The sequence below is a fragment of the Pseudomonas sp. FGI182 genome (assembly GCF_000511325.1).
GTDB lineage: Bacteria > Pseudomonadota > Gammaproteobacteria > Pseudomonadales > Pseudomonadaceae > Aquipseudomonas > Aquipseudomonas putida_Z.
Window position 1 is genome coordinate 1,435,832 of sequence record NZ_CP007012.1, and the last position, 57,671, is coordinate 1,493,502.

The 57,671-nt window shown below is 54.6% G+C and carries 48 protein-coding genes (2 of these 48 running past the window's edge); 35 read left to right on the forward strand and 13 right to left on the reverse strand.

Annotated elements, in window-relative coordinates; all coding sequences use genetic code 11:
- From C163_RS06490 to C163_RS06505, 4 genes are all read left to right on the forward strand, one after another.
- Positions 1-2,069: the 3' portion of a bifunctional prephenate dehydrogenase/3-phosphoshikimate 1-carboxyvinyltransferase gene (locus C163_RS06490; protein ID WP_025338103.1), read on the forward strand. 139 nt of this gene lie to the left of the window's left edge; 2,069 of the gene's 2,208 nt are visible here — the last part of the coding sequence; its start codon lies beyond the left edge, outside the window; the stop codon is at positions 2,067-2,069.
- On the forward strand, positions 2,066-2,752 hold the full coding sequence (gene cmk / locus C163_RS06495) for a (d)CMP kinase (protein ID WP_003260862.1): 687 nt from the start codon (positions 2,066-2,068) through the stop codon (positions 2,750-2,752). Before C163_RS06490 ends, cmk begins: the two co-directional genes overlap by 4 nt.
- A 124-nt stretch (positions 2,753-2,876) precedes the next feature.
- Positions 2,877-4,553: a 30S ribosomal protein S1 gene (gene rpsA, locus C163_RS06500; RefSeq protein WP_003252673.1), complete on the forward strand. Its 1,677-nt coding sequence runs from the start codon at positions 2,877-2,879 to the stop codon at positions 4,551-4,553.
- A gap of 83 nt (positions 4,554-4,636) precedes the next feature.
- A complete protein-coding gene (locus C163_RS06505) occupies positions 4,637-5,701 on the forward strand; it encodes an acyltransferase (protein WP_025338104.1) in 1,065 nt (354 codons plus the stop codon).
- A 494-nt stretch (positions 5,702-6,195) separates the two neighbouring features.
- Here the strand turns inward: C163_RS06505 and C163_RS06510 are convergent, their stop codons facing one another.
- Positions 6,196-6,789 (reverse strand): hypothetical protein, encoded by a 594-nt coding sequence (locus C163_RS06510; RefSeq protein ID WP_025338105.1) that lies wholly within the window; start codon positions 6,787-6,789, stop codon positions 6,196-6,198.
- 356 nt (positions 6,790-7,145) lie between these two features.
- Between C163_RS06510 and ihfB the strand changes: the two genes are divergently transcribed.
- The 29 genes from ihfB to C163_RS27055 all read left to right on the forward strand — a co-directional run bounded on the left by ihfB (position 7,146) and on the right by C163_RS27055 (position 38,386).
- On the forward strand, positions 7,146-7,445 hold the full coding sequence (gene ihfB, locus C163_RS06515; RefSeq protein ID WP_013971456.1) for an integration host factor subunit beta: 300 nt from the start codon (positions 7,146-7,148) through the stop codon (positions 7,443-7,445).
- A 19-nt stretch (positions 7,446-7,464) separates the two neighbouring features.
- On the forward strand, positions 7,465-7,728 hold the full coding sequence (locus tag C163_RS06520) for a lipopolysaccharide assembly protein LapA domain-containing protein (RefSeq protein ID WP_025338106.1): 264 nt from the start codon (positions 7,465-7,467) through the stop codon (positions 7,726-7,728).
- Positions 7,729-7,830: 102 nt separating this feature from the next.
- Positions 7,831-9,258, forward strand: a complete 1,428-nt coding sequence (locus C163_RS06525) for an MBL fold metallo-hydrolase RNA specificity domain-containing protein (protein WP_025338107.1) — start codon at positions 7,831-7,833, stop codon at positions 9,256-9,258.
- Positions 9,259-9,473: 215 nt separating this feature from the next.
- Positions 9,474-10,538, forward strand: coding sequence for an LPS O-antigen chain length determinant protein WzzB (locus tag C163_RS06530; RefSeq protein ID WP_025338108.1), 1,065 nt, complete (start codon positions 9,474-9,476; stop codon positions 10,536-10,538).
- Positions 10,539-10,714: 176 nt separating this feature from the next.
- A complete protein-coding gene (locus C163_RS27645; RefSeq protein ID WP_155951605.1) occupies positions 10,715-10,882 on the forward strand; it encodes a Wzz/FepE/Etk N-terminal domain-containing protein in 168 nt (55 codons plus the stop codon).
- A gap of 226 nt (positions 10,883-11,108) precedes the next feature.
- A complete protein-coding gene (locus C163_RS06535) occupies positions 11,109-11,957 on the forward strand; it encodes a hypothetical protein (RefSeq protein WP_155951606.1) in 849 nt (282 codons plus the stop codon).
- 372 nt (positions 11,958-12,329) lie between these two features.
- On the forward strand, positions 12,330-13,640 hold the full coding sequence (wbpA, locus tag C163_RS06540; RefSeq protein WP_025338109.1) for a UDP-N-acetyl-D-glucosamine 6-dehydrogenase: 1,311 nt from the start codon (positions 12,330-12,332) through the stop codon (positions 13,638-13,640).
- Positions 13,641-13,715: 75 nt separating this feature from the next.
- Complete coding sequence (wbpB, locus tag C163_RS06545; protein ID WP_025338110.1) at positions 13,716-14,666, forward strand: UDP-N-acetyl-2-amino-2-deoxy-D-glucuronate oxidase; 951 nt, start codon at positions 13,716-13,718, stop codon at positions 14,664-14,666.
- A 131-nt stretch (positions 14,667-14,797) separates the two neighbouring features.
- On the forward strand, positions 14,798-16,630 hold the full coding sequence (locus tag C163_RS06550; RefSeq protein ID WP_038407978.1) for an acyltransferase family protein: 1,833 nt from the start codon (positions 14,798-14,800) through the stop codon (positions 16,628-16,630).
- Positions 16,627-17,211, forward strand: a complete 585-nt coding sequence (gene wbpD / locus C163_RS06555) for a UDP-2-acetamido-3-amino-2,3-dideoxy-D-glucuronate N-acetyltransferase (RefSeq protein WP_025338112.1) — start codon at positions 16,627-16,629, stop codon at positions 17,209-17,211. The genes C163_RS06550 and wbpD overlap by 4 nt, the downstream gene beginning before the upstream one ends.
- A complete protein-coding gene (locus C163_RS26240; RefSeq protein WP_081742240.1) occupies positions 17,208-18,299 on the forward strand; it encodes a DegT/DnrJ/EryC1/StrS aminotransferase family protein in 1,092 nt (363 codons plus the stop codon). The genes wbpD and C163_RS26240 overlap by 4 nt, the downstream gene beginning before the upstream one ends.
- Positions 18,296-19,657: an oligosaccharide flippase family protein gene (locus C163_RS06565; protein WP_025338114.1), complete on the forward strand. Its 1,362-nt coding sequence runs from the start codon at positions 18,296-18,298 to the stop codon at positions 19,655-19,657. The genes C163_RS26240 and C163_RS06565 overlap by 4 nt, the downstream gene beginning before the upstream one ends.
- Positions 19,657-20,838 carry an O-antigen ligase family protein gene (locus tag C163_RS06570; RefSeq protein WP_155951607.1) on the forward strand — a complete coding sequence of 394 codons (1,182 nt, stop codon included), beginning with the start codon at positions 19,657-19,659 and terminating at the stop codon, positions 20,836-20,838. Before C163_RS06565 ends, C163_RS06570 begins: the two co-directional genes overlap by 1 nt.
- Before the next feature lie 2 nt (positions 20,839-20,840).
- Complete coding sequence (locus C163_RS06575) at positions 20,841-22,064, forward strand: glycosyltransferase family 4 protein (protein WP_025338116.1); 1,224 nt, start codon at positions 20,841-20,843, stop codon at positions 22,062-22,064.
- A 23-nt stretch (positions 22,065-22,087) separates the two neighbouring features.
- Positions 22,088-23,233 (forward strand): N-acetyl sugar amidotransferase, encoded by a 1,146-nt coding sequence (locus C163_RS06580; protein WP_025338117.1) that lies wholly within the window; start codon positions 22,088-22,090, stop codon positions 23,231-23,233.
- Positions 23,230-23,844, forward strand: coding sequence for an imidazole glycerol phosphate synthase subunit HisH (hisH, locus tag C163_RS06585; RefSeq protein WP_015269323.1), 615 nt, complete (start codon positions 23,230-23,232; stop codon positions 23,842-23,844). Before C163_RS06580 ends, hisH begins: the two co-directional genes overlap by 4 nt.
- A gap of 14 nt (positions 23,845-23,858) precedes the next feature.
- The gene (locus C163_RS06590; RefSeq protein WP_025338118.1) at positions 23,859-24,641 is read left to right on the forward strand and encodes an AglZ/HisF2 family acetamidino modification protein; all 783 of its coding nucleotides are present in this window, start codon (positions 23,859-23,861) and stop codon (positions 24,639-24,641) included.
- A gap of 31 nt (positions 24,642-24,672) precedes the next feature.
- Complete coding sequence (locus tag C163_RS06595) at positions 24,673-25,707, forward strand: polysaccharide biosynthesis protein (RefSeq protein WP_015269325.1); 1,035 nt, start codon at positions 24,673-24,675, stop codon at positions 25,705-25,707.
- A gap of 3 nt (positions 25,708-25,710) precedes the next feature.
- Positions 25,711-26,823, forward strand: a complete 1,113-nt coding sequence (locus tag C163_RS06600; protein ID WP_025338119.1) for an NAD-dependent epimerase/dehydratase family protein — start codon at positions 25,711-25,713, stop codon at positions 26,821-26,823.
- Between the two features lie 27 nt (positions 26,824-26,850).
- A complete protein-coding gene (wecB, locus tag C163_RS06605; protein WP_025338120.1) occupies positions 26,851-27,981 on the forward strand; it encodes a non-hydrolyzing UDP-N-acetylglucosamine 2-epimerase in 1,131 nt (376 codons plus the stop codon).
- 13 nt (positions 27,982-27,994) lie between these two features.
- Positions 27,995-29,248: a glycosyltransferase family 4 protein gene (locus tag C163_RS06610; protein ID WP_025338121.1), complete on the forward strand. Its 1,254-nt coding sequence runs from the start codon at positions 27,995-27,997 to the stop codon at positions 29,246-29,248.
- A complete protein-coding gene (locus C163_RS06615) occupies positions 29,245-30,210 on the forward strand; it encodes an SDR family oxidoreductase (protein WP_025338122.1) in 966 nt (321 codons plus the stop codon). Before C163_RS06610 ends, C163_RS06615 begins: the two co-directional genes overlap by 4 nt.
- Positions 30,207-31,226 (forward strand): glycosyltransferase family 4 protein, encoded by a 1,020-nt coding sequence (locus tag C163_RS06620; RefSeq protein ID WP_025338123.1) that lies wholly within the window; start codon positions 30,207-30,209, stop codon positions 31,224-31,226. Before C163_RS06615 ends, C163_RS06620 begins: the two co-directional genes overlap by 4 nt.
- Before the next feature lie 50 nt (positions 31,227-31,276).
- Complete coding sequence (locus C163_RS06625; protein WP_025338124.1) at positions 31,277-33,274, forward strand: nucleoside-diphosphate sugar epimerase/dehydratase; 1,998 nt, start codon at positions 31,277-31,279, stop codon at positions 33,272-33,274.
- 203 nt (positions 33,275-33,477) lie between these two features.
- On the forward strand, positions 33,478-34,020 hold the full coding sequence (gene rfbC, locus C163_RS06630; protein WP_025338125.1) for a dTDP-4-dehydrorhamnose 3,5-epimerase: 543 nt from the start codon (positions 33,478-33,480) through the stop codon (positions 34,018-34,020).
- 126 nt (positions 34,021-34,146) lie between these two features.
- Positions 34,147-35,217 carry a dTDP-glucose 4,6-dehydratase gene (rfbB, locus tag C163_RS06635; protein ID WP_025338126.1) on the forward strand — a complete coding sequence of 357 codons (1,071 nt, stop codon included), beginning with the start codon at positions 34,147-34,149 and terminating at the stop codon, positions 35,215-35,217.
- On the forward strand, positions 35,214-36,110 hold the full coding sequence (gene rfbD, locus C163_RS06640; protein WP_025338127.1) for a dTDP-4-dehydrorhamnose reductase: 897 nt from the start codon (positions 35,214-35,216) through the stop codon (positions 36,108-36,110). Before rfbB ends, rfbD begins: the two co-directional genes overlap by 4 nt.
- Positions 36,111-36,115: 5 nt before the next feature.
- Positions 36,116-37,006, forward strand: a complete 891-nt coding sequence (gene rfbA, locus C163_RS06645) for a glucose-1-phosphate thymidylyltransferase RfbA (protein WP_025338128.1) — start codon at positions 36,116-36,118, stop codon at positions 37,004-37,006.
- A gap of 315 nt (positions 37,007-37,321) precedes the next feature.
- Positions 37,322-38,386: a hypothetical protein gene (locus tag C163_RS27055; RefSeq protein ID WP_155951608.1), complete on the forward strand. Its 1,065-nt coding sequence runs from the start codon at positions 37,322-37,324 to the stop codon at positions 38,384-38,386.
- Positions 38,387-38,599: 213 nt separating this feature from the next.
- Here the strand turns inward: C163_RS27055 and C163_RS06655 are convergent, their stop codons facing one another.
- From C163_RS06655 to wecB (C163_RS06695), 10 genes are all read right to left on the reverse strand, one after another.
- A complete protein-coding gene (locus tag C163_RS06655; RefSeq protein WP_038407981.1) occupies positions 38,600-39,796 on the reverse strand; it encodes a glycosyltransferase family 4 protein in 1,197 nt (398 codons plus the stop codon).
- A 4-nt stretch (positions 39,797-39,800) separates the two neighbouring features.
- A complete protein-coding gene (locus C163_RS06660; RefSeq protein ID WP_256220390.1) occupies positions 39,801-40,988 on the reverse strand; it encodes a glycosyltransferase family 4 protein in 1,188 nt (395 codons plus the stop codon).
- Positions 40,989-41,037: 49 nt separating this feature from the next.
- Positions 41,038-42,774: a hypothetical protein gene (locus C163_RS06665; protein ID WP_155951609.1), complete on the reverse strand. Its 1,737-nt coding sequence runs from the start codon at positions 42,772-42,774 to the stop codon at positions 41,038-41,040.
- An 85-nt stretch (positions 42,775-42,859) separates the two neighbouring features.
- The gene (locus C163_RS26245) at positions 42,860-44,833 is read right to left on the reverse strand and encodes an acyltransferase family protein (RefSeq protein WP_081742241.1); all 1,974 of its coding nucleotides are present in this window, start codon (positions 44,831-44,833) and stop codon (positions 42,860-42,862) included.
- Positions 44,834-44,845: 12 nt separating this feature from the next.
- The gene (locus tag C163_RS27060) at positions 44,846-45,997 is read right to left on the reverse strand and encodes a glycosyltransferase (RefSeq protein ID WP_155951610.1); all 1,152 of its coding nucleotides are present in this window, start codon (positions 45,995-45,997) and stop codon (positions 44,846-44,848) included.
- Between the two features lie 8 nt (positions 45,998-46,005).
- Positions 46,006-46,662 carry a CatB-related O-acetyltransferase gene (locus C163_RS26250; protein ID WP_081742242.1) on the reverse strand — a complete coding sequence of 219 codons (657 nt, stop codon included), beginning with the start codon at positions 46,660-46,662 and terminating at the stop codon, positions 46,006-46,008.
- A 17-nt stretch (positions 46,663-46,679) separates the two neighbouring features.
- The gene (locus C163_RS06680; protein ID WP_038407984.1) at positions 46,680-50,429 is read right to left on the reverse strand and encodes an FkbM family methyltransferase; all 3,750 of its coding nucleotides are present in this window, start codon (positions 50,427-50,429) and stop codon (positions 46,680-46,682) included.
- Position 50,430: 1 nt separating this feature from the next.
- Positions 50,431-51,735 (reverse strand): nucleotide sugar dehydrogenase, encoded by a 1,305-nt coding sequence (locus C163_RS06685; RefSeq protein WP_025338136.1) that lies wholly within the window; start codon positions 51,733-51,735, stop codon positions 50,431-50,433.
- A 65-nt stretch (positions 51,736-51,800) separates the two neighbouring features.
- Entirely contained in the window at positions 51,801-53,063 is a 1,263-nt protein-coding gene (gene wecC / locus C163_RS06690) for a UDP-N-acetyl-D-mannosamine dehydrogenase (RefSeq protein ID WP_025338137.1), read from the reverse strand.
- Positions 53,064-54,200 (reverse strand): non-hydrolyzing UDP-N-acetylglucosamine 2-epimerase, encoded by a 1,137-nt coding sequence (wecB, locus tag C163_RS06695; RefSeq protein WP_025338138.1) that lies wholly within the window; start codon positions 54,198-54,200, stop codon positions 53,064-53,066. It lies immediately after the preceding gene.
- A gap of 686 nt (positions 54,201-54,886) precedes the next feature.
- Here wecB (C163_RS06695) and C163_RS06700 point away from each other — a divergent pair.
- Positions 54,887-55,222: a helix-hairpin-helix domain-containing protein gene (locus C163_RS06700; protein ID WP_025338139.1), complete on the forward strand. Its 336-nt coding sequence runs from the start codon at positions 54,887-54,889 to the stop codon at positions 55,220-55,222.
- 548 nt (positions 55,223-55,770) lie between these two features.
- On the opposite strand, the gene C163_RS26260 is transcribed toward C163_RS06700, so the two are convergent.
- The gene (locus tag C163_RS26260) at positions 55,771-55,938 is read right to left on the reverse strand and encodes a DUF2897 family protein (RefSeq protein ID WP_010952850.1); all 168 of its coding nucleotides are present in this window, start codon (positions 55,936-55,938) and stop codon (positions 55,771-55,773) included.
- A gap of 181 nt (positions 55,939-56,119) precedes the next feature.
- On the opposite strand from C163_RS26260, the gene pyrF reads away from it, so the two are divergent.
- Positions 56,120-56,821: an orotidine-5'-phosphate decarboxylase gene (gene pyrF / locus C163_RS06705; protein ID WP_010952851.1), complete on the forward strand. Its 702-nt coding sequence runs from the start codon at positions 56,120-56,122 to the stop codon at positions 56,819-56,821.
- 58 nt (positions 56,822-56,879) lie between these two features.
- Here pyrF and C163_RS06710 read toward each other — a convergent pair whose 3' ends face one another.
- A protein-coding gene (locus C163_RS06710; protein ID WP_025338140.1) for an undecaprenyl-diphosphate phosphatase crosses the window boundary here: on the reverse strand, positions 56,880-57,671 show its 3' portion. The gene runs 39 nt beyond the window's last position; only the last 792 of its 831 coding nucleotides appear in the window; the start codon falls outside the window, past its right edge; its stop codon occupies positions 56,880-56,882.

Here is a 57,671-nt window from a genome sequence, read left to right on the forward strand (position 1 = left end):
GCGTGGTCGATCGCTGCGAGGAAGACCTTGCCGCCGCCTGTGTCGGTGCCGATGTCATCCAGTTGGCCGTGCCGATCCTGGCCATGGAGAAGGTGCTGGCCCGCCTGGCCAGGCTTGACCTTGGTGATGCTGTCATCACCGACGTCGGCAGCGCCAAGGGCAATGTCGTGCGTGAGGCGCGTGCCGTCTTTGGGGAACGCCTGCCGCGCTTCGTCCCCGGCCACCCCATCGCCGGCTCCGAGCAGAGCGGGGTAGAGGCCTCCAACGCCACCCTGTTCCGTCGACACAAGGTCATCCTCACGCCGCTGGCCGAAACCGACCCGGCCGCCCTGGCCCTGGTCGACCGCCTGTGGCGCGAGCTGGGCGCCGATGTGGAGCACATGTCGGTCGAACGCCACGACGAAGTGCTTGCCGCCACCAGCCACCTGCCGCACCTGCTGGCCTTCGGCCTGGTCGATTCACTGGCCAAGCGCAATGAAAACCTAGAGATCTTCCGGTACGCTGCGGGAGGCTTCCGCGATTTCACGAGAATCGCCGGCAGCGACCCGACCATGTGGCACGACATCTTTCTCGCCAACCGCGACGCTGTCCTGCGCACGCTTGATACATATCGCAGCGATCTCGACGCCTTGCGCGACGCGATCGCTGAAGGGGACGGGCACCAGCTGCTGGGTGTATTCACCCGCGCACGCGTTGCCCGCGAGCATTTCAGTAAAATCCTGGCCCGCCGGGCCTATGTGGACGCTATGAACGCCAACGATCTGATTTTCCTGGCCCAACCGGGTGGCCGCCTGTCCGGGCGAATCCGCGTACCGGGCGACAAGTCGATTTCCCACCGCTCGATCATGCTCGGCTCGCTGGCCGAAGGCACCACCGAGGTCGAAGGCTTCCTCGAGGGTGAGGACGCGCTGGCGACCCTGCAGGCATTCCGTGACATGGGTGTGGTCATCGAAGGCCCCAACCACGGTCGCGTGACCATTCACGGCGTCGGCCTGCACGGCCTCAAGCCGCCACCCGGGCCGCTTTACGTGGGCAACTCGGGTACCTCGATGCGCCTGCTGTCGGGCCTGCTGGCCGGCCAGCCGTTCGACGTGACCATGACCGGCGACGCTTCGCTGTCCAAGCGCCCGATGAACCGTGTGGCCAACCCGCTGCGCGAAATGGGTGCCGTGGTCGAGACAGGCCCTGAAGGCCGCCCGCCGCTGACCATCCGCGGTGGCCACAAGCTCAAGGCGCTGACCTACACGCTGCCGATGGCCAGTGCCCAGGTCAAATCCTGCCTGCTGCTGGCCGGCCTGTACGCCGAAGGCAAGACCACCGTCACCGAGCCTGCGCCAACCCGTGACCACACCGAACGCATGCTGCGCGGCTTCGGATACAGCGTCGACAGCAACGGCCCGGTGGCCTCGCTGCAGTCCGGCGGCAAGCTCACTGCCACCCGTATCGAAGTGCCGGCCGACATTTCCTCGGCGGCGTTCTTCCTGGTGGCGGCGTCCATCGCCGAAGGCTCCGAACTGGTGCTGGAGCACGTTGGCATCAACCCGACCCGTACCGGCGTGATCGACATCCTGCGCCTGATGGGCGGCGACATCACCCTGGAAAACCAGCGTGAAGTCGGCGGCGAGCCGGTGGCCGACCTGCGTGTGCGTGGTGCCAAGCTGAAGGGTATCGACATCCCTGAAGAGCTGGTGCCACTGGCCATCGACGAGTTCCCGGTGTTGTTCGTCGCCGCTGCCTGTGCCGAAGGGCGTACCGTGCTGCGTGGTGCCGAAGAGCTGCGGGTGAAGGAATCCGACCGTATCCAGGTCATGGCCGACGGCCTGATCACCCTGGGCATCAAGTGCGAGCCGACCCCGGACGGCATCATCATCGACGGCGGCCAGTTGGGCGGCGGCGAAGTGCATGGCCACGGTGACCACCGTATCGCCATGGCCTTCAGCGTTGCCTCGCTGCGCGCCAGCGCACCGATCCGCATCCACGATTGCGCCAACGTCGCCACCTCGTTCCCCAACTTCCTGGCGCTGTGCGCCGAGGTGGGCATCCGCGTGGCGGAAGAGGGCAAGTCGTGAGTGCCCTGGCGCCGGTCATCACCATCGACGGGCCAAGCGGTTCGGGCAAGGGTACGGTTGCCGGGCTGCTGGCCCGCGAGCTGGGCTGGAGGTTGCTGGACTCTGGCGCGCTGTACCGTCTGCTGGCGTTCAACGCCAGCAACCACGGCGTCGACCTGACCAACGAAGAGTTGCTGACCAAGCTTGCCGCCCATCTGGATGTGCAGTTCATCGCTGCCGAGCCCGGTAAGCTGCAACAGATCATCCTCGAGGGCGAGGACGTCAGCAACGTCATCCGCACCGAAACCGTCGGCGCCGGCGCCTCGATGGTTGCTTCGCTGCCGGCCGTGCGCGATGCGCTGCTGGTGCGCCAGCGCGAATTCCGCGAGGCGCCGGGCCTGATCGCCGACGGTCGCGACATGGGCACCGTGGTGTTCCCGGACGCGCCGTTGAAAGTCTTCCTCACCGCCAGCGCGGAGGAGCGGGCGCGTCGCCGCTACCTGCAGTTGAAGGGCAAGGGTGAAGATGTTAGTCTGTCGAGTCTGCTGGATGAGATTCGTGCGCGTGATGAGCGCGACACCCAACGTGCAGTGGCCCCGCTGAAGCCAGCGGTCGATGCCATTCAGTTGGACTCTACCGAGTTGTCCATCGAGCAGGTGTTGCAACGTATCAGGAGCGAGATCGCACTGCGCGACCTTCTCTGATAGCCAGGAAAGCAGGCAGGGGCACCAGTCAACGTCCTGCCGGCTTTCCTTTACTTAAAACAAACCCACATTGTCTGGAATGTGGCTATGGGCGTCTGTTTCGCCCGAATCTACAGGAATTAAAATGAGCGAAAGCTTTGCAGAACTCTTTGAAGAAAGCCTGAAAACCCTCAATCTTCAGCCGGGTGCCATCATCACCGGTATCGTTGTCGACATCGACGGCGACTGGGTTACCGTACACGCTGGCCTGAAGTCCGAGGGCGTCATCCCGCTCGAGCAGTTCTACAACGAAGCTGGCGAGCTGACCATCAAGGTCGGTGACGAAGTTCACGTTGCGCTGGACGCGGTCGAAGACGGCTTTGGCGAAACCAAACTGTCCCGTGAAAAAGCCAAGCGCGCCGAGTGCTGGATTGTTCTGGAAGCAGCTTTCGCCGCCGAAGAAGTGGTCAAGGGCGTTATCAACGGTAAGGTTAAGGGCGGCTTCACTGTCGACGTTAACGGCATCCGTGCGTTCCTGCCGGGCTCCCTGGTTGATGTCCGCCCTGTGCGCGACACCACCCACCTGGAAGGCAAAGAGCTGGAATTCAAGGTCATCAAGCTGGACCAGAAGCGCAACAACGTTGTCGTTTCCCGTCGCAGCGTGCTGGAAGCCGAGAACAGCGCCGAGCGCGAAGCCCTGCTGGAAACCCTGCAGGAAGGCCAACAGGTCAAGGGTATCGTCAAGAACCTCACCGACTACGGCGCCTTCGTGGACCTGGGCGGTATCGACGGCCTGCTGCACATCACCGACATGGCTTGGAAGCGCATCAAGCACCCATCGGAAATCGTTAACGTTGGCGACGAAGTCGACGTACGCGTTCTGAAGTTCGACCGTGAGCGCAACCGCGTTTCGCTGGGTCTGAAGCAGATGGGTGAAGATCCGTGGGTAGCTATCACTGCCCGTTACCCAGAAGGTACTCGCGTACAGGCTCGCGTTACCAACCTGACCGACTACGGCTGCTTCGCTGAGCTGGAAGAAGGCGTTGAAGGTCTGGTACACGTTTCCGAAATGGACTGGACCAACAAGAACATCCACCCGTCGAAAGTCGTTCAGGTTGGCGACGAAGTGGAAGTCATGGTTCTGGACATCGACGAAGAGCGTCGTCGTATCTCCCTGGGCATCAAGCAGTGCAAGTCCAACCCATGGGAAGACTTCTCCGGCCAGTTCAACAAGGGTGACAAGATCACCGGTACCATCAAGTCGATCACCGACTTCGGTATCTTCATCGGCCTGGACGGCGGCATCGACGGTCTGGTTCACCTGTCCGACATCTCCTGGAACGAAACCGGCGAAGAAGCCGTGCGTCGTTTCAAGAAGGGCGACGAGCTGGAAACCGTCATCCTGTCGGTCGACCCAGAGCGCGAGCGCATCTCCCTGGGCATCAAGCAGCTGGAAGACGATCCGTTCTCCAACTTCGTTGCTGTCAATGACAAGGGCGCTATCGTCAAGGGCATCGTGAAAGAAGTTGACGCCAAAGGCGCCATCGTCACTCTGGCCGACGACATCGAAGCTACTCTGAAAGCTTCCGAAATCAGCCGTGACCGCGTTGAAGACGCGCGTAACGTCCTGAAGGAAGGCGAAGAGATCGAAGCCAAGATCATCAGCGTTGACCGCAAGTCCCGCGTTATCAGCCTGTCCATCAAGTCGAAGGACGATGCTGAAGAGCGCGAAGCCATCCAGAGCCTGAAAAACGCTCCGGAAGCGGCTGCCGACACCACCATGGCTGCGCTGCTGCGCGAAGCAATGGCCAAGCAGAACTGAGTTCTGTTTGATCGGTAAAAAAAGGCGACCTTCGGGTCGCCTTTTTTTTATGCTGAAAGAAGGCCATGTCGGGGGATTGTGCGATGTTGATGTTTGGCGACGTCATGGAAGGTCGCGGGCGCGATAACAATTTCCTGATCATCAGGCTGCTGGCGGCAACTGCCGTCGTGGTGGGGCATTCCTTTGCGCTCTCCTACCTGGAGTGCCTGAGTTGCACCGACCCGGGGCTGCTGCTGGGCATGCCGGTGCCCGTACATAGCCTGGGCGTGGAAGTATTCTTCATGGTCAGCGGTTTCCTGATCGCGGCCAGTGGTGAAAAAAATAGCACCCGGGATTTCTACCTGGCCCGCGCATTGCGGATCTTGCCTGGCTTGCTCGTGTGCCTGCTGCTCATGGCCTTTGTGCTAGGGCCTGTCATTACCTCGCTGCCGCTTGATGAGTATCTTTCCCAGCGTCAGGTTTACAGGTACGTCTATAGCCCATTGCTGGTTTTCAAGGATGCCCAGTTCCTCTTGCCTGGGGTGAGCTTTACCCCGCGCCCCTATGGGGCTTCGGTCAATGGCAGCCTGTGGACCATCCCATTGGAAATGCGCATGTACGTGGTGCTGTGGCTATTGGTGCTGGTGGCCAAGGTTTGCCGGTGGCCGATGACAGGTTTGACGCTTGCAGCGTTGGTGGTTGCACTGGGGTTGCACACCCTGCATCCAGCCTTTGCGGAGTACCCGTTCAAGCTGGTGGTGTGCTTCCTGGCAGGGGCGGTGTTCTATTCGTACCGGGCGGTGATCCCGTATACCGGCTGGCTGTTGTTTGCCTTTGTTGCGTTGTTCGTGTTGGCCAAGGGTGGGCGCCTTGAGGTTTTTGCGTTTGCCGTTCTGACGATGTACGGCACGTTGTACGTAGCTTATTGCCCGCAGTTGAAGCTTCCTTCGTTTGTGGAGGATTACTCGTACGGTATCTACCTGTATGCATTTCCTATCCAGCAAGTGTTGGCGTGGGTGATGCCATGGGCCGGGCCTTACTGGCTGATGTTGGCGGCCGTGCCGGCGTCCTGGTTGGCGGGGTATGTGTCGTGGGGGTTGGTAGAGAAGCCTGCCTTGGCGATGCGCAAACGCTTTTCCCGAGCGGGCTCCCGGCAGCAATTGGCATAGGCGTCCGGGTTCCAGCAGCTGGCGTATCCGCCCCCCCCCCTCAGTGGGATAATGGTGTGTCCACCTCTCCGGAAACTGGCGCGATCCCTCTGTGGGAGCGGGCATGCCCGCGAAGCAGGCGACGCGATGGATGGCACCGGCTATGCCGGTGTTCGCGGGCGCGCCCGCTCCCACAGAGGGTGGTGTGGCCTTCAATGCATGTGCTGCCTCAGTGGTATAACGGTGTGCCCAACTCTCCAGAAACTGGCGCGATCCCCTGTGGGAGCGGGCATGCCCGCGAAGCAGGCGACGCGATGGATGGCACCGGCTACGCCGGTGTTCGCGGGTGAGCCCGCTCCCACATAGGCGGTGTTGGCCTTTAGGCAAGTGGTGTATCGCAGGGCGGGAGTAAGTGGCCCGAAACAAACGTAGGGGCGAAAGCGGCACGCGATGCGTCGCGCGGGCCGCGCTCGAACTCCAAACGCCACCCCTCTGCCGGCAAGCCTGCGCCGACTCTACCGAGCAGTCGATGCCTCGCGCGAAGTATCGACTGCCGAGCTCATCCCCAGTGTTTTGACGTCGGCTGCCGAAGGGGTGAAGGTCACGGTATAGCGACTCAGGTCACTTTCGTTTCGCTGAAAATGCACTGCGACTCGCTTGCCTTCCCATGAGATGGTCTTCATCTCATAAGAAGCGCCAGAGCTTAACTGGATTCGACGGCTCAGGCTTGAGCTGGGCTGCCCGAGGGTGTCGGTCAGGAAATCATCGACCAGTTCCAGGCTGCTGGCATTGCCGGTCAACATAAGCTGGCTGATTGCACCGTTCTTCAGCGCCGCGAAGAGCTGATATCCCGAGTTGATCGGAATGTAGGGCAGCCCATGGATCTCATACCGCTCCGGGTCCGAAGTGCTGGTCCGGCATAGTGTCGATTGGCGAGGGCTGCTGTCGGGGCATTCAGCGACTTGGGCTTTGAAGTCGCCTTGAAACGGAACGCCTAGAAACCCAGAGGGCTCATTGTCCCAGGATTGGGCCTGGGGAGAGGATTGAGCAAAAACGCCAGGGGCTGCCACCAGGGTCGCCAGAGCGAGCGAAAGGGGGATTATCCGCATAAACGATCCTTGTGAGTACGACTCAACGAGCAAGGTAAATAGGCATTTTGCAATCTGCTTTGGGTTGGATCAAAGCAGGTGCGTCCTACTCGCGATTATGACAAATCCTACAAGGCTTAGGTGTGTCACGGTGGCGATTTTCAGTTATACGCCAAGCACCTTTCCGCTTTGTGACATACCCGGCACTTGCAACGAGGGGTGGCCCGGCGCCGCAGAGCGTGGTTGTGAGGCTTGTTTCTTGATAATCCAATCTTGAATTTTTTTCTTAAGTCAAGAACCACCCTGTTCAAATCTCTCCGAGCGTGCTACAACCTGATTAAGCAATGATCTAGCTGCTTGATAACGAAGGGAAAAATATGACGAAGTCGGAGCTGATCGAACGTATTGTCACCCATCAGGGGCTGCTCTCGTCCAAGGACGTGGAGCTGGCCATCAAGACCATGCTTGAGCAGATGTCACAATGCCTTGCCACCGGCGATCGCATCGAGATTCGCGGTTTTGGCAGCTTCTCGCTGCACTATCGCGCCCCTCGCGTAGGCCGTAACCCGAAGACCGGCCAGTCGGTCAGCCTCGAAGGCAAGTTCGTGCCGCACTTCAAGCCCGGCAAGGAGTTGCGCGATCGGGTCAATGAAGAAGAACATGAGGCCCACACCTGATTTCACAAGGAGCAATCTGATGCGTAACCTCAAGCGCGCCCTGGCGGCGGTGTTCGTGCTGCTGTTGGCGGCTGTGGTGCTGTTCTTCGTGCTGGAGAACCAGCAAACCGTCTCGTTGGTCCTGTTCGGTTGGGCTGCCCCGGCCATGCCGGTCGCCGTGCTGGTTCTGGCTGCCCTGGTCATTGGCCTGGCAATTGGGCCGTTGCTCGGTGCCTACGGCGTGCAGCGCAGCAAGCGCAAGATCAGGGCTTCGGCCCGCCAGGCAGCATTGAACGGTAACTAAGGGTATTTCCTACACCCGTTTGGGAAAGTCTCGCCTATGCCTGCGCCGGCCGTCATGGAGTAATAACGCACTTCATTTTCGGCCCAGGCGAGTGTGCGCAGCATGGAGTATCCCGTTCTTTCCCATCATGGTGGCACCCGCGGCGTCACCGGTTCCTGCCATCAACTGCACCTCGACCCGTCCACCAGCCTGCTGATCGACTGCGGCCTGGAGCAGGGCGCCGAGGCCGCGCCAGGCGCAGCATCGGCACCGCTGGGCTTCGACGTGCAGGGTATCCAGGCCCTGGTGATCACCCATGTGCATCTCGACCATGTAGGTCGCATTCCGGCACTGCTGGCTGCCGGCTACCGTGGCCCCATCCTGTGCAGCGAGCCGTCCGCCCGGCTGCTGCCACTGGTGCTGGAAGATGCCTACAAGCTGAGCATCAGCAGCGAACCTGCTCATGTGGCTCGATACCTCGAATTCATCGACGACCTGATAGTGCCGGTTCCCTTTGGGCAGTGGCATCGGGTGGTCGACAAGTCTGGCCTCAAGTGCCAGGTCCGTCTGCAGCGCGCCGGGCATTTATTGGGCTCTGCTTACGTGGAGTGTGATATCGAGGCACTGGGGCTCAACCAGCGCATCGTCTTTTCTGGCGACCTGGGTCATCAGGGTAATCCACTGCTGCAGTCGGTACAGCCGCCCGAGCGGGCAGATGTGCTGGTGCTAGAAAGCACCTACGGTGACCGCCTGCACCCGGATCGCAGCAATCGCCAGCAGCAGCTGGAGCAGGTGATCGACCGCGCCCTGCAGGACCATGGCACCATCCTGATTCCAGCGTTCAGCTTGGGCCGCACCCAGGAGTTGCTGTTCGAGCTCGAAGACATCCTCCACCGCAAGGCGTTACTGGATGACCCGGTCGTGGTGCCGGGCGATGATGCCTTCAGCTGGTCACAGCTGCCCATCATCCTCGACTCGCCGTTGGCCCAGCGCATAACTGCCGTCTATCGGCAGTTGCATGGCTACTGGAATGACGAAGCCAAGACGCGGCTGAGTCAGGGGCGCGACCCGCTTGGGTTCGGCCAGTTGGTGTGCGTCGACACTCACGCCCGTCATCGGCAGGTAGTGAATTACCTAAAAAGCACTGGGCGGCCGGCGATAGTCATTGCCGGCAATGGCATGTGCTCGGGTGGGCGCATTGTTGGTTATCTCAAGGCGATGTTGGCGGATTCGCGGCACGAGGTGGTGTTTGTCGGGTATCAGGCCAAAGGCACGCCGGGGGCTGTGATCCAGGTTAGCGAGGGGGCAGAAGGGTTTGTGCAGATTGATCTGGATGGGGGTATGTATGAGATTCGTGCGAAGGTGGTGACCTTGGGTGGGTATTCGGGGCATGCAGATCAGGTTGGGTTGGTCAGGTTTGCGCAAGGTTGTAATGCGCGGCGAGTAGTGTTGGTGCACGGGGAGAGGGGGGCGAAGCAGGCACTGGCTCGAGTGCTGCGGGAAACGTTTGCGCAGGAGGGAAATAAGGTGGTCGTCACAATTGCTGAATGACCACTCGGCGGGAGAGTCACAGTCTGTAAAAAAATAAGGAACTTCCGTGGTCAGGTCCTCTCTATTAATGTTTAATGCTAAATTAGTGAAGGGTGGCAAGCTGGATGGCGAATTGCCGTCACGCTTGATTCGAGGGGCTAGATCGGCTTTTTCTTGAGCTTGGAGATGCCCCCAGTGTTGATGCAGTCAGACGGACCCAAGGAAAAAAAGACTAAATGCGCAATGAACGCGAGCGCCTGAGTAGTAGCGACGAGATTGACCTGATTGAGCTTGTGCAGGGGGTTTGGCGGCAAAAGACCTGGGTGGGGTTGGTTGCGGTGCCAGTGATTGCTTTAGGGTTGGCTTATGTCATGCTGGTTTCGCCGGTATATGAGGCGAAGCTCTATATTCAACCTCCCTCCCAGAACGAGATCGCCCAACTCAACTACGGACGTGGGGAAGGAACAGGTCTCGCGCCACTCAGTGTCAAGGAAGTGTACGGCATCTATCTCAAAACCCTTCAGTCTGAAGCGGTGCGAGATAAATTCTTCCGCACTGCCTTTCTTCCTATGCTGACCGAAGAAGAGCGAGGCGATTCTCGCGATGTCTTGTATGCTCAGTTCAATAACATGCTGAAAATAACCTTGGCTGGCAAGGACATGCCTGATCGTTATGTCCTGACGGCGAGTCTGGAGGACCCACGTCTTGCGGCGACTTGGGTGTCGAATTACGCCGAAATGGCTGCGGAGCGAGCAAAAAGCGAGTTGTTGAGTGGCGCCCGCAGTGACATATCGATCATGGCTGATAATCTTGATCAGCAGATTAGAGCAGCTCGGGCCACTGCCAGTAATCAGCGCGTGGATCAGATTGCTCAGCTCAAGGAGGCGTTGCGTGTTGCTCGGTCGATTGGCCTGGAAAAGCCCCCGATCATTTCCGATACACTGTCCAATGAAGTGTCTGCTGGTATGAGCGGGGCTCTTACCTACATGCGTGGGACAAAAGCACTGGAGGCAGAAATCGCGAATCTGGAATCGCGCTCATCGAACGACCCGTTCATACAAAATTTGCGTGAAAAGCAGGAGAAACTCAGTTTTTTGCGTACGCTGAAGGTCGACCCTTCCTTAGTTGCAATGTATCAGCAAGATGGCGCTGTTTCCCAGCCTGATAAGCCGGTCAAGCCTCGAAAAGCCATCATCATGCTGCTATCGGCTTTGGTGGGTGTTGGACTTGGTGTGTTGGTGGCCCTAGGGCGGGATATGTGGTGCAGGCGCAGGGGCGGGAGTGCTGGGGAACTTTCCTGACAGGAAAGCGTCTCTAAGTTTTGTTGCCGCTTGCGGAAGTGTAACGAATAGTCTTTCGTCTCCGATGACATGGAAAGCTGGAAGAGCGAGCGCGAGACGCTGCCCCTCTCTGCTTGTCTTGGTTGGCTCACCGTTACAAGCAGGTATTATTGTGAATAGCATTGCCCTGCCCCTCTATGGTCACTTCAGGTGTAATCGACCTTTCCTGCGTGTTGCGCACTATCTGGCATAGGCGTTTGCTAATTGTTGATCTAGGGGGAGTCTGTGTGCTTGTCGGTGCTGCGGTTGCCTACAGCATTTCGCCTGTATATGAGGCGTCCACTAGTTTAAGGTTTTCGCTCTGAATTAACTGGGCGCCTTGGATCGGTCAAAAATCTATTTATTGCCGCCGGCGAAGCGCTCAATGGGGCGGCACAACACTTGACTCTTACAGCGTTCGGCCTGACTTATTTCGTTCCAGGCCAAATATTATTGGTGCGTCTCAGGGCGAAGGTCAAAGTGTCGAGCGGCGTTTGAGGGCTTCAATCGCGATGCACTCAGCATAGTCCTAGCTGACCCGAAAACGATGTGTTGAGCGACTTTATCGGATTAAAGATGCGCTATGAGAAAGGCGTAAATGGCGCGGTCATCCTCAACGGATTTTTCGATTATGCCATCGAACGAGAGCGTAGCCAGCTGTCCAAGGACGTGCAGATTATTTTGGCCAGCCGCTTGGCAGGGGGCGAGAAGCTGAGCTCTATGGTGTCGGAATATCAGGCTGAGAATGAAAGCCGTATCGCCCGCCTCAATGGGGCGGATGTGATCAGGCGTGCGCAGCTCAATCATGAGCTCAAGGCCTTGCGCGTTCGGTTGAGATTGGACCGCGAAGCGCGCCTGGTCAGGCTTGAGGAGGCTATCAGTGTTGCGCGAAGCCTTGGTTCGAAAAGGCCTCCGACTCCCTTTCTGATAGCCGATGAAGGCTCGGTAAATGGCGATATCATTCGTACCCAAGTAAACGGTACGCCGGTGTCGCTGTGCTTTATGGGTGTCGAAGTGCTCGAGTCCGAGCGTGCTGCATTGCGCAAGTGTGGTTCAGATGACTTCGTCGAGTCGATAGTTGGGCAGAGCCGCCAAGAACTCATCTTGTATTCGACCAATCGCGAGGTCCCGGTGGCCAGGGTTCAGGCGAGCGAAGTAGCTTTTCGGGGGAGGGTGAAGGGCTTCGCGTGGAGCGTGCGCGCTCGCAAGCCATCGATGCTCAGCTGCAGGATTCTTCCCTTGGTTAATATCGATCAGCATGCGCTGCTCTCCAGCAAGCCTTTGAGGCCACGCAAAGCACTCATCGTTCTGGTTGCATTTATCGGCGGTCTGTTGCTCGGAACAGTCGCTGCCCTGCTGAGGGGCTTTCAAGGATCATGTAAGGCAGCTGCGAGTTCTTGAGGCTGAGGGGGCGGCGCATCGCGTTCTGCTCGATGACTCGGTGGATCGGAGTCAAGTCTGAGTGGGTGAGGCTCAAGCTTGAGCTTTAATGCTATGATGTTATTTTGCTGGCATATTGGCTGTTACATGTCCCCGGAAAACTCCGATGGATTGCCGCAGCCTAACGGCCTATGATTGTGGCGCCTTTCATTGATGGCAGCCACCGGGTCGCTCCCCGGGCGAATGTGAGTGGGCGCTTTTTGCTCGACAGCGTGCCTAATGCACGCTGCCGCCGAATGGATTCATTCGACTGGCGAATGAGTCGAAGAAGGTCCAATAACCCGTTATGCAGTCGCGGAAACGGGCAGGTATATTCAAGGTGAGTTGGGAAGCATGACAGATATGAAATCGGTGGTAGAGAAGTTCAAAAGTCGACAGGCCTTGATTGGTATCGTGGGCCTCGGTTATGTCGGGTTGCCGCTGATGTTGCGTTATAACGCCATTGGTTTTAATGTGTTAGGTATTGATATTGATCAATCGAAAGTCGATAAACTCAATGCCGGCCAGAGCTATATCGAGCACATTCCAGCGGCCAATATCAGCAAAGCACGTGAAACCGGCTTTGAGGCTACCGTCGACTTCACGCGTGCCAGTGAGTGCGACGCGCTGATCCTGTGCGTGCCCACCCCGCTGAACAAGTATCGCGAGCCGGACATGAGCTTCGTGATCAACACCACCGACGCCCTCAAGCCCTACCTGCGTGCAGGCCAGGTGGTTTCGCTGGAAAGCACCACCTACCCTGGTACCACCGAAGAAGAACTGCTGCCACGTGTGCAGGAGGGTGGCCTGGTAGTAGGTGAGAACATCTACCTGGTCTACTCGCCAGAGCGAGAAGACCCGGGCAACCCGAACTTTGAAACCCGTACTATTCCCAAGGTCATTGGCGGCCATACCCCAAAATGCCTGGAAGTGGGTATCGCCCTGTACGAGCAGGCCATCGACCAGGTCGTACCGGTCAGTTCCACCAAAGCCGCTGAAATGACCAAGCTGCTGGAGAACATTCACCGTGCGGTGAACATCGGCCTAGTCAATGAAATGAAGATCGTCGCCGACCGCATGGGTATCGACATCTTTGAAGTAGTCGATGCCGCGGCGACCAAGCCTTTCGGCTTTACCCCTTATTACCCGGGCCCCGGCCTGGGCGGCCACTGCATTCCGATCGACCCCTTCTACCTGACCTGGAAGGCGCGCGAATATGGCTTGCACACCCGTTTCATCGAGCTTTCCGGTGAAGTCAACCAGGCCATGCCTGAGTACGTGCTGAGCAAGCTGATGGATGGCCTGAACGAAGCTGGCAAGGCACTCAAGGGCAGCCGTGTACTCGTTCTGGGTATCGCCTACAAGAAGAATGTCGACGACATGCGCGAGTCGCCATCCGTCGAAATCATGGAGCTGATCGAGGCCAAGGGTGGCGTGGTTGCCTACAGCGACCCGCACGTGCCGGTGTTCCCGAAGATGCGCGAGCACCACTTCGAGCTGAGCAGCGAGCCGCTCACCGCCGATAACCTGGCAAGCTTCGACGCTGTGGTACTGGCCACCGATCACGACAAGTTCGACTACGCCCTGATCGAAGCCAAGGCCAAGCTGATTGTCGACAGCCGCGGCAAGTACCGCACGCCGACCGCGCACATCATCAAGGCCTGATTGGCGTCGCCAGCAAATTGATCCGCCTGCCCCTCAACGGGGCAGGCGGATTCATTCGTCTTCAAAGGAAGCCTCATGAAAAACTTTGCTCTCATCGGTGCTGCAGGCTATATCGCCCCTCGCCACATGCGCGCCATCAAGGACACCGGCAACCGTCTGGTCTCTGCGTACGACATCAATGACTCGGTAGGCATCATCGACAGCATCTCGCCTCAAAGCGAGTTCTTCACCGAGTTCGAGTTTTTCCTCGACCACGCCCACGGGTTGAAGCGCAACCCGGCTACCGCTCTGGATTACGTCTCGATCTGCTCGCCCAACTACCTGCACTACCCGCACATTGCCGCAGGCCTGCGCCTGGGCTGTGATGTGATCTGCGAAAAGCCGCTGGTACCAACCCCGCAGCAACTGGACGAGTTGGCCCTGATCGAACAGGAAACCGGTAAGCGCCTGTTCAATATCCTGCAACTGCGCCACCACCAGGCAATCATTGCCCTAAAAGACAAGGTTGCTCGCGAGAACAACCCGCACAAGTATGAAGTCGACCTGACTTACATCACTTCCCGTGGCAAGTGGTACCTGCAAAGCTGGAAAGGTGACCCACGCAAGTCGTTCGGTGTGGCCACCAACATCGGCGTGCACTTCTACGACATGTTGCACTTCATCTTCGGCAAGCTGCAGCGCAACGTTGTGCACTTCACCTCCGAGCACAAGGCCGCTGGCTACCTGGAGTACGAAAAGGCACGCGTACGTTGGTTCCTGTCGGTTGACGCCAATGACTTGCCTGAATCGGTGAAGGGCAAGAAGCCAACCTACCGTTCGATCACTGTCAATGGCGACGAAATGGAGTTTTCCGAAGGCTTTACCGACCTGCATACTACCAGCTATGAAGAAATTCTTGCGGGGCGGGGCTACGGCATCGAGGACGCTCGCCATTGCGTGGAGACCGTGAACGTCATCCGCAGTGCCGCTATTGCTCAGGCCAAGGACAACGAGGCACATCCTTTCGTCCTTGGCCTGTCCCGCTGAAATAGCGGTGATACCGGGCGGCCGGCAGGCCGCCTTTCCTCGCGCAATACTCCTGCAAGGTCTTGGCCAGCTTGTCTAAGAATAATGAAACATTGTCGCAGAGCTTGAATCCGTTACACTCGCATAAGGACATGCGGCTGGACGTTCAAGGTTTGCGTGCGGTAGCGGTCCTGGCCGTTCTTGCATACCACATGAATAGCACATGGCTGCCGGCGGGGTTCGTCGGTGTCGATGTGTTTTTCGTCATCTCGGGTTTCATCATTACGGCGCTACTGACGGAGCCGGGGCAGAAGATCCACCTGGCAGCTTTCTACCTGAACCGTATTAAACGCATTGTTCCCGCGTACGCCGTCATGCTGGCGCTTGTCAGCGTGGTGTCGTCAATATTGTTTCTGACTGCGGACTTTGAGTTTTTCCACCAGAGCTTGAAGTCGGCGGCCATCTTTGCCAGCAACCTCTATTTCGCGGATTTTGGTAGTTATTTTGCTCCTCGTGCAGAAGAGCTGCCGCTGTTGCATACCTGGTCGCTCGCGATAGAGATGCAGTTCTATCTGTTCTTCCCCCTCCTGTTGTTGTGTTTGCCACGCTCTTGGCGTCTGCCCGGCCTCTCGCTATTAGCGGCCATTCTGTTCGTGTGGAGCAGCAAGAAAGTGCTGGCGGGCGGGCAGGGCAGTGAGTACTTCTCGCTCCTTGCTCGTGTGCCTGAATTCCTGGTGGGGGGGATAGTGGCCATTGGCCTGCGAAACCGTGAAATACCCGCACCTGTTTCGGCGCTTTTCGGCTTGCTGGGCTTGGGCTTGCTTGCAGCCAGCTTTGTACTGATCGATAAAACTCAATTCCCGGGTTTATGGTCGCTCGCACCCTGCATTGGTACGGCTCTGGTGATCGCGGCGCGGCGGGGGCCGATCAACAACCTCCTGTCCACCCCTGGGTTGGTATGGGTTGGTGGCATTTCCTACTCCCTGTACCTGTGGCATTGGCCGGTCTTGGCGCTCATTCGCTATTACATAGGACAGTACGAACTAAGCGGCCAGTGGCTATCAGTCGCTTTGGTAGCTTCGTTTGCCCTGGCCTGGCTTTCCTATCGATTTGTAGAGCAGCCGGCGCGCAGATTGGTTGGTGTACGACGCTTGGCGCCGAGCTTTGCGCTCGGAGTGGTCGGCATCGCTTTGGTTGCCCTGCTGAGTGCCAGGTACAACCCGCTGATGGTTGGCCCGGTGCCGGTCGAGCAGGCTCGCTATGCAGCACCTGAACTGATTTGCCATGGGCAGCAGGTGGGCGAATGCAAGCGGGGCCTGGCCGGCGCCGTCCCTTCGATTCTGGTAATTGGTGACAGCCACGCCGCTCAGTTGAACTACTTCTTTGATCAGGCCGGCACCGAACAGGGCGTTGCTTATCGCGTCCTTACTGCAAGCAGTTGTGTACCCATCCCGGGCTTCGACGTGGAGCGCCTCCCTGATTACGCCCAACAAGCTTGTCGCTCGCAGATCATCGCGGTGAAACAGGCACTGGTGACAATGGACAAAGTGATCATCGCAGGCATGTGGCAATACCAGATGCCAAGCCCGGCATTTGTAAAAGCGCTTCAGGCGTTCCTGGATGATGCTACAACAGCTCACAAGCAGGTCGTGATCTTGGGGCAGGTGCCCATGTTCCGTTCTGATGTTCAAAGGGTACGCAGGTTCAGGGAGCTTGGGTTACCGGCCACCCTGGCCTTCAATGATGAGTGGCGGGTTGCCAACCAGCAGGTGGAAAGGCTCGCTGCGGGCAGGGCTGGTGTGCACTTTGTGGACTTCTCCAATTCAGGCTTTTTTGCTGACGCACCCTATGAGCATGGAGAGCTTATCTACCAGGATACCCACCATCTGAATGAAATCGGCGCGCGTCGCTACGGGCACTTTGCAGGCGGGCAGCTACAACGGTTGTTCGATCAAACTCAATCCAGCGTGAGTCTCAAGCAATGAATCATTATCAGCACCCCAGTGCAATCGTCGATGAAGGCGCTCAGATTGGCAAAGATTCGCGCGTGTGGCATTTCGTCCATGTGTGTAGCGGCGCTCGGATCGGCGCAGGCGTATCCCTCGGGCAAAATGTATTTGTCGGTAACAAGGTCGTGATCGGTGACCGGTGCAAGATTCAGAACAACGTATCGGTGTATGACAATGTCACGCTGGAGGAAGGCGTGTTCTGCGGACCGAGTATGGTCTTCACCAATGTTTACAACCCGCGCTCGCTTATCGAGCGCAAAGACCAGTACCGGGACACGTTGGTGAAGAAGGGCGCGACACTGGGCGCCAATTGCACAATTGTGTGCGGGGTCACCATTGGCGAGTTCGCCTTCATAGGTGCAGGCGCGGTTGTCAACAAGGATGTGCCGGCGTATGCGCTGATGGTCGGTGTTCCGGCCAGGCAGATTGGCTGGATGAGTGAATTTGGCGAGCAACTGGACCTGCCATTGTCCGGGGAGGGAGTAGTATCGTGTGTGCACAGCGGCGCTACTTATGTATTGGTAGGGAGCGTTCTGCACAAGGAAATTTTGAAATGATCGAATTTATCGACCTAAAAAAACAGCAGGCACGTATCAAAGACAAGCTGGATGACGCCATTCAGCGAGTCCTGAGCCACGGCCAGTATATACTTGGTCCAGAAGTTGCTGAACTTGAAGAGAAGTTAGCTGCGTTCGTTGGGAGCAAATATTGCATTACGTGTGCGAATGGCACTGATGCGCTGCAGATTGCGCTTATGGCACTCGGTGTTGGTCCAGGTGATGAGGTTATTACGCCTGGCTTCACCTACATTGCAACTGCTGAAACTGTTGCGCTATTGGGCGCGAAGCCGGTTTACATTGATGTGGATCCGCGGACCTGTAATATGGATCCGGGCTTGTTGGAAGCTGCCATTACACCACGTACAAAGGCTGTTATTCCCGTCTCGCTGTATGGGCAGTGTGCTGATTATGACGAAATCAATACTATTGCAGCCCGGCATGGTGTAGTGGTGATTGAGGATGCTGCGCAAAGTTTTGGTGCCTCGTATAAAGATCGGCGGTCATGTAATCTGACGCAGATTGCCTGTACCAGCTTCTTCCCGAGTAAACCTTTGGGGTGCTACGGTGATGGCGGTGCATTATTTACCAATGATGATTCGCTGGCAGTAGTTTTGCGACAAATTGCGAGGCATGGTCAAGAGAAACGCTACCACCATATTAGAGTGGGTGTGAACAGTCGGCTTGATACGATGCAGGCAGCTATTTTGTTGCCGAAACTTGAGATATTCCAAGAAGAGCTTGAGTTGCGTCAATCTATCGCCAAGCAGTATGCTCGACATCTCGCTGAGGTAGATGGAGTTACAGTGCCTCTTGTGCATCCGCATAATATAAGTGCTTATGCTCAATATACATTAATTGTTCAAGATAGGCAGCGTCTGCAGAACGGGCTGCGTGAGGCGGGCGTACCATCAGCTATTCATTATCCGATTCCGTTAAATAAACAGCCCGCTGTTGCCGATGCGGCGGTATCTCTGCCTATTGGTGATCATTTGGCGGAGCATGTTATTAGTTTGCCGATGCACCCATATTTGTCCGAGGATGAAATTTCTTGCATAGCCTCGGTAGTAAGGCGCTGCGCTGAATGAAAGTCCCGGTGAAGCTTGATCACTTGTCGAAAGCGACCGGCATATTGATGGGGGGGACGGCCCTGGGGCAGGCTATTCTGCTTCTGGCGCTACCCTTGCTGACACGTTTATATACCCCTGAGCACTTCAATGTGCTCGCGGTATATGTAGCTATTGTCGGGGTTTTTGCGGGTGCTGCTTGCCTTCGCCTGGATGTGGCGATATCCATCCCTGAAACAGCAGATGAAGCAAGGCAGCTGTTGGTGCTCGCAGTAACCTGCGCCAGTATTGTATCGGTTGCTGTTGCAACAGGGGTATGGGCAGTTGGAGAGCTATTCTCAATAGACTATGGTGTTGATCGAGAATTTTTTTCGCTTTTGGTCGGAGCCGGGCTGTTCTCTATCGGGGCGCTGAATGCTTTTCAAGTTTGGTATGTGCGTGAAAAGAAATTCATGAGCATCTCGCTTGTAAAGTTGAGTCAGGCGATACTTTCGGTAATGGTACAGGTCGCATTTGGGCTACTGGAGGGAAAAACGTACGGTCTCCTTCTGGGGTATATAGCCAATAGCGCTGTTGGGGCTTCAGCTTTCGCAATGGGTTTGCTATGGAAGGCTAGTCAAACGGCGCATATAGCGTTAAGCGAGTTGAAAAAGGTTTTCAAGGATTATAGCCGTTTTCCTAAGTATTCGACGCTTGAGTCACTGGCCAATGAAGGCGCATCGCAGGTACCTATCCTGTTAATAGCATTTTTCGTCGGTGGTGCGGAGGCGGGATTTCTGATGCTTGCGGCCCGGGTTCTGCAGGCACCTATAGCGCTGTTGGGTAATGCTGTCTCACAGGTTTTCCTTTCCGAAGCTCCGGAAAAAGAAAGGCAAGGTGTGTTGGGGGAGTTCGCGCTTGAAATGATGGTGCGTCTCGCCAAGGTAGGTGTGGGGCCTTTGATCGCAGCAGGTCTGTTAGCACCTGTACTTTTTCCTGTGGTGTTTGGAAGCCAGTGGCAACGCTCGGGTGAATTGATAAGCTGGATGACGCCATGGTTTATTGCCCAGTTTATGGTGTCCCCCGTCTCGTTAAGTTTACATGTTAAAGGGCGACAAAAGGTAGCATTGGTGCTGCAAGTGTTTGCGCTCGTTTTCCGAGTTGCGGTAGTTGGTGTTTGTGTGTTCGCTTTTTCAGGCTTCGTAGTTGAGGCCTATGCAATTAGCGGCTTTATTGTGTATGTCGTTTATCTTTTGTGTGTGCTTAAGGTTGTGGGGCTTCATCCTCTTAGTCTGCTGATTGCGCTTAAGAGAGCGCTTTTGCCAGTTGTGGCGTTCACGGGAATGGGGCTTTGCGTGCTCTTGGCTTTTGGTTTTCTTCAGGCTAAGGGAATAGTGTGATGCCAGATACTGCGCGACAAGGAATATCTGGTTTGGCCGGCCTGAGTATTCTGGTTATTATACCGTTATATTTTATTTATCAGTCTTTGGCTCAGGCGGGCTTGATTGCACCTGTTTTGAAAGGTTTTTTTACGGCTGGAATGCTTGCCACATCCCCGCTGCTGGTTCTTAGTGCTTTTTCTCAATTCAGAGTATTGGATTTTTTGCAGCGGGGAACGTTTCTAGTTTTTCTTGTCTTCATGTTGATGTTTTTTGCATTGATGGTTTTTTCTGAGTTTTCGGGAGTCGATGCTGATATTGCCTATTACATTCAGCTGAGCTTTATGCGCTTTGTTTATATGTTCTTGCTTGCGTTGGCGCTGGTGCGGATGGGAAGTGTTTTTTCTAGGTTTATATATTATTTTATTGTCGGTTATTCGGTGTTTGTCCTGTTTTCATCATCTGGTGGTTTTGTCAGGCCTCCGGTCTGGCATGGGGCTTATATTTTTGAATTTGACTATCAGCAAGTTGCTTTTTGTTATTTGATTTTGTCGATGGTGTTACTGCCTTCCCTAGGGGCGTATCGTCGATATTTTTATTATTTGATGGTGGTTCCGGCGCTTTATTTAATCGGTGCGCGTTCTGAGTTTTTTGCGTTTTTCTTGTTGATGGTTATTATTGAAACAGTCAGGAACTGGCGGCTTATGGCGCTGGTTTCTGTATTGGTAGTGCTGGCTGGCGTTGCTGCGCTTGCCATGGCAGATGCATCGATTCTGAAAGATTTCAGAATGTTCTCGATATTCTTCGATGGGGCAGACCTGTCCATGGATGCCCGAACGATCTATGCGGCTAATGCGTATGATTTGATAGCCACAAACCCGATCTGGGGTGACTTTGGCTCTCATCCGCCGGGCGAGTACATTCATAACCTATTAGCGGCATGGGTGGACATGGGTATTGTAGGGTTCGTTGTGTACCTGGCGATGCTAATAGTTCCCTTATGCGCACTTGTACTCTTGGGTTTGGATGATTATCAGAAACCTGAATGGTTGCGCGCATTCTGTTTTGTCAGTGTCACGCTGTTTTTGCTGGTGCTCGCCAAAACCTATACCTATGGCTTGGTGCCTATGGTGGTTGCGGTTTATTGTGTTTACCGAAGTGGCGCGACGAGTGAGGCGCTTAAGTCAAGGTTGGATTGGTAACTATGACGCTCAAGATTTTGTACATTGATGGTGATGGTCCGATGGGGGGAGCTTCGAGAAGCTTGTTCGAGGCTGTTTCCCGTTTGGTGGGTTTGGGGGTATCGCCATATTTTCTCGTCTCAGCGGGAACAGCCAGTGATTTTTATAGAAAAGTTTCTAATGAGCTTGTTGAAACAAGAGGGATGAGTAAGTTTGACAATACTCGATATGGCTACTATCGCGGTGTTCGCTGGCTGATTGTTCTGCGGGAAATTTTTCACGCTCCGTTCATGATTTCAGCCTTGCTTCGAGCCAAGCGAAAGTGGGGGACGGTAGATGTCGTGCATGTCAATGAGTTTGTGTACATTCTACCTGCGCTGTTGGCCAAATGGCTCTTCCGAGCGCCCTTGGTTGTACATGTTCGTGCATTGGCGAGGGATCAGCAGGATTCACGGCGCGTGCGGATGTTGAATTGGGTATTCAACAGATATGTCGATAAGGTCGTGGCAATTGATGGTAATGTGAGGAATACATTGGCACCGGATCTGCCTATAGAAATTATCAATAACTCATTCAATACGGTAAGTTCTGGAGAGCCCGCCCCGGAATTTGTCGAGCGTTTGGCTGCGCTTGATAAGCAAAGTTTGAAGGTCGGTTTTGTTGGGAATCTTCATCTCTCAAAGGGGGTTTTGGAGATAGTTGAAGCCGCAGCGCTAATACGAAAAACTGGAAGAAAAATCGATTTTGTCTTGGTGGGTGGTATCACCATTGAGGATAAGGGCTTCAAGGCCTGGCTTTTGTCAAAGCTTGGGTTTGCTCAAAACTTTGGAAGTGAAATAAAGCGATTGATCCATGAGGGGCAGTTGGAAGATACCCTGCATTTGATGGGGCCTACGCTGGATATCAAGTACGTCTATGATCGACTTGATGTTCTTCTGTTTCCATCGCATTTCGATGCGCCTGGGCGTCCAGTTTTTGAGGCGGGATTCTCGAGTGTTCCAAGTATTGTAGCGGCTGAAAACCCGACCCCCGATACATTTGTTCCCAATGAAACGGGTTTGGCAATCCCCGCAAGGAATCCTCGTGCATTAGCTGATGCTATCGCGTATATGTACGACTACCCGCAAGAGCGGGAACGCATGGGGCGGAACGCTCACGAACTGGCCCAGCAGAATTTTATGCCCGATACGAATGCAAAAAAACTACTGAGTGTGTATAAATCAGTCTTGGTCAAGCATCACGACTGATGCGAATGTGGAGATTCTGCTCGATGAGCAAAACGACGGATTATAAGATTTGTACTCGTTGCATCATGGATACCAGTGATCCGAACATTCGTTTCGATGAGCACGGCGTATGCGAGTACTGCGCAAATTTCGACAGTGTTATTAAACCCAATTGGGATACCGGTGCGCGTGGCGAATCGGAACTGATGGCACTTGCAGAAAAAATCAAGCAACACGGTAAAGGCAAGGATTTCGATTGCATTATCGGTTTGAGTGGTGGTCTGGACAGCTCGTATGCCGCCTATATCGCCAAGAATGTCATGGGCCTGAGACCGTTGCTATTCCACGTTGATGCGGGATGGAATACTGACCAGGCCGTGGGCAACATCGAACGTCTGGTCGACGGGCTTGGTCTGGATCTCTATACCGATGTGATCAATTGGGAAGAAATGAAAGACCTGCAGGTGGCCTTCCTGCGCTCGCAGATTTCGGACCAAGACTTGCCGCAGGATGCTGCGTTCTTCTCCTCACTCTACAAGTTTGCGCGAAAGCACAAGATCAAATACGTCTTGACCGGTGGGAATTACTCGACGGAGTGCTGCCGAGAGCCGGAGGAGTGGGGCGGCTATCCGGGTATCGATAAAACGCTGTTCAACGACATTCATGGTCAATTTGGCAAGAGGGCACTGAAGAGCTTCCCTTTGGTTGATATTTTGACTTACAAGGTTTACTACCAGCGCATCCTGGGGATGCAGATTGTAAAACCTCTGAACCTCGTGCCCTATGTCAAAGCTGACGCAGAGGCCACGCTGGAGCGTCTGTTCGGCTGGAAGCGGTTCAAACATAAGCATCATGAGTCCCGCTTCACACGTTTTTACGAAGACTATTGGATGCCGCGCAAGTTCGGTTACGAAAAACGCCGCGCGCATTTTTCCAGCCTGATCATGACAGGTCAGTTGACACGCGAGGCGGCGCTCGAGCGCATTGCCAAGCCTGAGATGGACGAAAACTTCCTTAAGTCCGAGTTCGAGTACGTAGCGCACAAGCTGGACTTGACTGTGCCAGAGCTTCAAGGCATTTTCGAGGGTCAGAACAAGACCTTCCGTGCCTACAAAAACAAGCGTTTCTTGATCGGCATCGGGGCGCGAGTGCTTAGCGCAATCGGATTGGAAAGAAGGCTGTTCAGATGATTACCATCATTGATTACGGCTTGGGCAACATCCAGGCCTTCGTTAACGTCTATCGACGCTTGCACATTCCGGTGGCGGTCGCGCAAACGGCCGCACAGCTGGATGGTGCAACCAAACTGATCCTCCCCGGCGTCGGTGCCTTCGACCATGCGATCGAACGGCTGGATGCCTCGGGCATGCGTCCCACCATCGAGGAGTTGGTACAGCAGCATAAAGTGCCCGTGCTTGGCATTTGCGTGGGTATGCAGATCCTTGCCAACAGCAGTGAAGAAGGGCACCTGGCAGGTCTGGGTTGGGTGCCGGGGCGCGTTCGCTCCTTCAAATCCGTCCCGAATCTCAAGGACCTGCCGTTGCCTCACATGGGTTGGAATGACGTGGCTGCGCTCAACGACAACCCCTTGTTCAAAGGCTTCGAGGAGGAGGCACGGTTCTATTTTCTGCATTCATTCTTCTTTGAGTGCGAACAGGAGCAGCACCGAGCAGCGACGTCATCCTACGGGCTTGAGTTCAGCTGTGCCGTTCAGGCGGGGAACGTCTATGGCGTTCAGTTCCACCCTGAGAAGAGTCACCACTTCGGTGTCGGCTTGCTGAAAAACTTCGCGGAACTGTGAGCGGAAACTGACAAATGCTAAGACCCCGGATCATTCCATGCCTGCTCATCCAAGACGGTGGGCTGGTGAAGACGGTCAAATTCAAGGACCCGAAATACGTCGGAGATCCCATCAATGCGGTGAAGATCTTCAATGAAAAGGAAGCCGATGAACTGATCGTGATTGATATCGACGCCACTGCTCATGGCGTCGAGCCCAACTATATCCAGATCGCCAAGCTTGCAGCCGAGTGCCGCATGCCACTGTGCTACGGCGGGGGGATCCGCACCGCAGAACAAGCCAAGAAGATCATCCAGTTGGGTGTCGAGAAGGTGGCGATCAGTTCAGCCGCGCTCGAAAACCCTCAGCTTGTTACCCAGATTGCCGAGGAGATTGGCAGTCAGAGCGTGGTGGTGGTGTTGGACCACAAGTCGCGCCTGTTGAGCAAGCACCAGGAAGTGTGGACTCACAACGGCACGCGCAACACCAAGCGCAATGTCGTCGAAGTGGCACAAGAGCTGGAAAAGCTTGGCGCAGGGGAGATCGTCCTCAACTCCATCGAGAACGACGGGAAGATGAAGGGCTATGACCTCGATCTGGCCAGCAAGCTGCGTGCTGCCGTACATATCCCAATCACTATCCTGGGCGGCGGTGGCTCGCTCGAAGATATGGCCAGCGTGGTCAAGACATGCGGTGTAGTCGGTGTGGCGGCTGGCAGCTTCTTCGTGTTCAAGGGCGCCTATCGAGCCGTGCTGATCAGCTACCCCAGTGCCCAGCAGAAAGACGACATCATTTATTCCGCTCTACGAGCGCGCTAATTTCCAACCCGCGTTGCAAGGGTCAGATCATATGTTTAAAGGTAAGAAACTTCTCATCACAGGCGGCACCGGGTCTTTCGGCAACGCGGTCCTAAAGCGGTTTCTCGATAGTGACATTGCTGAAGTCCGTATTTTCAGCCGCGATGAGAAGAAACAGGACGACATGCGCAAGCGCTATGACAGTGCCAAGCTGAAGTTCTACATCGGTGATGTCCGCGACTACCAGAGCGTGCTCAATGCCACGCGAGGGGTCGACTACATCTTCCATGCGGCCGCGTTGAAGCAGGTGCCCTCCTGCGAGTTCCACCCGATGGAGGCTGTGAAGACCAACGTCCTCGGCACCGAGAACGTCCTTGAAGCAGCGATCCAGAACGAAGTGCAGCGTGTGGTCTGCCTCAGTACCGACAAGGCGGTATACCCCATCAATGCCATGGGTATTTCCAAAGCCATGATGGAAAAGGTCATGGTGGCCAAGTCGCGTAACCTCGACCAGACCAAGACGGTCATTTGCGGAACGCGCTACGGCAACGTCATGGCATCGCGCGGGTCGGTGATTCCGCTGTTCATCGAGCAGGTTCGCGCAGGCAAGCCATTGTCGATCACAGACCCGAACATGACTCGTTTCATGATGACGCTGGCTGACGCTGTCGATCTGGTTTTGTATGCCTTTGAGCACGGTAACAACGGTGACCTGTTCGTACAGAAAGCACCTGCTGCGACGGTCGAAACCTTGGCCATTGCATTGACCTCACTGCTTGGCAAGCCCGAGCACCCTGTGCAGGTTATCGGTACCCGTCATGGCGAAAAACTATACGAGGCCCTGCTCAGTCGCGAAGAGATGGCCTGTGCCGATGACATGGGCAACTACTTCCGTGTACCGCCAGACCTGCGCGATCTGAACTACAGCAAGTTCGTTGAGCAAGGTGAAGAAAAGATCTCCCGAACTGAAGATTACAATTCGCACAACACCGAACGCCTGGATGTTACAGGCATGCAGGAACTGCTGCTCAAGCTCGAATTCATCCAGGCCATCCAGCGTGGCGAACATGCTACTCCGGAGGAGTGACTGATGAAGGTTCTGGTTACTGGCGGCAATGGCTTTATCGCACGCAACCTGCTGGTTCATCTCAAGGAACGTAAGGACATTGAGGTGAGCCTGTTTGTCCGTGGCGATGACCTGGGCACCTTGAACCGCAAGGTCGCCGAAGCGGATTGCATCTTCCATCTGGCAGGTGTGAATCGCCCCCAGGACCCCGCGGAGTTCGACAGCGGCAATAGCGAACTTACCCAGCAACTGTGTGAGGCGGTCAAGGCTTCCGGCCGCAAGATACCGGTGGTGTATTCGTCATCCGTCCAGGCGGAGCGTGATAACCCATATGGTGTCAGCAAGCTCGCGGCTGAGCGGGCCTTGACGACCTTGGGCCAGCAGAACGAAAGCCCTGTTTACATTTTCCGGCTGCCCAACGTATTCGGGAAATGGGCGCGACCGAACTACAACTCGGCCGTTGCGACCTTCTGCCATAACATTGCTCACGACCTACCCATCCAGATTCACGACGAATCTGCGGCATTGAACCTGGTCTACGTAGACGATGTGGTCAGAAAGTTCCTCGCCATCATGGATGGTGAGGTAGTAAGCAGCGGCCTGGTGGATGTCGAGCCAGTTTACAGCACTACCGTAGGCGAACTGGCCGAGCAGGTACGCCGCTTCCGTGCCAGCCGCTCTACGCTGGTTACCGAGAACGTGGGTGTGGGCCTGGTCAGGGCGTTGTACTCCACGTACTTGAGCTACCTGCCGCCTGCAGCATTCACCTATGAAGTGCCCAAGTACGGCGACCCGCGTGGCGTTTTCGTGGAAATGCTGAAAACCCCCGAAGCCGGGCAGTTTTCCTTCTTCACCGCGCACCCGGGCATCACTCGTGGCGGTCATTATCATCACTCGAAAACCGAGAAGTTTCTGGTCATCAAAGGCAAGGCCAACTTCCGCTTCCGTCAGGTAGTGACAGGCGAGTTTTACGAGCTGCAGACCAGCGGTGAATCACCGACCATTGTCGAGACGGTACCAGGCTGGACCCACGACATCACCAATATCGGTGATGACGAGATGATCGTCATGCTTTGGGCCAATGAAATCTTTGACCGTGAACACCCGGACACCTATGCACTGCCGGTTTGCCCTTGAGCCGGCTGGCCCAGGAATGAGAATTGTATGAAAAAGCTCAAAATCGTTACCGTTGTTGGAACACGCCCAGAAATCATTCGCTTGTCCCGGGTCTTGAGTGCGCTCGATGAACACTGTGAACATGTGCTGGTGCACACCGGGCAGAATTACGACTACGAACTGAACGAGATCTTTTTCCAGGATCTTGGCATTCGCAAGCCGGATCACTTTCTGAACGCTGCCGGCGCTTCCGGCGCCGAAACCATCGGTAATGTGATTATTGCAGTGGACCGCGTGCTGGCCGAGGTGAATCCCGAGGCCTTGCTGGTACTGGGCGACACCAACAGCTGCATGGCTGTGATCTCGGCCAAGCGTCGCAAGATCCCTACCTTCCACATGGAAGCTGGCAACCGCTGTTTCGACATGCGCGTGCCCGAAGAGATCAACCGCCGTATCGTGGATCACACTGCTGACATCAACCTTACCTACAGCACCATCGCGCGTGACTACCTGTTACGCGAAGGATTGCCAGCCGATCGCGTGATCAAGACCGGCAGCCCTATGTTCGAAGTGCTCAACCATTACCGCGACGGCATAGAGGTGTCCGATGTGCTTGAGCGGCTTGGGCTTGAGGCGGGTAAGTTCTTTGTGGTCAGCGCGCACCGCGAAGAGAATATCGATTCCGACAAAAACTTCCTCAAGTTGGTCGACACACTCAATACCGTTGCCGAACAATTCGATTTGCCGGTTATTGTTTCTACCCACCCTCGCACCCAAAAGCGCGTCGATGCGATGGGGGTTACTTTCCATGCCAATGTACGCTTGCTGAAGCCCCTGGGTTTCAAGGACTACAACAAGCTGCAGCTCACCTCCAAGGCGGTGCTGTCCGATAGCGGCACCATCAACGAAGAGGCATCGATCCTCAACTTCCCAGCCTTGAACATCCGCGAGGCTCATGAGCGCCCGGAAGGCATGGAAGAAGCGGCTGCGATGATGGTCGGGCTTGAGGCCGAGCGGGTCATGCAGGGGCTGAGCATTCTCGAAAGTCAATTGCGCGGCGAGCAGCGCAGCCTGCGATTGGTGGCTGACTACAGCATGCCGAACGTTTCGGACAAGGTGGTGCGCATCGTTCACAGCTACACCGACTACGTTAACCGCACAGTATGGAAACGGTACTGAACCAGTGGAAGGTATGCCTGAGAAGAAACTGAAAGTGTTGGTGGTCAGCCAGTATTTCTGGCCAGAGAACATGCGTATCAATGATATGGTCCGTGACCTCACGGAAAAGGGCCACGAAGTTACAGTGCTGACGGCTTGGCCAAACTACCCCGAGGGCAGGGTTTTCCAGCGATACAAGGATAATCCAGGGCAGTTCTCTAACTACGAAGGAGCTGAAGTCGTCAGGGTGCCACTGGTACCCCGTGGCAAGCGCAGTATCCAGTTAGTACTCAACTACCTTTCATTCGTACTTTCGGCATCTGTGCTAGGGCCACTCAAGCTCAGAGGCAGACAGTTCGATGCCATATTCGTTTATGCGGTGTCGCCGATCCTTGCCGCGATTCCGGCAGTGGTGCTCCGCCGCTTGAAGCGCGCGCCGTTGTTCATCTGGGTGCTCGACTTGTGGCCGGAAACGCTGCGCGCGGTGAATGTCATCCACAACCCCAAAGTGTTGGAGCTGGTGGGTTTGGCTGTGTCCTGGATCTACAACCGTACCGATTACCTGTTGTTGCAATCTCATGGCTTTTTCGACAACGTGCGCCGTTACTGCACAAAGCCCATCGATGCAGATCGCCTAGTGTACTTCCCAAGCTGGGCGGAAGATGATTTTTCGGTGCAGGTGCTTGAGCCTTCGAAGCTGGTTAAACCCGATGATGCGACGTTCACCGTGGTGTTTGCCGGTAACCTCGGGGAAGCACAGGATTTTCCGGCAATTCTCGATGCCGCAGAGGCGTTGCGCGGCCAGGTTTCGGTGCGCTGGGTGATCGTTGGGGATGGCCGTATGAGTAGCTGGCTCGAAGAGCAGGTACGCAGCCGGGGGCTGGACAACATATTGCTGCTCGGACGTCATCCGTTAGAAGAAATGCCGCCGCTGTTCGCACAGGCTGATGCCTTGTTGGTGTCCCTGCGTACCAATGACGTCTTCGAGAAGACTATCCCCGGCAAAGTTCAGGCATACCTGGCATCCGGCCGCCCGATACTCGGCATGATCAACGGCGAGGCCGCGCGAGTGATCGAGGCATCGGGGGCTGGGTTTGCGTGCGAGTCAGGCAATGGCCGCGAGTTGGCCAATATCACCCGGCAACTGGCTGAGCTGCCTGCTGCGCAACGCCAACAGATGGGCGCAGCGGGGCGGCAATACTACGAACAGGAATTTGCCCGGCCCGCACTATTGGCGCGCCTGGAACGCCTTTTTAGCAGTGCCACTTTGAGAAGGTCAGGACGATGAGCCACAAGGTTTTTCTCACCGGCGCCAGCGGTTTCGTCGGGAGTGCGATTCTGCGCAGGCTCGTGGCAGACGGGACGCCAGTGATTGCTGCTGTCAGGCAGGGGAGCGCGGCGCCGTCGGCGCTGGTACGAAGCGTAATGTTCCAGTCGTTTGAGCAGGACAACGACTGGGGCGGAGCGCTGGCTGAATGCGACGTCGTGGTCCATAGTGCGGCGCGTGTTCATGTCATGAACGACACCGAGACCGACCCCTTGGCAGCCTTTCGCCGAGTTAACGTAGAAGGGACACTGGCGCTGGCCCGCCAGGCCATTGCTGCTGGGGTCAAACGGTTTGTGTTCATCAGTTCGATCAAGGTGAACGGTGAAGGTACCCAGCCTGGCAGGCCTTACTCCGCCAGTGACACCCCTCGGCCGCAAGATCCGTATGGCGTTTCCAAACTGGAAGCTGAGACAGCATTGCAGGCATTGGCCCGGGAATCTGGCCTTGAGGTGGTAATCGTGCGCCCAGTGCTGGTATACGGACCAGGCGTGAAGGCCAATTTCCTTAACATGATGCGCTGGCTCGATCGGGGTATACCGTTACCATTTGGTGCCATAAACAATCGACGAAGCCTGGTAGCCTTGGAGAATCTGGTTGATCTGGTGGTTACTTGCATTGGCCACGCAGCAGCAGCCAACCAGGTATTTCTGGTCAGCGATGGGGAGGACCTGTCTACCACCGAACTACTGCGTCGAATGGGGAAGGCGCTCGGCAAGCCTGCGCGCTTGTTGCCTGTTCCGGAGGGCCTGCTGAGTGCCGGTGCCAAAGCGCTCGGCAAAGGCAGTTTGTCCCAGCGCCTGTGCGGGTCATTGCAGGTGGATATCAAGAAAACGCGCGATTTGCTCGGCTGGTGTCCGCCGGTAAAGGTGGATGCTGCGCTTCGGGCTGCCGCTAGGCACTACCAGGAATACGATAGGAAATGATGCTTTTGTGGTTTCTTCCGGCCATTTTGATTATGTCACTCGTAATGACCGCGGGTCTGCGCCGCTATGCGCTGGCGCGTAGTGTGATCGATGTGCCCAATGCGCGGAGCTCGCATACGGTCCCTACACCAAGGGGCGGTGGCGTGGCAATCGTCCTGACATTCCTGCTGGCCATGGTTGGCCTCATGCTGTCAGGTGCAGAGCAGATCAGGATACTCTTGGCGCTCGGTGGGGCTGGAGCATTGATCGCGGTTATCGGCTTCATGGATGACCATGGTCACATTGCTGCCCGCTGGCGACTGCTTGGGCATTTCATCGCCGCAGCCTGGATGCTTGGCTGGTTGGGTGGGTTGCCCCCGCTGCTGCTGTTCGGCTGGACGCTGGACTTGGGGTGGTTGGGCGGTGCGTTGGCTGCGTTCTACCTGGTGTGGTTGCTTAACCTGTACAACTTCATGGATGGCATCGATGGCATCGCCAGCATCGAAGCCATTACCGCTTGCTTGGGCGCAGCGTGGCTTTACTGGCTCGGCGGCCTCAGCGGTGCCGCTGTGCTGCCGTTGCTGTTGGCGGCTGCTGTGGCAGGCTTCCTGTATTGGAATTTCCCACCGGCAAAAATTTTCATGGGCGACGCCGGCAGTGGCTTCATTGGCATCGTTCTGGGCGGGCTGTCGCTACAGGCCGCCTGGGTTTCGCCGCCGATGTTCTGGTGTTGGCTGATTTTGCTCGGCGTATTCATCGTCGATGCTACCTACACGCTGGTCAGGCGCTTGTTGCGGGGTGATAAGGTATACGAGGCACACCGCAGCCATGCTTATCAGTTTGCGTCCCGCAAGTATGGCAAGCACTTGCCTGTTACGCTTACCGTGGCAGTGCTCAACCTTTGCTGGCTGTTGCCGGTTGCGTATTGCGTTGTGCAGCTTGGCTTGGATGGCGCATTGGGTGTGGTCATCGCCTATGTACCGTTGGTCGCCCTTGCGGTCCGATATCGTGCGGGCGACCTGGAAGACCAACGCTAGCGTTGGGTATAGCGTTTCGCTTAGGTAATGTGGAAGCCTTCAGAGGAATTATGGATAAGGTGCGTACAAAGCTGCTAGCTCTGCCACGGCGGCATAAAAGGCTGTTGCAGGTGATAACTGATATCGTGCTGATATGGGTTGCCTTGTGGCTGGCTTTTGTCGTGCGACTGGGCATCGACGAGATGGCCAACCCGATCATCGATCACTCATGGCTCTTCGCGTGCGCGCCCGTGGTTGCGATCCCGCTGTTTATCCGTTTCGGCCTCTATCGCGCCGTAATGCGTTACTTCGGAAACGATGCGTTGATTGCCATCATCAAAGCCGTCACACTTTCAGCTTTGATTCTCGGTTTCATCATCTATTGGGCGAGCAACCATCAGAATGTGGTGCCACGCTCGATTACTTTCAACTACTGGTGGCTTAGCCTGATCCTTGTGGGCGGGCTACGTTTGGCCATGCGACAGTATTTTCTCGGCGACTGGTTCACCGCCGCAGTTCAGCATGTTCCATTCGCCAGTCGTGACGATGGCCTGCCTAAGGTTGCCATTTATGGCGCTGGTACAGCAGGCAATCAGCTCGTAGCGGCGCTGCGCATGGACAAAGTCATGCGCCCGGTTGCGTTCATCGATGATGACTCTAGTCTTACCGACCGTGTGATCGCTGGCCTGCAGGTATATCACCCGGAGCAATTGCAATGCCTGATCGATGTAACGGGTGCTCAGGAAATCCTTTTGGCAATCCCTTCTTCCACGCGTACACGTCGTCGGGAGATCCTTAACTTCCTGGAAGGTTTTCCGCTGCATGTCCGCACAGTTCCCGGCTTCATGGACCTGGCCAGCGGCAGGGTGAAGGTGGACGACATCCAGGAAGTGGACATTGCCGACTTGCTGGGCCGCGATGCGGTGCCCGCTCAGGCCGACCTGTTGGAGCGCTGCATCGTCGAGCAGACCGTGATGGTGACCGGTGCCGGTGGTTCGATTGGCTCGGAACTGTGCCGACAGATTCTGGGCCAGGCGCCGAAAACCTTGCTGCTGTTCGATCACAGCGAGTTCAACTTGTACAGCATCCTCTCCGAACTCGAGCAGCGCATAGCGCGCGAATCGCTGTCGGTGTGCCTGGTACCAATCCTGGGTTCGGTCCGCAACCAGCCGCAACTGTTCGATATAATGAAAACCTGGCGGGTCGACACCGTCTATCACGCCGCCGCCTACAAGCACGTGCCGATGGTGGAGCACAACATCGCCGAAGGCCTGATGAACAACGTCATCGGCACCCTGCACACCGCCCAGGCTGCGCTGCAGGCTGGCGTTGCCAACTTCGTGCTGATTTCTACCGACAAAGCTGTGCGTCCTACCAACGTGATGGGCAGCACCAAACGCTTGGCGGAAATGACCCTGCAAGCCCTTAGCCGGGAAATGGCGCCAGTGCTGTTCGGCGACAGCAGCAATGTCTCGCAGGTGAACAAGACACGCTTCACCATGGTTCGCTTCGGCAATGTGCTGGGCTCGTCGGGCTCGGTGATTCCGCTTTTCCACAAACAGATCAAGGCAGGTGGCCCGCTGACGGTCACCCACCCGAAGATCACCCGTTACTTCATGACCATCCCCGAAGCGGCGCAGCTGGTGATTCAGGCCGGCTCGATGGGCAAGGGTGGTGATGTGTTCGTGCTGGATATGGGCGAGCCGGTGAAGATTGTGGAGCTGGCTGAGAAGATGATTCACCTGTCCGGCTTCAGCGTGCGCTCCGAGCGTAACCCGATGGGCGATATTGCCATCGAGTTCAGCGGTCTGCGGCCAGGGGAGAAGCTGTACGAGGAGCTGTTGATTGGCGATAACGTGATTGCCACTCGCCACCCGATGATCATGAGCGCCAACGAAGACTTCCTGGCCTGGGATACGCTCAAGGATGCGCTGCGGCAATTGCTGGCGGCGGTGGCGGCAGATGATTTTGTGCGGGTACGGCAGTTGTTGCGCGAAACTGTGAGCGGCTATTCGCCGGAAGGCGAGATTGTGGACTGGATTTACCAGCAGCGACGGCTGGAACCCTGATTCAGCTGCAGTGCGCGGGTTAGTCTTGCTCAAGGCTCAAAGGTTTGCGCTTTCCCTGTGGGGCGGGTTTACCCGCGAATAGTACGACGCCGTATTTGGCACCGGCTACGCCGGTGTTCGCGGGTAAACCCACTCCCACAGGGATAGTGAATGCCTATCCCCACAATCTCCTGCCCCCATGCTTTACCTTTCAAGGCCGTTGAATGAAAGCAACCCCTCTCGCAATACCAGAAGTACTCCTGCTCGAGCCAAACGTATTCACTGACGAACGTGGATTCTTCTTCGAAAGCTTCAATCACACAGCCTTCGAACGTGCTGTAGGGCACCCCGTCAACCTCGTCCAGGACAACCACTCCAGCTCGCGACAGCACGTTCTGCGCGGCCTCCACTATCAGGTACACCAACCCCAAGGGAAACTGGTAAGAGTAGTGGTCGGTGAAGTGTTCGATGTTGCGGTAGACCTGCGCCGTTCATCGCGTACCTTTGGCCGTTGGGTCGGTGCCCACCTTTCAGCAAACAACAAGCACCAACTCTGGGTACCGGAAGGCTTCGCGCACGGTTTCGTAGTGTTGTCCGACCATGCGGAATTCCTGTACAAGACCACGGCCTACTACGCCCCCCAATTCGAACGTTGCCTAGCCTGGAATGACCCAGCGGTCGGCATTCAATGGCCTATTGAGCAGCCGTTCCTATCAGGCAAGGACCGATTGGGCAAAACGCTGCAAGAGTTGGAGTGCTTCGATTGAACGAAGTAACCCGCGCGGTCATGGTCGAGTGGCATGTTGATGTCGCCTCTCGCTCTCGGATCAATCGCCGACAGGCTAGAATCCAGAAAGTGGGGGAGCAGAACATGACAGCGGAAGCAGACAAATATGACCATTCTGGTAACCGGCGGTGCAGGCTTTATCGGCGCGAACTTCGTGTTGGACTGGCTGGCCGGCAATGACGAGCCCGTGGTCAACCTCGATAAACTTACCTACGCAGGCAACCTGCAGACCCTGAGCAGCCTGCAGGACGACGCGCGGCACATTTTCGTGCATGGCGACATTGGTGATTCCGCGCTGGTAGAGCAGCTGCTGAAAACCCACCAGCCACGCGCCATCGTCAACTTTGCCGCCGAGTCCCACGTCGACCGCTCGATCCACGGCCCGGAAGACTTCATCGAAACCAACATTGTTGGCACCTTCCGCCTGCTGGAAGCCGTACGCGCCTACTGGGGCGGCCTGGGTGAGCAGGCGCGCGTGGCCTTCCGTTTCCTGCATGTGTCCACCGACGAAGTGTACGGTTCGCTGGCCACCGACGAACCGGCCTTCACCGAAACCCACCAGTACCAGCCCAACAGCCCGTACTCGGCCAGCAAGGCCGCCAGCGACCACCTGGTGCGCTCGTACCACCACACCTACGGCCTGCCGGTGCTGACCACCAACTGCTCGAACAACTACGGCCCTTACCACTTCCCGGAAAAGCTCATCCCGCTGATGATCGTCAACGCCCTCGCCGGCAAACCGCTGCCGGTATACGGCGACGGCCAGCAGATTCGCGACTGGCTGTACGTCAAGGACCACTGCAGCGCCATCCGCCGCGTGCTGGAAGCCGGCAAGACCGGCGAGGTGTACAACGTGGGCGGCTGGAACGAAAAGCCCAACCTGGAAATCGTCAACCGCGTGTGCGCCCTGCTGGACGAACTGCGCCCCCGTGCCGACGGCAAGCCCTACGCCGAGCAGATCACCTATGTGACCGACCGCCCAGGCCATGACCGCCGCTACGCCATCGACGCCTGCAAGCTCGAGCGCGAACTGGGTTGGAAGCCTGCCGAAACCTTCGAAACCGGCATTCGCAAGACCGTGGCCTGGTACCTCGACAACCAGGAGTGGGTGCAGAACGTACAGTCCGGCAGCTACCGCGACTGGGTCGAGAAAAACTACGCAGGGCGCTCGGCATGAAGATTCTGCTATTGGGCAAGGACGGTCAGGTAGGTTGGGAGCTGCAACGCAGCCTGGCCCCGCTGGGCCAGGTGCTGGCGCTCAATTCCCGCAGCCAGGCACACTGCGGCGACCTGGCCAACCTGCCGGGCCTGGCCGAAACCGTGCGCGCCTACGCACCCGATGTAATCGTCAACGCCGCCGCCTACACTGCCGTGGACAAGGCGGAAAGCGACCGCGAACAAGCCTTCAAGGTAAACGCCGAAGCCGTCGGCGTGCTGGCCCGCGCCGCCGCCGGCTGCGGAGCATTGCTGGTGCATTACTCCACCGATTACGTGTTCCCAGGGCAGGGCACTCAAGCCTGGCGCGAAGACGACAGCGTCTGCCCACTGAATGCCTATGGCGAAAGCAAGCTGGCCGGCGAACAGGCCATCCAGGCCGCCGGTTGCCAGCACCTGATCTTCCGAACCTGCTGGGTGTATGCCGCACGCGGCAACAACTTCGCCAAGACCATGCTGCGCCTGGCCGCGGAACGCGACAGCTTGGGCGTGATCGACGACCAGCACGGCGCCCCGACCGGTGCCGAACTGATCGCCGACATCACCGCCCACGTTATCACCGCCACCCGCCGCGACCCGGCCCTGGCCGGCCTGTACCACCTGGCGGCGGCCGGCGAAACCACCTGGTGCGGCTATGCCCGCTATGTGCTGGAGCAGGCTGCAGCACAGGGCGTGACGTTGAAGGCCCATGCCGGACAGATCAGCCCGCTGACCACTGATGCCTATCCGACTGTGGCCAAGCGGCCGGCCAACTCGCGTCTGGATACCTACAAACTGCAGAAAGCCTTTGCCCTGACCTTGCCAGATTGGCGCCTGGGTGTGGCACGCATGCTCACGGAAATACACGAGAAATGACCACTATGAAGCGTAAAGGCATCATTCTGGCGGGCGGTTCGGGTACCCGTCTGCACCCAGCGACCCTGGCTATTTCCAAGCAGCTGCTGCCGGTTTACGACAAACCGATGATCTACTACCCGCTGACCACCCTGATGCTGGCGGGTATCCAGGACATCCTGATCATCTCTACCCCGCAGGACACCCCGCGTTTCGAACAACTTTTGGGCGACGGCCACCGGTGGGGCATTAACATTAGCTACGCTGTACAGCCATCCCCGGACGGCCTGGCCCAGGCCTTTCTGATTGGCGAAGGCTTCATCGGCAACGCCTCCACGGCGCTGGTGCTGGGTGACAATATCTATTACGGTCATGACTTCCAGCAGTTGCTGCGCAGTGCCATGGACCGCCAAAGTAGCGCCAGTGTGTTCGCCTATCACGTGCAAGATCCCGAGCGTTACGGCGTGGTCGAGTTCGACGGGCAGGGCAATGCGATCAGCCTGGAGGAGAAACCGGCCAAACCCAAGTCCAACTATGCCGTGACCGGGTTGTACTTCTACGACAACGATGTGATCGAGATTGCCAGGGGCATCCGACCGTCTGGGCGGGGCGAGTTGGAGATCACCGATGTAAACCGCACATACCTGGAGCAGCACCGGTTGTCGGTAGAAATCATGGGGCGCGGGTATGCCTGGCTGGACACCGGGACGCATGATTCGTTGCTGGAGGCAAGTGGCTATATCGCGACCATCGAGCGGCGGCAGGGGTTGAAGGTGGCTTGTCCGGAAGAGGTGGCGTATAGGCAGGGGTGGATTGGGGCCGAGCAGTTGCTGAAGCTGGCTGAGCCGTTGGCTAAGAATGGGTATGGGCAGTATTTGAAGAGGTTGGTGGGGGTAGGGTTTATTGAGAGGGGGTGAGCATTCGTTTTAGTGAGAGCGGTGCCAGGTCCCCGAAGCGCAGCCAGAGCATGCCATCAGGCTTCAGGCGGTCGCTTGGGCGGGCCGCTACCAGCATGGTTGTAGATAATGAGGTCAGCAAAAGCAGCCTTTGCCACATCCGAGAGTTGGTAACGCTGTGCCATCAAAAGAATCAGCGGCCGAAGGCGGGGACTCTGCAAGCAGTTTGCCGTAAGTGGCCAAAGTAAGCGGTCCTCTACTTTTGCGAATCCTCGTTCCAAAGGATAGTATTGCGACTGCAAGGCCCGGGAGGGGCCATTTCTGGAAGAGCAATTCGTGAAAAAAAAGACTTTAGTTTTTGCTACTGCATTAGCGATCGCAGTATTAGTAATAGTTTCATTGCCTAAAAGTGACTTGCCACCGTTCAAAGGTAATGACTTCTGGTCTGTATCCGGCGAGAAAAAAGAAAGAGGAATTTCTGATCTTGGCTGGGATCTCAGGGATGAAAAAATTCTGCGGGTTTGGTGGGATGATGGCGATCACAGCTATAGAATTACACTTCAGCGCCTGGGTGTAAATAATCTGCCAAATATACGTGCTGTGGAACATCGACAGAAAAATGGAGACGTTTTCGGTAAGTGGAAGCTAGTCAATCGCTCCGATAGTGGTTGGCTTCCGCCACTGATTGTAAAAGCCCTCGAGAATTACGATAAAGGCCCCCGGGCGTTTACGGGTGGCAGCCATGGTTCTACAGGAGCTGCGGACGGCAGGCCGACAGCAAAAAACACCAACTTCCAGATTGTTGTGGATGGTGCTGAAAAAGATGCGCCTGGAAGAGGTAAGGCTAAAGATATTACAGTGTATGTGACAAACGATATTGCTGGTTTCAATACAAAGGAATCTGGGCGCCTGGTGATGCGTCAGCAGTTTGTAATCGAGTTTCGTGATGGTGGGATTTATATTGATACCGGCAATACCGCTCTTGAGAATGTAGGGGTTGTTGTCGATTACGCGCTTCAACCTATCACCACCGGGTTCAAAGGCCAGCGGACATCCTATGGCTCAGAAGTCTCAACCGAACCATACGTTGATGCTGATTTTAATACTGGACCAAAATCGCAAAACCCCAGTGTCTGGGCAGCATCCTTTGAGAGCGCTGAGCATGGCGGCATGATGCTTTGGATGGATCGCGGATACAAAGACGGCGATGTCCGTTACGTGGACGATCGTCAAATGCTCATAAGAGGCAGCCAGTACTCTAGATGGTATCTCGGTGTTGTACTGGCAGACCTGTCAACCAGGCCCAACGGCTTCGAGTTTAAAAAGGGCGATAGCTACGGCTACCGGGCTGGGGTCGTATTCACACCTCCGAATGAAGAGGTATCAATCGTCAATTGGTAAACGCTGGCTCCAGCCTGTATTACTTGTGGGCTGGAGATTCATCCTACCCAAGGCTCTGTACGAAATAGATGCCTCAAGCCGCGCATGGAACAAGCCAGAGATACCCTGGTGGCATAGTGTTTCGTACGGAGTCGATGAGTTGAAGGTTACTCGAACGTTTCAGACTCTAGCGTAAACTTTTACCCTTTCTCGACCGCGTCGATGAACTTCGGATCAGGTCGATCCGGCCATCGCCATTATCTCACGTGCCATCTCCCCCATGATACGCTCGCGGCCGTAACGTTCAACGAATTGCCGGCGGTCGACGCTAGCTAAATGCACCGCCTCGAAAGCTTCAATCGCGCAAGCTACATCACACGAGGGAAAAACAGCAGCATTGGCGACTTCCTTGCTAATAAAATCAGTAGAAAATCCGCTAACCCCCGCCCATATTGGTTTTCCTGACGCTGCGTATTCAAACAGCTTTGATGGCAATACTCGCTTGAAAGCCTGCAAGTCGTTCAAGTGCAGAAAGAGCACATCGGCCTGTTCATAGAACAGCTTGATTTGCTGCCGTGGTACGGGTGCCAGTAATTCGACATTGTCGAGCTGGCGCAGACTAAGTGCATCACGAAGACTGCTGAAGTGCCTGCCATCACCGATGACCTGAAACCTGACCCTTCCTCGCAACTGCTCTGCCAAGGCAGGCAGGATTAGATGCAGTCCCTGTCCGTCACCAATGTTGCCAGCATATAGCACGCGCAAAGGCTCACCTTTTACTCGGCCTTTGTCGGTGCAGCCAAGTGGCTCGATGAAATCTGCGTCCACCCCGTTGGGGAATAACGAAAATCTTCCATCCGGGTAACGAGACTGGAAATAAGGCAAAAAACCGGGCGAAACAAGATTGACGATAGTTGCTCGTCGTATGACCCAACGCTCCAACATCGAGAACAGCCATACCACCGGTCGCCAGACGGTAGCATTGAACACGCCTGCCAGCGTCTCAACAAAGATATCGCGGATGTCGAGGTACAGCTGTACTCCTTTGCAAGCAGCTATGAACGCCCCAAGCACAGCAGTCATCAAGCGAGACGATGTCGCGAACACCGCGTCGTATTTCCTGGCACGCGCGAACCGGAATGCCACGATAGCAAAATATAGGAACGACCAAGCCTGCCCCAGCAGTCCTCCTTTGTTCTTCGGTAGAACAATTCGTCGGATATGCAAGCCGTCATGCTGTTCGCTGCTATCTGCCTCGCGTTTGAAGGTGTTGTAACGGTTTGGCCGGGTGGTCACCACATCGAGATGCACCCGATCCCCCCCCTGCGAACGCAGCGCCTTCACTAGCGCTGCAGAGCGAAATGAACCAGCCGAAAGATCCGGGGGATAAAAGAAACTGAGAAAGAGGATTCGTTTTGTCACTGGACGCATTTAGTCAGCCCTCCGTTGGCCCAAGCACCCGCGTATAGAGCGCCAGCAGATCATTCTCCTGCGCCTCCCAGTTCAATACGGCAGCGGCAGCGCGTGAATTCTCGGCATAACGCATACGCCTGGCGTCGTCCTCAACTAAAGTTCGGAGTGCCGCGGCCAGAGTATCGTTGTCTCCAGGAGGTACTAGCAGGCCAAGATCATGGCTTTTCACTACCCGACGAATTTCCGGTAGGTCGGAGGCCACCACTGGCAAACCAGCCTGCACATACTCGAACAGCTTGTTCGAATCAGTGGTGTAGTGGTTCAAACAGGTATTTTCGATGGGCTGAACGCCGATGTCTGCCGATGCGGTATAACTGGGCAGCTCTGCCAGAGCCACGGTTGGAATAAAGCACACCCGTTCCTCTAGACCCAGCTCTGCAGCGATGGACCGCAAACTTGCATCGAGTCGTCCTCCGCCGATGAAGATGAAGTATGCGTTCGGTACCTGAGCCGCTACCCGAACAAGGCGCTCGAGCCCGCGTCCTTGCTGCAAGCCTCCTTGATACAGAACGATAGGCCAAGGTTGCTTGAGCTCGAGTTCGCTGCGAATACGATTCGAAGCCTGCACCGCCTGGAAGCGCGGTCGGTTCTGCAGAACAATTGGACGCGCAACACCATAGGCCCTTGCAAAAAACTTGGCTCGAGCGTCAGTAGTGGTGATGGTGCCTTGTGCTCGTGGCATCAAGGCCCGTTCGATGTTCGCTACCAGCGTTCGGAAATTGGCATAGCCTTCTCTCCCGGTGCTAATTTCGTGAGCGTCGTACACAAGCCTCGCGTTGCTCAAACGGGCCGCTAGCCATGCGGTCGGGAGTACATTGACATCATGAGCGTGTACTACATCAGCGCGTCTGCGAGCCATATGCCAACACAACATGCCATGCGTCCATAGCCTTGCCGCTATTCGAGACATTCGCCCAAAAAATCCCATTTGATCGATCGCCACGCCCGAACGCCTTGGAAGTCTATTTGGCCGAGAAAATAGGCTGCGTGGAATACGAACTATCTTGATCTGACTGCTCAAAACTTGAGTGCGAGAAGTCACGCCTTGCGTGTGCAGTGCAAAGACCGTCACCTCATGCCCCATGCTCTGCAGAGTTTCGGCCTCTTTGAGAACTCGAGCATCATTGAGAAAATCGTTCCACACGATCATTGAAACTGTTGCCATTATCCCTCCAAGGAAACCATTCGTTTAAGTGGCATCAAGCTTCAACGAGAAATGTCTCGGCCGCAGACAAGATATTGGGAAGTAATTCGATAGCACTTCTAAACGACTGCCGGCGATAATAGAAATCCAAGGCTGAGATAAGGGAGACCAAGGTTACTTGTGCCTCAGTCAGTGTCTCGAGTTCAGGTCGTCGCTGCTTGGCGAACTGCAGCCATTCGCTTAGAAACCGATAGCTGCTATCTTTGAAGAACCATCCCACGCCAATGGGTTCGATGGACCACGCTCCCCAATGCGAAACAATAACCTGATTTTCGGTGCGTCGCATGGATGCCAAGCTCAACTCGGGATTGAAAATGGAAAGAGGCATGCTCTGCATAAAGTCCAGTATGTCAGGCATCCAGCTAGCACAACGATCCACCATTTCCGACTCGTGTTCGGAATAAGCTGCTAATCTCAAAAGGCTAAAATCAATGTCGGCCGCACGTACAGAAATCGTGGGCTTCGAGCGAGCATGCATATCCACCAATGTATCAGGTGGTGGCCGCGACCAAAGCTCAGCTAATACCTCCAGGCCACAAAGGTTTTGTTCGGCCAATACGATATCCCTTGAAGGATAGGCGGAGAAAACACTTACCTTGAATTCTTCAAATACGGTGCTGCCTAAAAACGAGAATGAAGGGAAATGTTGATCAACAACCGAAAGAAGCGCTTGCTCGTGCATGAGCAAGCCCTCTCGGCTTGGCTCGAACACCTTTGCAACAAATAATTTTGGTTTGCCATCTATCAGGCACTTTGCCTCAAAGCCCAACACGCCAAAGCATCCAACTTCGCGCCATTTAAAATCCACGACACTCGCTTCTCGTCCAGTGACATCCTGCACGACCGACTCAATCATCACGGTGTTCTTTTGCCCCAGCAATTCCCAAAAACCTGGGCGGTCAAAAACAGCATTACGGGCGGAATAAGAGTGCGAGTGGAAGAAGAGCGCGTTGATTTGCTCCCGCTGCGACGACAGCGACATACCGTCCAATACGCCTTGAGAGGCGCGGAAAAACATCTGCCTAACCAGAAGAAGCGCAATGATTGCGACATAACCTGGCACGCCCCCTCCCAACAGGAAGTCTACGACGATAAAGCAGAATCCGGTCATGAACATGAGCGCCGCAGCGGCGTTAAAAATCACCACTCTGCTTCGGTAAACAATCTCTCTTAAGGACTCGGAGTACTGGAGAAAAAGCGCTAATGTCAATGCTATCGTAAGAACAAGCCCAGTGAGAAATAGTGCCAGTGCACCAAAAACAAAAGCCACACAGCAAAATGCGATTAAGCAGAAAATAAATGCAGACAGCATGCCGGTGTAACGATGAAAAAAACTCTTCGCAAGGTCTCGCTGATTGGGAAAGATAATCAGTTTGCGACTGCGAGATAAAAGTGTTGCCGCACCTTTGTCAGAGGAGATATGAATCAGACGCTCACTTGCCCAATATAAGAAATAAAAGACTACAGACAGGGCTACGAGAAATAGAACAACATGATTCTTCTCATAGGCTCGTAATGCGCTTGGAAAGTAACCCGGCATGCCTTCTGAGCCAATTAATATGATGACTTTTAATGGTAATAAAAATGACGCCATCAAAAACAATTGAGACACAATGGAAAGAAATAAAACCAATAACGTGCAGAGTGTTGCCCCGCGCAGAAGTTTATTCAGTAATGATACCGACCACTGAAAGAAGGAGCTCAGCACTGAGGTCAACCACAAACCTTTCATCTTTACTACCCTATAGCCATAATGACGCTGGTGTTTTACCCTGTGCAAAGGCAGGGGCTACTAAAAATAGCCCCTGCGGAAAATACTAAAGCTTGTCTACAAAATCATCGAGACCAATGATGTTGGCGAGCGCCGCGTTCGTTTCAGGCTTTAAGTTCCTACGCAAATGATTGTTATCCCGGTATACGAACTCGCCCGCGAAAATAGTTCCACAGTTAGTAGGGGTGCACATCACCTTACTTGGGAGCAGGACTTTTGCTCCCCAATCCGACGCCAGTTGTGTCAAAACACTATTATAAGGTTCATGCCTAGCAGAAATCTTTCCGTAATTCATGTGGCGGAAATCATAATTACAATGGCGGAATGGAATGCTCAAAGAGGCCGCAGCGCAGGCGTTGTAATTACTATCCAGTCTCGGCACCTCACCAAGGAAAAGCAATTTTCGTCCGTCAAGCTTCAAGTGACCAAGAAGCTCGGTGAAGGCGTCGTACATCAACACAGGGCCGCGCCTGTTATCATCTGCTGAAAGTGATACAAGGCTATCACCATGACCGCTCCAGGCAGCGGCCATTATAATGAAGTCAAGATCCTTGGTTTCATTAATCCATTTAGACATTAACTTCTGCTTCGTCGTGCAGCGCTCGCCAAAAAGTGGGTTGTCTGGTCGATTATAACCAACGTAGCTTGTATTCAGGTAAGGCGGGCAGGAGCGCGGAGCAATGACGATAGAGATATTTTTCTTGCGAGCTACCAGATCCAAAATGGCAGCAAAGTGTTCAGAATGGCTATCACCCCAAACAACTCCCCGCTTCGCAGCGCCGTTCCAGCTAGCCCCAATCACGCAGCTTGGCCCGGCGCCCGGAACAAGTTTTTGTTCCACACAAGGCCAATCCCACATCTTTTTGACATCTGTAAGTTCAACAGTGTTTCTTGCGACTCGGCTTTCAAAGCCGTTCGATAGCAGTACAGACCCTGCCAGAAGAACCAGTGTGCAGGTAGCCAAGGTAGCAGCACTAACAACAAATTGAGGCTTGAAAGAAGTCTTACGAACTTTTTCCTCTACAAACCGCCAAGACAGCCACCCCATGAGTAGACTCAGGCAGAAAATCGCTATCGCTTCTGCGGAGGAAAGTTCCTTTCCAGACCAATAGGTGCGATAGAAAACAATCAGAGGCCAATGCCACAAATAAACAGAGTACGAAATGTTGCCTACAAATTGCATTGGCCAAGCGCCAAGGCAGCGCTCACTTAATGCCACATTACGACCAAAGTGAATCAGCAACGCAGTCCCCAGCACTGGAGCTGCAGCCCAGTAACTTGGATAGGAAAGCCCTTTATCCAACAACAGCATTGCCCCGAGAATCAATGCCAAACCCAACAGTACTAGGCCTTCTCTCACTCGATTCGGGGCGGAGCTGCCAGCTGAAAAAGCAAGAAGGCATCCGACACCCAGTTCCCAAGCCCGCATCGGGAACATGTAGAACCCGAACATCGGATCCTGAACGGCCATGATCAAGCAAACTATAAAAGACGTAATGAAAAGCGATGCGATTCCGATGAAGGCCGCGCGTCGGCTCCGGGAAAGAAGCGCAATAATAATTAGAGGGAAAAATATATAAAACTGCTCTTCCACTCCCAGCGACCACATGTGTAAGAGTGGCGATTCTTCAGAACTTGGGTCAAAGTAACCCGAATTCATGTAGAAATATATGTTCGCAGAAAAAAATGATGCGTACAGGGCGCTGGAGGCCAAGTTTTCAAATGCCGCAGGGGCCAGCAAGAAATAGCCGGCAAACAAACTGGATACCATTACTACCAAAGCGGCAGGAAGTAATCGTTTTACCCGGCGCAAATAGAAGTCAGAGAACGTGAAGCTTTTGGATGCAGCCTCACGCAGTAATATACTGGTAATCAGATAGCCAGAAATTACAAAAAAAACATCAACCCCTGCAAATCCACCGGGAATCCAAGAGAAGCCGAGATGGAATAGCAATACGCCAATAACCGCAACAGCCCTTAGCCCTGCAATGTCGCGTCTGAAAACAAGCGCAGAAGACATCAATTTTACTCACTAAATGTTAAGTATGACATGAGAGGCGTTGTCCGCCCCATTCACCATCCGGCATTCTGTCCGGCTGGCAGTATTGTTATTTTGTCCATCAAAAAGCTGGCTAACGCAGTTGAGAAACTCGCTTCTATCCAGCGGCTCGTTGAGCGCCAAGGTTCCAAATAGTGCCGCCATCTTCGCTCGTGTCACTTGATCATCAGATTTTGTAGACACGTTGGGGATAAGGATTGCCGGAACCTTGTGATAAACGATCTCGCAGACCGAATTATAGCCTGCGGCACACACCACCAGATCGAAGGCCGAGAAATACCAACTCATCGGGTAGACTTCGATATTCTTCACGTTAGGAAGAAATAACTGGTTTAGAGAAATAGGCGAGTGAGCGACACAGACTTCCACATCGCTACGGTCGTTAAAGAATGAAACGACCTGCCCCAATTGGCCGGAAATATCATTGATATTTCCGGCTCCGAGTTGAATAAGTACTCTTTTCTTGCTTGGTAGCAATCCGAGTCGCTCTATCGCAATCTCGGCGGGCAAAACCTCATCAGACCCACACATTACAATGGGTGGTACAAATACCACATTTTCGTTTGGGGCTGACGTTTCATCACCAACTTCGCCGGGGATAATAACGGAAGAAAAGCGCTTTACATGCTTTTTTAGTTTCTCATCAAGGGCCGCGCTCTTGTAAAGCCCTCTTTTTATCCAGACATACTTGATCGCCGGGAATCGTCGCATCGCTCTTAACAGCCCCTCGTAAGGGGCAGTTCCGTCAAATACAACTTTGGACGGGCGATACAGCGAAATCAGGCTTGAGAGCTGGGAAAAGAATAATCCATTCCATTCGCGCGAACCTACATCTCCCGCCAGGGCAAAAGGTGGCACATGAAAACAGGTAAACCCTTGACGAACAACCAAGGGCACACCGATGCTGGTGGTGAGAAATATGATTTTACTATCAGGTCTCTTACGCTTCAGCGCCTTTGCGATACCGAGTGCTCTGGTCAAATGGCCAAGACCAGCGCCATTTATTGCCAAAAAAATGTACACATCGTCGCTGTATGTTCTTTTGCGCAGGCAAAATAAACCAAATGCAAGGTCTAGCGCGTAGTCGCCGACCCTTTTTATCACTCTTATCAGTCTATCTTGCACGGACGGTCTCACAGCAGCACATGCCGGCTAATTTTCGCGGTCCGCCAATCATCCGGCCAAGACTCCAGCGTATCCAAGGTTTCATGGATGTTGGAAATGTCCAGGGCCTTGAGTCTTTCCGGATCAAATTCATGCCAGCGTACTTTGCACAGCCGGTCACGAACGGTCTCATCCTCGAATCGCCATTTCAACGCTTTTGCAGGAACGCCAGCGACAACCGAATAGTCAGCAACGTCTTTCGTCACAATCGAGCCAGCAGCAATAACGGCGCCATTACCGACCGTGACACCAGACAAAATTATTGCACGATCTCCTACCCAAACATCATGCCCTATTTGCACTCTGATTCTTTTTTTGTAATCCGCTAACTTGATACTGGAGCCTGTATTTGGCGGTGGCTGGAAAAATGAACTTGTAGACAAAAAACCCATTTCGTGGTGGCCTGAACCAATTATCACATTGCGACCAATAGAGCAGTAGCGGCCAATAACAACATTTGAGCGGACAAAGCCATCATTGATATAAGTGTGCATGCCTACACTGACACCTGCCTGTATTTCGCAGGTGCCCAGTGTTACTTTCGATTCAAATCGAAATGGCGAGCGGGGTATGTGCTGATCAGCTACAAACAACCCTCTTGCCTTTAATTCCTTGTTGAACGCCATTGCTTTTACCCTTTATCTCAGCGGCTAGCCATCACCATCTGCTGATGAATAGACGCAGAAACGTGATCTATATGAAGGCTTTGTGCCCGCAGGCGTGAACCGGTGCTGTAACTATTCCATATCGCTTCATCGTTGTACAAAGACTTGCAAGCATGGACAAATTCTTCGATGTTATTTACTTCTACTCCTGCAACCGAAAGCGCTTCAGAGTGAGCATGCAACATCGGTCGATAAATCGAAGGAATGCCTAAGCCGGCAGACTCGACAGGTATCATTTCGAACGTGGCGTGAGGCGTTAAGCATGTGACGATGCGACAAGATGAAATGAACTCGTCCCACGCTTGGCCAACGGTGTAAGGTATAACCTCAAGCCCCAAATCTCTGTCAATGTTCCCACCATATTGACGAACGGCATAGAGTGGAACGCCTGGCAGCTCCTTTCGTAGCGCGTCAAGCCAGTCAGCTATATCACCGCCAACCAACTCCCTGTTTAGCAACTTTTGCAGGTCGCCAAAGAATATCCCCTTGGTAGAACCAAATGTCGGCGCGGGGAAGTCTACGTCAAAGTCAATGGTTTTAGGCAGGCAAACCAAATTGCCTTCAAGCTCAGCGAAGGAAGGAAGGCTTTTAAGTGTATTGGTAAACACACAGGCCTTCACGCGATTGCCATAGGCAAGTTTCCAGGCCGAGAGCTTCTCTATAATCCACTCAGTTCGAGCAGGCATCGCATTGAAAGACAGGTTGACAAAAACAGATTTACCGCGTCCTGCGGCATGTTCAATCAGTTGCTCTACAAGGCGAAAATCTGGACGATTTGGATCTCCAGGATAGATCCAGACAATGTCGGCATCTTTGATGCTGGACACCTGACTGCTGTATTCAGTGTCGAGCTCCACGGGAATGACCCTGTGGCCGAATCGACGCAGAGCGCTGATGATCATTTTACCGGACTTGAGGATGCCGCCTTTTTTCCAGCGTTCTGTATCAACACGGCCAACATAAGCCACAGTCTTTGAATCGCGTGGCACAACAAGATCGGCGACGGGCGCGTTCCAGCTTTCATGTTCTGCAACCAGCTTATTTTGCAACGCTTTCGTATCAGCTTTTGAACCAGTCGATGCCATGGATTCCTTATGAATGGCCTTGTCATCTGGAATATCCAAAGGCAGCGCCTCACCGGCGTCGTGCTTCAAGACCACGAAAGGTATATTTTGCTCCTGACCCACCAGGGCAAAATAAATATCCGCCATATTAGATGTTTTAAAATCTTCATATTTTAGCTGGATAGTACTGGTGTGGAAGGCAGTGCATCCAGTACCCAGAACGTGTACTGCAGTGTCCTTGGGGCGTCCCGCTCGGAACGACAAGACACGCCTGGATGTTGGGGTGTAGTAATCTTCAAAGGGCTGCAGAATAAGCGATCCATGCCATCCGACTACAGACTTCCGGCCGTAGCGCTCAATACCATCGATACAGTGCTTGACATAGTACGGAGGATAGGAGATGTCATCATCACAGGTGAAGAAATATCCTTCAAAGTCGATGAGTCCATAGAATTTTCCACGATCGCCAACGTCGCCTTGATCATGAATTACGGTAATCTTTTCCCTTTTCAGGAAGTCCGGCACAAAGGAATAATCATTCAGGTAAATGTACAGTTCATCAACCTGGTCATAAAGGCAGTCTATGACATGACTCAAGGCCGTTCTACGGATTTCGATAGATGCAATACCGACCCGTATTTTATGCGCCGCTGCCGAAGTGGCTTTGTGCGAGCGTTCGTGTGCGAGCACAGGTGAGCGTTGTGGAAGATCTGAAGGCCGTTCTACTGCACAGGTCAGTGCAACACCTTGTCGTTCCTGAGCTGCACGGATTTGTCTATCCAGCTGGCCCGAAAAAACATCCCAGCTTTTTCGGGTAGAGACTAAACCAAATGTTGCCTTGTTGGACAAGGAGAACATATTGGTTTGCAATTTATGTAGCTTGCTATTAAAGCTTCGCTCCAGCGCGGCGTATAATAATTCCGACTTTATTTGCTCAAGTCTCAAGCGAGATGCCAGTTCCTGATTGCTCATCTCTATATGTGATATGGTCTGCTCAAAAGATGCTAATTTTTTTTCGGAAACAACATTGTTTTCTTGGAGGGAGTGTATTTGTCGCTCAAGTTTCGAGTTGTTCATATTTAAGGTGAGAATGGTTTGGTCGGAGTTTGCCAATTTCTGCTCAAAAGAACGACTAAGCTGCTCGTGCGTGAGAGCTTGCTCCTCGAGTTCAGTGTTGTGCTTTTTCAATGTGGCAATAATCTGTTCGCACACCGCTAACTCTTGCTCAGAAGACCGGCTAAGTTGCTCAAGCGTAAGAGCTTTTTCTTCGAGTTCAGTGTTGTGCTTCTTCAGTGTGGATATGGTATCTTCGCAAGCGCCAATTTCTTCCTCAGAAGTACGGCTAAACTCTTCGAGTAGCAGTACTTGACCTTCAAGCTCAGAGTTATTCATCTTCAAAGCTGAAATGGTTCGCTCGCAGGCCGCTAGCTCTTGTTCGGAAGAACGACTGGTCTCTTCAAGCAACAGTACCTGATGTTCAAGTGCTGAGTTGTTTGTCTTCAAAGCAGAAATAGTCTGTTCGCATTCTGCGAGCTCCTGCTTAGCAGAGAGAGCGGACTTTTCTAACAAGTCTACTTGCCCTTTGAGATCAGAATTCTTCACCTCCAAGACAGAAATGGTCCGCTCGCAAGCTTCTACCTTACGGTCCGAGGAATGATTGAGTTCCTTGAGCGCGACCACTTGTTGCTCGAACTCGGATTCAAGCTTATTGTAGCGACTCTCCAGTTCCCGCGAACGCTGTTCGTCCCGCAAGTGTTCATTAAGGTTGGCGACAACGCCCTCTAGCAAATGCTGTACGCCAGCGCTCGCACCTTTTAGTTGCTGAATATCAGCAGCAAGATCAGAACCGTCATGCTCAATTTTTTCAGCAACGGTCTTTATTGAAGAGAGGATTTTAGACTTGACGCCTTCCAGTTGTCCCTGAACTCTGCGGCGAGCCTCGTCTATATCGTTTCGCGAAAGGAATGGAATCATATCCCGATAGAGTGGCATATGATCTTCGTGCACAAAGAAGACAGTCGCAGTGTTCCCTTTTTGCCCAATGGGTGTATATCCATACCCCCGTAAGACTGCACTGAGTTCAATAAAAGATACGATTGACTGTGATTCGATAACTAACACAGGCCTGCAACGCTTTATCGTATTGGCCGCTCCTCGCAGTACGGCGCACTCAAACCCTTCCACATCAATCTTGATGAGCGCAATGCGGGAATCAGTAGGTAGCATGGTATCCAGCTGCGATATTTTGACACCGCCGCCATCTTCTTCCGTCAACCTGGACGCGCCCAGGTTGCTTGCATGAACATGCATGACGCCGCAACCTTCATTGGCGCCCAATGCAACATTAAATGCATGAACCTTGGATGCTACTCCATTGAGCTTTAGATTCTCGGATAGAAGCCCGAAACTTTCCAAGACGGGCTCAAAGGAGTAGACATCTCGACTCAGTATCCGAGAGAAAAATACACTGTGATTACCAATATTGGCACCCACGTCGCAGAAGGCACCTTCAGCGATGGGTAGTCTACTTATTTCGCTCAGCAGGTCTTCTTCATAGAAGTTTGCATTGGAAATAATTTTGTCTTTTATATAATCCGATCGCTCGGGGAATTTAAAAGCTATGGCTGCACCGTGATAATTAAACTCGAATACATTGTCTTTCATATTAAGCGCGCACCACATTGTCTGCAGTGGTTTTAAAGCGCCCGCGACAGTCGATAACGAGCTGAGCGCTAGAGCCTATAAGCTCAAAGTCAAAGCAGTCATGATCCGTAGCAAGAAGAACGCAGTCATACGATGCTATGTTTTTCGCAGACAGGGGCACTGTGCTCAAGTCAAAGCTGTGTTCTTTCGTGTAGGGGAATACCGGAACGTGCGGATCGCTGTAATTTATAATAGCACCAAGCTCACGCAGCTTTTCCATCATGAAAACAGACGGAGATTCGCGCATGTCATCTACGTTTTTCTTGTATGCAATTCCGAGAACCAGGATCTTGCTGCCTTTTACAGACTTCTCTCGATTGTTGAGTGCACCTGTCAACTTGGAGATCACGTAGTCAGGCATTGCTGAGTTAACCTCACCGGCTAGCTCAATGAAACGAGTGTGCAAACCATATTCGCGGGCCTTCCACGTCAGGTAGAAAGGGTCAATAGGAATGCAATGTCCACCCAGGCCAGGCCCAGGATAATAGGGTACGAAACCGAAGGGCTTGGTTGCCGCCGCACGGATGACTTCGTGAATATCGATATCCATCTTGTCAGCTACAATCTTCATTTCGTTAACCAAGCCGATATTCACAGCTCGGTGGATGTTCTCGAGCAGCTTGGTCATTTCAGCAGCACGGGTACTGGAAACAGGTACTACATGATCGATAACCTGTCCGTACAGAGCCATCCCTACCTCTTGGCAGGAAGTGGTATGCCCACCGCACACTTTTGGGATTGTACGCGTGGTGAAATTCGGGTTGCCCGGATCCTCACGCTCTGGCGAGTAAACCAGGAACACATCTTCGCCCACCTTGTAGCCACGCGATTCAATACGCGGTAGCAATTCTTCTTCCGTGGTGCCTGGGTAAGTCGTGCTTTCTAATGAAACCACGTGCCCGACGCGGAGATGGGGGACTAGCGAATCAGTGGTATCCAGTACGTAACTCAGATCTGGCTCACGGTATTTGTTCAGCGGCGTAGGCACACAGAGAATGAGTGCGTCTACTTCACTGGCAAGCGAGAAGTCAGTAGTAGCCTTGAAGCCCTGTTCTACCGCGCGGGCGATAGAGGCTGCCGGAATGTGCTCAATGTAACTGGTGCCACCTTCGATATGATCGATCTTCGATTGATCGATATCGAAACCCACTACCTTGTAGCCAACCTCAGCATATCGTAGCACCAAGGGTAGGCCTACATAGCCAAGCCCGACGATACCGATGACGCCAGTCCTGTCATTAAGTTTTTCCAGAAGCCTCTGCTTCATTATTTACTCCGTGTTAATTGATTCGGGCTCGCGCCCAATAGAAAAGATAATAATTGAAACTGACGTTAGGCGAATACGCCTCGCGTATCCAAAAGCCGCTGCTCCTGCCGCAGGTTGAACAACTGCGGCGAGAAGGTCTTATGGTCGACCAGCAGCAATAGAATATCTGCCTCCATGGCCGCCGTAAGCTCAATCAAAGGAACCTCCGCTTCAAACAAGATATCCGGAGCCAACGCAATATTTGGCTCAACTGCCACTATTCGTCCAGGAAACAACTTGGCAAGCTCGAGCGTAATTGCCAATGCCGGGCTTTCACGTAAATCGTCAATGTCTGCTTTGAAGGCTAGGCCCAGACAAGCTATCTGGATGGATTCTCTTTTTTTTCCAGTAATAGAGCTTACTTCATCGATCAGGCTCTGAGCCTTATTGATTACCCAAGCTGGCTTCCCATCGTTTACTTCGCGCGCCGTACGTATCAGTGGAGACAGTTCGGGAGCCTGATTTACAATAAACCAGGGGTCTACTGCGACACAGTGCCCTCCCACTCCCGGTCCAGGCTTTAATATATCTACCCGCGGATGCCTATTCGCCAGGCGAATTAACTCCCATACATTGACACCTAATCTATCGCAAATAACTGACAGTTCATTGGCGAAAGCAATATTGACGTCGCGAAAGCTGTTCTCAGTCAGCTTGCACATTTCAGCAGTACGAGCGTCGGTAATGACGCACTCAGCTTCAACGAATATATTATATAGGCTGGCAGCTACTTCAGAGCAACGCGCAGTTATGCCACCAATCACTCTATCGTTATGTACTAACTCACGCAGGACACGCCCTGGCAATACACGCTCGGGGCAATGCGCAATACGAATATCCGACGCCTCTCCTGCATCCTGTGGGAACGATAGATCCGGACGAGCATCTGCCAGCCAGGTGGCCATTTGCTCAGTCGCTCCTACTGGCGAGGTGGATTCGAGCACGACCAGATTACCTTTTTTCAACATCGGCGCGATGCTTTTGCTCGCGGCTTTGATAAAAGACAAATCCGGCTCATGTTTTTCATTAAAGGGAGTAGGTACCGCAATTAGAAATGCGTCAGCTGGTTCAGCTACTGATGTGGCACGTAGATAACCCTCTGTCACAGCTGCATGCACGAGCATGTCGAGATCAGGCTCGACGATATGAACTTCGCCGCGATTGATCGCCTCTACTGCCTGAAGGTTGACATCGATACCTACTACTTTTATTTTTCGAGATGCCAATACAGCTGCGGTGGGCAAACCAATGTAGCCCAATCCAATCACGGCGATGGTGCCCAGATTCATTTACTGCCTCTTAACCAATTTGCTTAAGGAGTCGATAATTCGCGAGCATGCTTTTCCATCTCCATATGGATTATAGGTTTGGCTCATGGCTCTATATGTATCGTTATCGGTCAGCAAAGTATTTAATCCATCAACAATTGCGTTTACACTCGTGCCCACCAGTTTTACGGTGCCGGCTGCAACTGCCTCAGGTCGCTCTGTGGTTTCACGCATTACCAGTACAGGCTTACCTAGAGAAGGAGCCTCCTCTTGAATGCCACCCGAATCAGTGAGAATCAGATATGCCTGGTTCATCAGATAGACAAAGGGAAGGTAATCGAGCGGTTCAATCAGGTGCACATTGTCGATAGCGCCTAATAAGCGATTGACTGGCTCTCGTACATTAGGATTCAAATGCACCGGGTAGACGATTTCAGTGTCAGGAAAGCGTTGCGCAGTCTGTACTAAGGCTTGGCAGATACGTTCGAAGCCGTCACCAAAGCTTTCTCGCCGGTGCCCGGTGACCAGAACTAACTTGCGTTCCGGGCGTATAAATTCAAAGCGTGAGGCGAATTGTGCTTTGAGCTCAACATTTGTATCCAGCTTGGCGACTACCTGCAAGAGCGCATCGATCACGGTATTGCCTGTCACGGCAATGCTCTGAGGGTTTACTCCTTCTCTCAACAGGTTATCGCGCGAAGTCTCGGTAGGTGCGAAGTGCAGTGAAGCAAGTGCTCCAGTTAGTTTACGGTTGCCCTCTTCTGGCCAAGGGGAATAAATATTGCCAGTACGCAGGCCAGCCTCGACATGGGCAACCGGAACCTGCTGGTAATAGGCGGCGATGCTGGCTGCAAATGTAGTGGATGTATCGCCGTGCACCAACACCACATCTGGCTTGAACTCGGTCAGGACAGGTTTCAGACCCTGCAGGATGGCAGTGGTCACATCAGTCAGGTCCTGACCGGGCTTCATGATGTTCAAGTCGTAGTCGGGCTTGATCTCGAACAGCCCTAGAACCTGGTCAAGCATCTGGCGGTGCTGCCCCGTTACGCAGACGCGCGACTCGAAACGATCGTCCTGGGCAAGTTTGAGGGCCAGCGGTGCCATTTTGATGGCTTCTGGGCGGGTGCCAAATACGATGAGGGTCTTCAGGGACACGGCGAGGGTCTTCTGTGTGAGTCAAGGCGGCTGAAACGGGTGCTACGGGTGACGATTTCGAGTGTTACTCAGTGCGGCCTAGGGTGGCCTGGCTGGCGTAGCACGTTCGAAAACGGGCTTGGCCAGTGGGAGGAGGTGAAAAAAAATTCATTCGGCTCGGATCCTTCAAGCGAAGCGGTTGTCCTAAGGCCGCAAATTTATCATTTCGTCATCATTATGACATCCCATTATGGCACGATTTTTTTCCCCCTGATCCAGCGAATTGGTGATAATAATCGAGCTATTGGATCATAAATCGCATTTATTTATCTGATAAAACGATTGTTTGATGTCATACAGGCATCGTGCCAACGATATCAATATGACCATCGTATGCGACGAACGGGTGGGGGCCTTGCGCTGCAAGGCCTTTAGGAAAAGCAACAGCTTTTGGTCTGAATGAAACCCAGGTTAAACGGGAATTTACCTGGCGGCGATTTGCTATCGCTTTTTTTTCATGAAGTTAACTCGAAATATGGCTGAACGCCATCATTTTTGGGTGGTCGAAGCTGGTTTTCTTAATGTTTGATCTGGTTACGTTTAAACAGGCCAAGTGGCTGTTTGGATAACCTCAGAACCGCTAGGGTTGATTGCGCAGCCGAGGGAAAACGGCTGCTGAAAAATGACCAACCCAAGGAGTGTTCACCATGCGTAATAAACTTCTGTCGTCCCTGCTGCTTCCGCTGTTCGCCAGCCTGTCGTTCTCCATTAGCGCCGCCCCGGCCAGCGTCACGGCGGCGGCCGAGCCGGTGCCGGTGGTGGCCCAGGAGCACGCGCAGCAGGCGCCGCGGCTGGACCTGAACAAGGCCGATGCACTGACCTTGCAGAAGGAATTGAATGGCATAGGCAAGGCCAAAGCCGAGGCGATAGTGGCCTACCGTGAGGCCAATGGGCCGTTTGCTTCGGTGGATGAGCTGCTGGAGATAAAGGGGATTGGTAACGCACTGTTGGAGCGTAACCGGGACAAGGTGATGGTGGAGTAAGCGGGGAGGGGCTGGGGCTTTTTGCCCTGGCCCTTTTTGTTGAAAGTTTGACGTTATAAAGGTTTGACTCTTTAACCTGTTGAAAATGAAAGGGTCGTATTTTTTATTAGCTTGCTATGTTTCAGCAGGCTATCTAGTTGATAACTTTTGATGCGGTCGTTGTAGCAGCGGTCTTGTGCCGCGAGCGGGGTGCGCAGCGCACCCGGGATTCAGCTTCGCCGCGTATATTGCCGGGGCTGCTTTGCAGCCCTTTCGCGACGCAAGGCCGCTCCCACAGGTACGGTGCAGGCCTGGGGGGTTATGGTGTTCCTGTGGGAGATCGTCGAGCTTTTGGGCTGCGCTGTCGCGCGGAGAACTGATGCTGGCAGGCGCTCAGCGTACCTTGTGGGAGCGGGCGTGCCCGCGAAGAATCCTGCGCGGTGCATGGCACCGGCTGCGCCGGTGTTCGCGGGCACGCCCGCTCCCACAGGGGGCCCTGCTAAATCAGTCAGTTATGTGAAGTTCTGTGGGCGCAGCTGGCCAGCCAGCGTGCTTGATCGCAGGGCGTGTCAGCGGTCTTGTGCATCCTTGGCATCCGCTTCGGCATTGCGCTCATGCACTTTGCGCAGCTGTTCTTCGGTCAGTGGCAGTTTCTTTGCCGTATCGCGCAGCAGCATCAGCCCGCCGACGATCGAGCCGAGGGCTATGATGAGTATCAGCCAGGCATACCAGGGCATTGTCGTTCTCCTTTGCTGGTGATGGGCAGCGCTTGTACAAATGTTGAGCAATTGCCCGTTCCGTTGGTTCAATTATAGGAGCCAGCCACTGTCGGGCCAATTCCGTGACCCGCGGCCCCCAAAGCTTGTGCCACTTCGTTTACAATGCGCGCCGTTTTCGACTTGCCAAGAGACCCTGCCCATGTCCGCCTGCCAGACGCCCCTGATCGTCGCCCTGGATTTCCCTACCCGTGAGGCCGCCCTGAAGCTGGCTGACCAGCTTGACCCTGCGCTGTGCCGGGTGAAGGTTGGCAAGGAGCTGTTCACCAGCAGCGCTTCGGGCATTGTCGAAACCCTGTGCGACAAGGGCTTCGAAGTGTTCCTGGACCTCAAGTTCCACGACATCCCCAACACCACCGCCATGGCGGTGAAGGCCGCGGCCGAGATGGGTGTATGGATGGTGAACGTGCATTGCTCCGGTGGCCTGCGCATGATGGCGGCCTGCCGTGAAGAGCTGGCCAAGCGCAGCGGCCCGCAGCCGTTGCTGATTGGTGTGACCGTGCTGACCAGCATGGAGCGTGAAGACCTGGCCGGCATCGGCCTGGATGTCGACCCGCAAGAGCAGGTGCTGCGCCTGGCGGCGCTGGCCGAGAAGGCTGGCATGGACGGTTTGGTGTGCTCGGCGCTTGAGGCCCCGGCACTGAAGGCGGCGCACCCGTCGCTGCAGCTGGTGACCCCGGGCATTCGCCCGGCAGGCAGTGCGCAGGATGACCAGCGCCGTATCCTCACCCCGCGCCAGGCACTGGATGCAGGTTCGGACTACCTGGTGATCGGCCGCCCGATCAGCCAGGCCGCCGACCCGGCTCAAGCGCTGGCAGCGGTAGTCGCTGAAATACGCGGCTGAACCTGACCAATGAAAAAGGGCTGCGGATGCAGCCCTTTTTCATTTTTGTGTCGTGCTATCAGCCCTGAGCTGTCGACCAGTCGATCCAGCCGAACTGCCAGGTAGCCAGGATCAATAAACCGAAGGCGATGCGATACCAGGCAAACGTCGCGTAGCTGTGGTTGGCGATGAACTTGAGCAGCGCACGCACGGCGATCATGGCGAAGATGAACGAGGTCACGAAGCCGATGGCGAACACCGGCAGGTCGCCGGGCTGGAACAGCTCACGGTACTTGTAACCCGAATACACCGCTGCGCCGACCATGGTCGGCATCGCCAGAAAGAACGAGAACTCGGTGGCCGCCTTGCGCGACAGGCCGAACAGCAGGCCGCCGATGATGGTGGACCCGGAACGCGACGTGCCCGGGATCATTGCCAGGCACTGGACGAAGCCGATCTTCAGGGCATGGCTCCAGCGCATGTCATCGACGTGGTCGACCGCCACGCGGTGGGTACGGCGTTCGGCCCAGAGCATGATTACCCCGCCAACCACCAAGGCCGTTGCCACGGTGATCGGGTTGAACAGGTAGTGGTGAATCAGGTCGGCGAACAGCACGCCCAGCACCACCGCTGGCAGGAACGCCAACAGCAGGTTGCCGGTGAAGCGCCGCGCCGCGGGCTGACTGGTCAGGCCGAACACCACTTCCAGGATCTTGCCGCGAAACTCCCACACTACCGCCAGGATCGCCGCCAGCTGGATGATGATGTTGAACGCTATCGCGCGTTCACCGCCGAAATCTATCAAATCGGCAACGATGATCTGGTGCCCGGTACTGGAGATCGGTAGAAACTCCGTGAGCCCTTCAACCAC

Excerpts from the sequence above, each read along its gene's own strand:
- rpsA (WP_003252673.1), top strand. The coding sequence starts at position 2,877 with ATGAGCGAAAGCTTTGCAGAACTCTTTGAAGAAAGCCTGAAAACCCTC.
- C163_RS06505 (WP_025338104.1), top strand. The coding sequence starts at position 4,637 with ATGTTGATGTTTGGCGACGTCATGGAAGGTCGCGGGCGCGATAACAAT.
- C163_RS06510 (WP_025338105.1), bottom strand. The coding sequence starts at position 6,789 with ATGCGGATAATCCCCCTTTCGCTCGCTCTGGCGACCCTGGTGGCAGCC.
- ihfB (WP_013971456.1), top strand. The coding sequence starts at position 7,146 with ATGACGAAGTCGGAGCTGATCGAACGTATTGTCACCCATCAGGGGCTG.
- C163_RS06520 (WP_025338106.1), top strand. The coding sequence starts at position 7,465 with ATGCGTAACCTCAAGCGCGCCCTGGCGGCGGTGTTCGTGCTGCTGTTG.
- C163_RS06525 (WP_025338107.1), top strand. The coding sequence starts at position 7,831 with ATGGAGTATCCCGTTCTTTCCCATCATGGTGGCACCCGCGGCGTCACC.
- C163_RS06530 (WP_025338108.1), top strand. The coding sequence starts at position 9,474 with ATGCGCAATGAACGCGAGCGCCTGAGTAGTAGCGACGAGATTGACCTG.
- C163_RS27645 (WP_155951605.1), top strand. The coding sequence starts at position 10,715 with ATGGTCACTTCAGGTGTAATCGACCTTTCCTGCGTGTTGCGCACTATC.
- wbpA (WP_025338109.1), top strand. The coding sequence starts at position 12,330 with ATGACAGATATGAAATCGGTGGTAGAGAAGTTCAAAAGTCGACAGGCC.
- wbpB (WP_025338110.1), top strand. The coding sequence starts at position 13,716 with ATGAAAAACTTTGCTCTCATCGGTGCTGCAGGCTATATCGCCCCTCGC.
- C163_RS06550 (WP_038407978.1), top strand. The coding sequence starts at position 14,798 with ATGCGGCTGGACGTTCAAGGTTTGCGTGCGGTAGCGGTCCTGGCCGTT.
- wbpD (WP_025338112.1), top strand. The coding sequence starts at position 16,627 with ATGAATCATTATCAGCACCCCAGTGCAATCGTCGATGAAGGCGCTCAG.
- C163_RS26240 (WP_081742240.1), top strand. The coding sequence starts at position 17,208 with ATGATCGAATTTATCGACCTAAAAAAACAGCAGGCACGTATCAAAGAC.
- C163_RS06565 (WP_025338114.1), top strand. The coding sequence starts at position 18,296 with ATGAAAGTCCCGGTGAAGCTTGATCACTTGTCGAAAGCGACCGGCATA.
- C163_RS06570 (WP_155951607.1), top strand. The coding sequence starts at position 19,657 with ATGCCAGATACTGCGCGACAAGGAATATCTGGTTTGGCCGGCCTGAGT.
- C163_RS06575 (WP_025338116.1), top strand. The coding sequence starts at position 20,841 with ATGACGCTCAAGATTTTGTACATTGATGGTGATGGTCCGATGGGGGGA.
- C163_RS06580 (WP_025338117.1), top strand. The coding sequence starts at position 22,088 with ATGAGCAAAACGACGGATTATAAGATTTGTACTCGTTGCATCATGGAT.
- hisH (WP_015269323.1), top strand. The coding sequence starts at position 23,230 with ATGATTACCATCATTGATTACGGCTTGGGCAACATCCAGGCCTTCGTT.
- C163_RS06590 (WP_025338118.1), top strand. The coding sequence starts at position 23,859 with ATGCTAAGACCCCGGATCATTCCATGCCTGCTCATCCAAGACGGTGGG.
- C163_RS06595 (WP_015269325.1), top strand. The coding sequence starts at position 24,673 with ATGTTTAAAGGTAAGAAACTTCTCATCACAGGCGGCACCGGGTCTTTC.
- C163_RS06600 (WP_025338119.1), top strand. The coding sequence starts at position 25,711 with ATGAAGGTTCTGGTTACTGGCGGCAATGGCTTTATCGCACGCAACCTG.
- wecB (WP_025338120.1), top strand. The coding sequence starts at position 26,851 with ATGAAAAAGCTCAAAATCGTTACCGTTGTTGGAACACGCCCAGAAATC.
- C163_RS06610 (WP_025338121.1), top strand. The coding sequence starts at position 27,995 with ATGCCTGAGAAGAAACTGAAAGTGTTGGTGGTCAGCCAGTATTTCTGG.
- C163_RS06615 (WP_025338122.1), top strand. The coding sequence starts at position 29,245 with ATGAGCCACAAGGTTTTTCTCACCGGCGCCAGCGGTTTCGTCGGGAGT.
- C163_RS06620 (WP_025338123.1), top strand. The coding sequence starts at position 30,207 with ATGATGCTTTTGTGGTTTCTTCCGGCCATTTTGATTATGTCACTCGTA.
- C163_RS06625 (WP_025338124.1), top strand. The coding sequence starts at position 31,277 with ATGGATAAGGTGCGTACAAAGCTGCTAGCTCTGCCACGGCGGCATAAA.
- rfbC (WP_025338125.1), top strand. The coding sequence starts at position 33,478 with ATGAAAGCAACCCCTCTCGCAATACCAGAAGTACTCCTGCTCGAGCCA.
- rfbB (WP_025338126.1), top strand. The coding sequence starts at position 34,147 with ATGACCATTCTGGTAACCGGCGGTGCAGGCTTTATCGGCGCGAACTTC.
- rfbD (WP_025338127.1), top strand. The coding sequence starts at position 35,214 with ATGAAGATTCTGCTATTGGGCAAGGACGGTCAGGTAGGTTGGGAGCTG.
- rfbA (WP_025338128.1), top strand. The coding sequence starts at position 36,116 with ATGAAGCGTAAAGGCATCATTCTGGCGGGCGGTTCGGGTACCCGTCTG.
- C163_RS06655 (WP_038407981.1), bottom strand. The coding sequence starts at position 39,796 with ATGCGTCCAGTGACAAAACGAATCCTCTTTCTCAGTTTCTTTTATCCC.
- C163_RS06660 (WP_256220390.1), bottom strand. The coding sequence starts at position 40,988 with ATGATCGTGTGGAACGATTTTCTCAATGATGCTCGAGTTCTCAAAGAG.
- C163_RS06665 (WP_155951609.1), bottom strand. The coding sequence starts at position 42,774 with ATGAAAGGTTTGTGGTTGACCTCAGTGCTGAGCTCCTTCTTTCAGTGG.
- C163_RS26245 (WP_081742241.1), bottom strand. The coding sequence starts at position 44,833 with ATGTCTTCTGCGCTTGTTTTCAGACGCGACATTGCAGGGCTAAGGGCT.
- C163_RS26250 (WP_081742242.1), bottom strand. The coding sequence starts at position 46,662 with ATGGCGTTCAACAAGGAATTAAAGGCAAGAGGGTTGTTTGTAGCTGAT.
- C163_RS06680 (WP_038407984.1), bottom strand. The coding sequence starts at position 50,429 with ATGAAAGACAATGTATTCGAGTTTAATTATCACGGTGCAGCCATAGCT.
- C163_RS06685 (WP_025338136.1), bottom strand. The coding sequence starts at position 51,735 with ATGAAGCAGAGGCTTCTGGAAAAACTTAATGACAGGACTGGCGTCATC.
- wecC (WP_025338137.1), bottom strand. The coding sequence starts at position 53,063 with ATGAATCTGGGCACCATCGCCGTGATTGGATTGGGCTACATTGGTTTG.
- C163_RS06700 (WP_025338139.1), top strand. The coding sequence starts at position 54,887 with ATGCGTAATAAACTTCTGTCGTCCCTGCTGCTTCCGCTGTTCGCCAGC.
- C163_RS26260 (WP_010952850.1), bottom strand. The coding sequence starts at position 55,938 with ATGCCCTGGTATGCCTGGCTGATACTCATCATAGCCCTCGGCTCGATC.
- pyrF (WP_010952851.1), top strand. The coding sequence starts at position 56,120 with ATGTCCGCCTGCCAGACGCCCCTGATCGTCGCCCTGGATTTCCCTACC.